The following is a 57,671-nucleotide window of genomic DNA, read 5'->3' as shown; positions in this document are numbered from 1 at the left end:
AAAGGCAACAACTATGGGCATCGGAAATTTTTCGTCGTCAGTTTCGCCAAGAATGGCTCAGTAAACGGCGTAAATCATTCCATCGCCGATTAGATTTGATGGAAGTTATTCACTGTCCCGAAACAAATTGGCAAGGGTTAAGTTTTGCGGAAATTGCTCGTCAAAACCAACAAGAACCAGTAGATTTATTTATCCACGCATTACAAAAATACGATACAGATTTACGCTGGGTGGCGACAGGAGCGAACGATCGCTTAAAACCCCGTTTGGCGATGATGCAGCATCCCCATATTTTGCCTGGTTTTACCGATGCTGGCGCTCACGTCCGTAACCTGGGCTACTATGATGGAGCTTTGTCTTTGCTCAAACAAGCAGTTGCAACGAAGTTCCTTTCACCTGAAGCTGCGATTTGCCGCGTTACCGGAGAACCTGCTCGTTGGTTTCGTCTTGATACGGGAGTTCTAAAAGTTGGTGCTCAAGCCGATATAGTTTTACTTGATCCCAATGCTTTAAATCAGCCAATTAGCCCACAAGTGCAGATATCAGATCCAGTTTTAGATGGTGAACCTCGAATGGTTAAGCGCGGTTCGGATGAGATTGTGCAAGGGGTTTATATTAATGGGATTCAGGTTGTTTGTCGAGGTAAAGTGAGGGATATTTTGGGGCGTGAAAAGTTGGGAAGTGTTTTGTCACCATTTACTTAAAGAGTATTTCGCGGTGTTCAATCGGGGGAGTAAATTCACGAATAATATTCTAAATTCCGTCATATCCATCTCCAATACAGGTCAGTATAGGAGCCATGATTTTGTTAAATTTTATTGAGGTTTCATAGCTATATCTTCGGGTAGAAGGAAAACAATATTGTAATTTCTAAGCTAGTTATGAAGTTTTCTGATGGATGAAATTATGCTGAACATTATTGCTTGGATAATCCTGGGTTTGATTGCTGGAGCTATAGCGAAAGCTATTTATCCTGGTCGTCAAGGTGGTGGAATGGTTTCAACGATGATTTTAGGTATCGTCGGTGCTGTAATTGGGGGAATTTTAGTTACTCTCTTAGAGACAGGAAGATTTCAATTAACTGCTGCAACCCTCAGTATCCCCGGTGTAATTGTTGCCGTCATTGGCGCAATAATTGCTATCTTTCTATGGAACTTATTAGCTGGGCGTACCAGTTATTAGTTGAATTAAATTGTAGAAAAATCATGTTTAGGGCCAAGTTGTTAGTGATTAACCATTTTCAGATTTCGCATACATTACAAACTCCACTTTCTAAAAGTTAGTGGAGTAATTAATGTAAGGCTATTAGTAATGAATCATTGTTTGTAATGCTATTTGCACTGCAAAAACTCGATTAATCTAAAGCTTTCTTAAGTTCGTCTTTAATGTTTTCTACAGTGTGACTAACTTGGGCTTCAGCTTGCTTTGCTTGTCCTTCGGCTTTATCTTGTGGATTACCGGTTATTTCACCCACAACCTCTTGAATTTTTCCTTCAATATTTTTTGCAGTAGCTTCTACTCTTTTTTCGGCACTCATGGTTTTATTTCCAGCTTGTAGTTGATTCAGCTATTACATAAATTAACAACAGAGTATTGTTTTTAACTTCCATCAACCGATAGAATAATTTGGGAAATTATGTATCTTAAGATAGATACGGAAGGCTACATGAGTACGCAAGTAAAAAAAATATGAAAAAAATATTAATATATTGAAAATGCGCGATGTCCAGATCCCCGACTTCTTCGAGAAATCGGGGATCTAACTTTTCACGAAGTATTTATGACTGCTATATGCATCTTCATAGAGAATGAGATAAGTAAGTCAAAGCAAATTTTTAAATAAAAGGAAAGTAAAGGAGTGCCAACAAAACGTCAAAAAAATGTCTGGAGGAGTGAGATTAATGACATCATTCGGGGTGCTTGTGGAGGATTTTTATTTGGCATACCCTTGCTTTACACAATGGAGGTTTGGTGGATTGGATCGCTGGCAAAACCACAATTGATGATGATGGCGATCGCATTGATGTTTGTTGTAGTTTACTTGCTTAATCAGATAGAAGGCTTTCGGAAACGCAGATATACCGGGCTAGCTCATCAAGCCGCAATGGATACTGTAGAAGCGATCGCGATCGGACTAGCTTGCTCTACCTTTGTACTGTTACTACTACGAGAATTGACACCAGAAACTTCCCTAAGGGAGTCTTTAGGGAAAATCATCTTTGAAAGTGTGCCCTTTGCTCTCGGTGTAGCATTAGCCAACCAACTTTTGGGAGATATTGAAAACAGCAATGCAGAAGGACAAGCAACCAACAGCATAACCAAGAACAAAGGGGGTGAGTTAAACGCCACCTTCGCAGATTTGGGTGCAACTCTAATTGGTGCAACTGTAATTGCATTTAACATTGCTCCAACAGATGAAATTCCCATGTTAGCAGCCGCAACTTCGGCACCTTGGGAATTAGCAATGATTGCCGCATCTTTGTTGATTTCTTATGGCATTGTATTTCAGGCAGGCTTTTCTGATCAGCAAAAGCGAAGACAGCAAAAGGGAATTTTCCAACGACCATCTAGCGAAACTATTATGTCCTACCTAGTTTCACTGCTAGCAGGGGCTTTTATGCTGTGGTTCTTTCAAAAGTTAACTTTTAGTGACCCTTGGACAATGTGGTTAGATCACACTTTGATACTGGGATTACCTGCAACTATTGGCGGTGCAGCCGGAAGGTTAGCAATATGACTAAAACAGAACAACAACCAAAGCGCTCAATGGCTGAGTGGGTAACATTCAGCATCGCTTCATTTATCCTAGCAATCGTTGTCAGTCTGGTAGGCTACACTTGGCTGAACGAAAAGAATCAACCTCCCATCCTTTCTGTTACTAAAAAAGAGACAATTAGGGAAATTGATGGACAATTTTATGTTCCCTTTGAAGTAGTTAATAGTGGAGGAGATACGGCTGAGTCAGTTCAGATTATGGCTGAGTTGCTGATTGACGGTAAAGTTACAGAAACAGGAGAGCAACAGATCGACTTTTTATCTAGTGGGGAAAGTGAAGAAGGAGCATTTATATTTAGCAAAAATCCGCGCCAAGGTCAGTTAAATCTGCGTGTTGGTAGCTATAAATTGCCATAAGTGAAGCATTTAAAACCGCAGACAAACACGGACTAACACAACCTCTAAAGGTGGGCTAGATGCCCACCTTTAGAGGTTGTTGGAAAAGTCCTCTTGTCTTCTTGGAAATTCTTAAGCTTTAACCTTAGCTTTTGACCAAACGCCATTTTGATCTTCATCATATTGCTGATGAACAGACTCCCAGGCGGCTTGTTCAGCGGTGAACTCGTCATTTTTCTCATTGAAGACGGTGTTATAACACTCAATGAATGTACTCTGAGCTTCATTAGAAAGATGAGCGCGAACCTCTGGAGACAAATCTTCTGGACTGTTGCACTGTCCAGGACAAGGGCGAGCAAAGGTTTTTTCAATCGTGTTAATTTCTTCGGCACCAGCACTTTCGAGTAGCAATTGAAATTCGCCAGTGCGATCGCTCGGAACTTCTGCCATCAATAAGAATTCGCCAGCTTGTAAGCGGGTTTGGTAGATCGCCGCTTTATCTTCTGGCATTCCCAAAGTAGTTAGAACCGATACTAGACCGGCACCTGCACTACCTGCGATCGCTCCACTAGCAGCCCCTAGTAGCACTGCACCTATGGGTCCTGCTGCCACGATTGGGCCAACAAAAGGAATAAACAATACGCCTACACCCGTAAGCAAGCTGAGAAAGGAACCAAACAAGGAACCAAAAACTGCCCCTGTTCTCAAACCTCCCAGAATCACATCTTTCTTACTAATAAAGCCAGCAATTCTCGTTTCCGACTGGAAATTTCTGCCCATCACTGAAATATGATCTCTAGGCACACCCCTGTCTAGTAAACGTCGAATCACATCATCAATTTGCTTCTGTTCTTTGAATACAGCAGAGATGGTACGTTCTGCTTTATAAACTTCTGCCACTTAAATACTCCTTGTATTATGTTGTTTTTGCAATAAATATGGTGAATAGGTAGATGCAGGCAGATTAAACCCTGTGTGCAACTTTCTCTCAAACATAATCCCAACCCCTTCCCTACGTTCGTGCAGCGTGCCAAAAGCAGGGAAAGAATCAAAGCCTCTCGGATTCTGGGGAGATAAATAGAATTGGGGTCTTAAAAAACGTTATGAGCTACACACCCACAGCAGTCTTACCTTTTGTTGCTGGCTGTTTACCATCTGGATCTATTGCTTCCCCTTCAATAAATGAACGCAGCATCCAAGCTATCTCTTCATGCTGTTCTAGTAGTCCAGTTAAAAAGTCAGCAGTTCCCTGATCGTGAAACTCTTCACCAGACTGATCTACATGGTCTCTTAAGTTGCGAATAACCTGCTCGTGATCATGTACTAGATTAGCTACCATTTTTGTTGCTGTGGGAACATTACCACCATGTTCTTTCAGGGTAGCAAGCTTGAGAAATCCCTCTAATGTGCCAACTGGATAACCGCCCAAAGTACGAACCCGTTCTGCTAAGGCATCAATATTTAGAGTTAGCTTTTGATAGTGTTCTTCCCAAAGCTGATGCAAAGAGCGGAACTGAGGGCCGACAACATCCCAGTGGTACTTTTTGGTTTTCACCAACAGTAAATAGGCATCTGCCAAATCTTGATTCAACAGATTAATTACACCTTGACGCTGTTCTTCGGTCAAACCAATGTTTATCGCACGCATTGTTTTCCATCCCTAAGCAAACTTCTTTATTAACTTCTCAAATTTCCCACCTAATCCACATCAACCAAAGGAAACATTATGAGTTTAGATTAATTATCACATTACATAGTTATACCTATGCCTTAATAGGTAGTATTATTCAGCAAATTTAATGATTAGCTATAGCAGTCCTATTTGATTTGTAATATTTAAAACCCTAAAAACCCCAACTTCTCAAATAAGTCAGGATTTTTGTTTGTCATTTTTATTTTATATTGAATTGAAGTTGGGAAATTAACGTTACTAAGTAGTAATGGGTCACTGCTTTTAAGCAATCACCCATTCATTACTACCAAAAAATTACCAAGGTATTAACTCTGTTACTTACCTGTAACTTTTTCCAACAAATTCTTTACATTCTCTTCCACTGAGGTTGCACCCTGTGAATTTTCAGGACGTTTCTGCTTGTCAATATCAGCAGCTCCCTGAACCTCATTGAGTCCTTGATTGGACTCCTTTTGAACCTTTTTCAATCCTTGTGGTGGTTCTTTAGCGGCTTCATCGGTTTTGCGCTGGATGTCAAGCAGTTGTGTAGTACCTTCAGTGGGGTTACTTTGGTAGCTATCCATTGCAAAAGCAGGAAAAGCATTAGAGAACAATAGTAAGGCGCAAGTAAAAGCGACAACTAGAACACGTACTGGACGTAACACAGATAAAACAGAAGCAACAATTTTCATTTGAAGTCCTCAATAACAGCTTTAACAACGCAAAACTTTCACTGAAAGAGTGGAAGCAAGTAACTTTATTTTGCAAATTTGAGCAATAATAAAACTAGCAAGTTACACTGCAATAGGAAAGTTATTGAAAAACGAACCTGACGAAGGAAGAAATTGTCTTTAGTATTTCTGCATATAAGAATTAGCTTGGGATAATAGGCAAATACCACCTTAATTCTTTAGCAAAATGATTACACTTCATATTGACGTTCTTCTTTCCAGGTTCCCTGTTTATACTTTTACTTTGAAAACGCTAACGTCTGCATCAATCTCTAGAATGAAGTTTCCTATATCTGTAGTTGCAATAAAATCAGTCTCTAGGCATATCGACTTAATATAGTTTTAGCTGGCTAATGCCTCTACTATTTATGTTCATTTAGCTCAACTTTATCCAATCAAAGGAATCTAATTGCTATGCACCTTAGAGGATATTTGTAAAGCATCAAGTTATATAAATATCACCCATGACCCCGGTTTTTAAGCTACGGTATATACACAAGTCCAATTGATTCTCAACTAGACTTGTGTATACACGGTAGCTTTTTAAAGGAGGGAGAAAATGAATCCTACCTTTAGAGGTTGTTTGAAAAGTCCTCTGGTTGGTAGCAAAACGTTTTAGATCCCCCTAAATCCCCCTTAAAAAGGGGGACTTTTAGAGACTTTACCCCCCTTTTTAAGGGGGGTTGGGGGGATCAACAAGTGCCTAAAATTACAGCCAACCACTTTTCAAATAACCTCTTAAAGTTGATAAGTCTGCCTTATTACTTCTTCTATTGAACTTAAGCGATGGAACATTTCTATTAATTCGTGGGATCTTGTTTTTCGCTTCGCCAGCAGCGCTTTTAACGGCGTTAAATAATGAACATCTAGGTCATCTCCTAAAGCAACTTCGGCTGCTTGTAAGACTTTTGTCGCATTCCCAAAAATATCCTCATTGTCAAACCCTTCTTTTGCAGAAAGTTGGTGTAACATTGCATTCGGTACAGTTGCTCTACCCAGCAAGGTTTTATCTAACACCAAGCCTTTCAATAATGTCAGCAAAGCCGCATAGATAGAAAAATCATCACAACTATCACAAGCTTTAAATTCAATGCGTCCCACTTCAGCCGGAATGCGGGCAATTTTTGTCAAGGAAGGTATGCTATTAATCAGTTGTTCCTGCTCCTGAATAAAAACCAGGGCTGCTGGTCTTTTTCCAGTTCTGATAAACGTTCGTACCGATAATCCATCCCATAAACCTCCTTTATAAAAAGGGGAACTATAACTAAAAGGGACAATATAGGGACTGTAATAGGTGAACTTTTTGCCAATATCAATTACATCTTCAGTAGATAAATCTGCTACTGAGATATTTAAATCTGGCCCATAAGACACCATGTGAATATTAGCAGTTTGTTCGTCAGGATAAGCCTCTAGCTGTTGGATTTCATAATCATTTAATGGGGGTTGAGGATCAAAAACTGGATTGTAGGGATTAAAACTTACCAAAACTGGTGATAAACCAAAGTTAGCGGCAATCTCACGTAGCAAGTTAAAACTTTCTGATAATTCAGTAATCGCACCTTGAATATCAGAATGTATAGTTGTTCTAATTTCGATACCTTTAACATGACAGTCTATCACCTTGTCGGAATCTGCAAATCTTTCAAATCCCTCAATGTACCATCTTTTCATCTTAATACCCGCATCCCCAACCCGTAGTTGAGGATAATCGCTAGGGTATGTGGGTAGCTTTTCAATAATTTGATTTAAATCAGCAAATTTTGTGTGGGAAAAATCAGCAAACTTTCCTTCTTGGTTGAGGAAAGCGACTTCATGCTCAATGCCAAATGAAAACATTATATATCTCTTGATTTCTTAGATTTAACCTAATTTAACTAATGCCAAACGAGACGAATCGCACAGAGGAGGAAATAACATCAGATGCGATTAATTTACGGCGTTCCGTTTCCTCAAAAAACTGTCGTCGCAGAACCATGACATCCGATGAAGAGTGTCTGAGTTCCAAGTGCTGTACATGGATAGCGGGGCGTTTAGCCCGTGCTGAGTTGAAAGACCGCCCACACTCTTGCGGGGCTTTTACCGTAGTGCGAAAGTACTAAGTACTTCTTAAATTTACTCAGCACTCAGCACTCAGCACTCAGCACTGAGTGGGTAAACCTTGCCGTTATCTACTCGCTCAAAGCGTGTGTTCAGTCCTGCACCAATCTCGATAACAGAACCTTGGGGATGTTGATTGAGGTAGTTGCGTACCCAGTTGTCGAGGATAGTTCCTCGTAAACAAGAGCCTATCTGAGAAGATTTAGCAGTAGTAAATTTATCAAATTCGTAGTCGAGCGCTGCAAGAATCTCAGATGATTTAGGATCTACTATAATTGGATCTGCTGCCTGAAGCTCACAAGCTCTAGCCCAGAGGGTAATTAGTAGTGTTTCTTGAATGATGCCAAGGTTAACTTTGGTTTTATTCATGAATATCTCCACAGCACAGATTAAATCTCCTTTTCAGTTTAAGTAGAAAAAATTCTCAAGATTACTCTCAAATGGATTTTACCCCAAGACCGACTGTTGCGATTTGAAAACTTCTCTGGTTGATTTCTTGAGGGGCTACGCTTACGCACTTTCTTGATTTTTGCTGTCCCCACTATCTTCATAGTCACTGTGTAGGGTAGCTTAGTAGTGACTGAGGAAAGCTTGAGACGTGAGTTTATGACAAGTACCGTTCAATCCCCCTACAGCAGCGAACAGATTGCCGCTTGGTTGCGTGGGCTGCTTACTATTGCTTGGGCTGATGGTAATTTTGATGCTCAAGAACAGGAATTAATTGCCAACATCACCAAAGATGAATTAGCTCCTAAGATTAAATGGGACTCACTAGAGATAATTACGCCAGAAGAATTGGCCGCAGTCTTGGGTAAAAGTACGCCAGCAGCGGAAAATTTCTTAAGGACAGCGGTGATGGTAGCGATCGCTGATGGTACTTATTCTCCCAGCGAAGATCAAGTTCTGCAACAATTCTGCCAAGCCTTAGAACAGCCGGAGAATTTCCTGGAAGCCCTTCGCCACACCCTGGAACACCCAGAGAAAATTACCCCCACTCCCCTCACAAATGGACTTACAAAACGTCAAATTGATGCACTACACCCCCTACGCGAGTGGCTAGATGGGCTAGATATCCAAGACCCAAGAGTAGCCCGCTTTTTGTGTAAAATGATTCCCTCCCAGTGTCCCTTTGAGCGGGATGTCACCTTATTTGGACGCAAGATTGTCCACATCCCGCCGATGTGTAAAATTAATCCCTTGTATGATCAACTGGTGGGCTTACGTTTCCGTGCCCTCTCTTATCTGGCAGATAAATGTGGTGAAGATGTTTCACCATATATTTGAGTGCTGAGTGAGGAGTGCTGAGTGCTGAGTGAGGAGTGCTGAGTGGGGAGTAGCGAGTGTGAGTTACAAGTAAAGAGTGAGAAATGAGGTTTTAAAACTTATAATTTATAACTCGCAACTAATAACTCAGCACTAGCTCAACCTTAGCTATCCGCTAACAGGACTCTAGAAATATGCAATTTATCGACCAAGCAAAAATTGAAGTTGAAGCTGGTAAGGGCGGCGATGGTATTGTCGCTTTCCGGCGGGAAAAATACGTGCCGACTGGTGGCCCCTCTGGTGGTAATGGAGGACGAGGCGGTTCGGTAATTTTTGTTGCCGATGAAAACCTACAAACTTTGTTGGACTTCAGATACAACCATCGCTTTCAGGCAGAAAAGGGGACTCGTGGTGGGCCAAGTAACTGCACCGGAGCAGGAGGAAAGGATTTGATCATCGAAGTTCCCTGCGGTACAACCATTTATGATGCTGAAACTGGCGAATTGCTGGGAGATTTAACTGAGCCTAAGCAAACTTTGCTGATTGCTCAAGGTGGTAAAGGCGGACTGGGAAATCAGCATTTCTTAAGTAACCGTAACCGCGCCCCAGAATATGCTCTCCCAGGATTACCAGGGGAAATAAAGCAGCTGCGCCTGGAGTTGAAACTTTTGGCAGAAGTGGGGATTATTGGCTTACCAAATGCTGGTAAATCCACTTTAATTTCATCTTTATCAGCGGCACGTCCAAAAATCGCAGATTATCCCTTCACTACCCTGATCCCAAATTTGGGTGTAGTGCGGAAACCTACTGGCGATGGTACTGTTTTCGCCGATATTCCCGGACTAATTGAGGGAGCAGCTCACGGTGCAGGACTGGGACATGATTTCTTGCGCCACATCGAGCGGACGCGAGTGCTACTTCACTTGATTGATGCCACTAGTGATGATGTGGTTAGGGACTATAACACAATCAAGGAAGAATTACAAGCTTATGGACGGGGTTTAGCAGAACGCCCGCAAATTTTGGCGCTGAACAAAATTGATGCAGTTGATCGGGAAACTGTCGATTTGGAAGCGTTAGCCACCCAACTTAATCATCTCTCCTACGCCCCGGTTTTTGTGATTTCAGCCGTTACTCGCACCGGATTAGAGCCAATGCTACAAGAAATTTGGGGAATTCTCGACCAAATGAAAGTTCCTGAAGAAGTTGAGGCATTTAGATAATTCGTAATTCGTAATTCGTAATTAATATTTTCAGAAGGGGTAGCTATCGGCAGTAGAAATACTTTGTTTTTTACTTAGGGAACTCCAAGAAATAAATTATCCAATATTGTGGGGTGGGCATCTTGCCCGCCATATAAACTGGGATCTTGTGTCGCCCACCCCACAGGAGTTAATTGGATATTTTTTTATTTGGAAGTCCCTTACGGGTTAAAATTACGAATTACGTAGATCGCTTGTTGCTAGAGGGGAGTATTATTAATTACGAATTATGTTGAAGAATCCTGGATCAGAGGAATCTTAATCACAAACTCAGCACCTTGTCCTGGCTGTGAAATACATTCTAAAGAACCGCCATGTCTTTCTGCAATGATCTGGTAGCTGATGGCAAGCCCCATCCCCGTACCTTGGCCAATAGGCTTGGTGGTAAAGAAGGGGTCGAATAGCTGTTTTTTAACATCTTTTGTTATTCCTAATCCATTATCGGCAATTGTAATTGTTACTTGATTTGACTCTTGTAGTTGGGTGCAAATGCAAATTGTTGGAGAAGTCATTAGTCCTTTGTAATTTGTCCTTTGTTTAGAGTTGTTTTCTAATGACAAATGACAGATGACAAATGACTCCTCTAAAGCATCAATCGCGTTTGACAAAATATTCATGAATACTTGGTTTAGCTGCCCAGCGTAACATTCAACCAGCGGTAGTTTGCCGTATTCTTTGATGATTTCAATTGTTAGGCGTTGGTCATTAGCATTGAGGCGGCTTTGTAAAATCATCAGAGTACTGTCAATTCCTTCATGAATATCAACAGCTTTCATTTCGGCTTCATCCAAGCGTGAGAAAGTTCGTAGAGAAAGCACAATCTCTCGAATCCGGTTTGCCCCACCTTTCATTGAGTTAATTATTTGTGGTAAATCTGATTTCAAAAATTCCAGTTCGATTAGTTCTACAAAATCCTCAATTTCTGGCACAGGTTGAGGATAATGACTTTGATAGAGTTGCAAAAGTGAAAGTAAATCTTGGGTATATTCCTGGGCAGGAGTGAGGTTGCCATAAATAAAATTGACCGGGTTGTTGATTTCGTGTGCCACCCCTGCGACTAGTTGACCTAAGCTGGACATCTTTTCACTTTGAATTAAGTGAGTCTGGGTATACTGAAGTTCGCGGAGTGCTTCTTTAAGTTCTTCGGCCTGTTGTCGGAGTTGCGCTTCCGACTTTAGCAGGGCTTCTTTGGCTTGTTTACGTTCTGTGATATCTCTAGCAACAGCTACCCGACAGAAAGGCTCTCCTGTTTCAGGATGTTTAACCATAAATAGGCTGCAATCTGTAGGAATTTCTATACCTGTTTGAAAATGCCTATGGCGAAACTCGCCTTGCCAGAAACCATGTTCAAGCATCAAAGGAATAATTTGCTCTTTCAACTCTGCAAAAGCTTCTGGTGAATGAAAATCAACCAATAATTTAGTTTTGGCTTCTTCCAGGCTAATAAGTCCCACCATCTTGAGTCCGGCGGGGTTCACATAGAGAACTTGCCCTTCCATTGAAGAAATGCCAATAAAGTCGCTGCTGTTTTCAATCAACGCAACAAATTTTTGCTGTTCCTCTTCAGCGCGTTTACGTTCTGTGATGTCTAACACCAGTGAAGCAACACCAATCACCTGGCCATCAGGAGCCACTAACGGGTTGTTATACCACTCACCAACTATTGTCCTACCATCTTTAGTGATGTTCTCGTTGACACTCAAACTTCCTCCACGTTGTGTTAATAGGGCGGTTATAATCTCATCTACTTGCTTTCTGGCGTTTTCAGGTACTATGGTCTCAAAACTACTCCCCAGCATTTCCTCTGTGGTGTATCCAAAGATTCTTTCTGCTGCCCGATTCCAGGTCTGAACCTCAAACTTGGTATTCCATTCAACAATGGCTAAAGGTGTTTGTTCAATCAGCAACGCCAGTCTTTGCTGTGAAGCCCTGAGTTCTGTCTCTGCTTGCTTGTATTCGGTAATGTCGCGAAAATACCAAATCCTACCGTAATAGTCTTTTAAAGCTGATGTCTGACCACAAGCTCCTTGGTATTTATGCACGGGTGCAGAATAGCGCTCAAAAATCTTTCCAGACTTGAGGAAAATTTCATCACGACTGCTTTTTTCTGGATGCTGGTAAAGATACTCCACTTTAGCTAGAAATTCGTCTGGCTTTACTAGTTGGTCTAGTACGCATTTCAGAAGTTGGCGATCGTCGCCTGTTTGAAGCAGTGCGGCAGGAATTTGCCATAACTGGGAGAATTTCTGATTTGATGATGTAACTATACGATTTTCATCAATAATTAAAATTCCGTCGATGGAAGCTTCTTGTTGAGCTTGGAGTAAGGCATTCATGCGGTGTAGGTCTGACTCTGCTTGCTGGCGTAAGCCTAGTATGGCTTGCTGTTCGCTGATGTCGCGAAGCAACCAACGCCAGCCGACCTGCTGACCCTGTGAATCATACATCGCAACCATCTTGACACTAGCGGGAAAAACTGTACCTCCTCGTGCCTTGAGATGGACTTCCCAATCCTGCACCTGCTGTAAATTTGCCAGTTGGCTGATGAAAATTTGGTGGTCTGCTTCATCGACAAAGAGGATGAATAGTTTACCTATCAGATAGTTTTGTCTCACAGATAGTAAGGCTGCGGCTACATAGTTAGCCTCTTTGATGATGCCAGCTACATCGGTCACCAAGTATGCATCTGGGGCGAGATCAAACAAATCCTGATAACGCCGATGCTCTAATTCTGCCGTTTCACGAGCGATCGCTAATTTTTCGTTTTTTTGGCGCAGTTCTTCTTCAACTATCTGGAGTTCTTCGAGGGTTTCCCGAAGCATCTCACTATTTTGCATGAGTCCAGTAATATCACTAGCTCTGCCACTCACACCCAAAACTTTCTCGGCTTCATTCTGTAAAATGATATCTCGAATACTACCCACCAAAAATTTATTACCAGTCTCATCCTCAAAGCAAGATTTTTTTGTAGATATGAGATGAGTTATACCCTGGGTATCAGTAAAAATATCCTGGTTTTCATTAGTAATATTTGTCGTGAAAACCAGCTCATCTTTTTGCCGGGACACATCAGCTGCTGCTTGCGGAAAAAAATCATAGTCTGACTTACCAATTAATTCTTCTCGGCTATGACCGACGAAATCACAGTAAGTATCGTTGAGTAATACCCAGCGATGTTGACGGTCTTTGACAAAAATTGGGTCAGACATACCATTGATCATCTGATGCAGAAATACCAAGGAGAAGTTTTGCGGCTGCGTGTTTTGCTTTTGCGCGGGGTTATCTAAGAATCTAGGATGGTTCATACCAGAATTTATCTCTAAAATTAAGCAATAAAGAAACCTCTCCCTGGTTTTACTACGTAAAACCGTCCCTCTCCGACGGGCTACGGTGTACACACAAGTCTGAAATCGCTGAAAAACCCAAGGTTTTACCCCACCCTAACCCTCCCCTTGCAAAGGGGAGGGAACTAGATTTTCTATTTCCCCCCAATACATCGCTACCGTGTATACACAAGTCGGATGTAAAGTAGGTGCAGAGGATTTTTGAGAAGCAAAAACTATGGATAATCCAATCTTAATTCACGCTTCGACGACACCAGGAACGGCATTTGGAGACCCAAGGCTGATAAAAAGGGGGCAGCATTATACGAGGCGATTCGTAAGCACCAATCGATAAATATCCGGCAAATAAGTCGAAATTGGGCAGAACAGATGGGTTATTATCGGTTTTTGGAGAATGAAAACGTAACACTATCAGAACTAGTACGTAGCCTTTCGGATGATTGCGAGTTTCATCTGGCAAAACGACACGTATTAGCGATTAGCGATACTAGCGAGATTAACTTGCAGTCTCATGCAGGTAGGCTGTCACCGCCAGGATTAGGAGTAGTAGGCAATAACACAGATGTCGGGTTTTATATCCATCCAACATTGGTATTAGATGGTGAGAGTGGATTTCCACTGGGGTTAAGCACAGTAAAACTGTGGAGCCGAGCTATAAACCATGCAGATAAACATAACTCGTGACTATCAAAATTTACCAATTGAGGAGAAAGAATCTTACAAATGGTTAGCATCGGCAGAAAGTAGTAAGCGATGCTTTGAAGTGGGTGGAGCAAAAATGGTAACTCATATTGGCGACCGCGAATCGGATTTATTTGAGGAATTTGCAACTGTACCCAATAAAAACAATCATTTACTGATAAGAGCTTGCCAAGATCGTCGATTGTTAGGGCGGTCTGAATCACTATTCGACTACTTAAGTCAGCAGCCTTGTGAAGGTACTTATATAATTAACGTTCCCGCAGACTCACGTCGAAAGCGAATGCCAAGAGAAGCAATGCTTATTGTTCGTTGTGGACAAGTTGAGATTCAACGCCCCGATAAATTAGGCGTTTTTGGCTATCCTCCTAGTGTTACCCTTTTTGCTGTTGAAGCTCTGGAAGTCCAACCACCCGCAGGACAAGAACCGATTCATTGGCGGTTGCTGACAACTCACGTTGTTGTCTGCTTGGAACAGGCACTGCGAGTCATTAAGTGGTACGGATGGCGATGGAAGATTGAACAACTTTTTGCCACTCTCAAAAAAGCTGGATTGAATATCGAAGCGACTCAGTTAGAGTCTAGTATTGCAATTCAACGCCTAACAATCCTTGCTTTGTCCGTAGCCGTGCGAACCTTACAAATGGTTGAGGGACGCAATAATACTCAACTTTCTGCCGAGCTTACCTTTTGTCAAAAGCAGCAGCAATGCTTATTAGGACTTCAATCTTCTGTTGAAGGCGATACCAAAAAATTACAAAATCCTTATCCACGGGGTTGTTTGCCCTGGGCTACTTGGATCATTGCTCGACTTGGTGGATGGTCTGGTTATACCTCTGGTAGGCCTCCTGGAATGCCTACCCTTGTTCATGGTTTAAGACAATTTGAATCCATCTTTATCGGCTGGAAACTCGCTCTGGATGGACTTGTGTATACACGGTAGCCTTGGCAAGGGGGGATTAAGGGGGGTAATTCGACTTGTGTGTACACCGTAGCTCCGACGGGCGAGAGGGATACAAATGGAAATTCAAGGAAAGACGAGATTTGTCGAACTCACGTTTATTTAGCTCAGTGTGTATCAGCATGATTAGTATTTATTATTCCCAGACTAAATATGGATACAACAAGCAAACCCATCTCTAACTTTTAGTGTTTCTAGGGTATTGGGGACTGTGAAACTGCGGGAACAAAGACGTACTAGTACATTACGGCGTAAATAAACCACCCATTCCAAATGAATAAAACACTTACGCTGTATTCATTTTTAATTTTTAATTCCGCCTTGCGGTACTAGCGATCGCATTTATCTAATGAGGTATGTTTTGTTGACTAGTAGAATTGATACAAAAGCTTAAAAGCCTTGCTTACAGGTAAAAAAACGGAGTTAGACTAGAATTACAAGGTAACAATCAGAGGAAGATTATGATGAGCGATCGCGACTATACCTTAATCATTGACAAAAGCGGTAGTATGTCTACACCCGACCAAGTGGGTGGTAGAAGTAGATGGGAGATAGCCCAAGAGTCTACTCTCGCTTTGGCAAGAAAGGCCGAACAGTTTGACCCCGATGGCATCACCGTTTACGTTTTTGCTGGTAGATTTAAACGCTACGATGATGTCACCTCAGCCAAAGTTGCACAGATATTTCTCGAAAATGACCCTGCTGGGACGACAAACTTAGCAGGTGTACTTCAAGATGCGCTCAATAACTACTTTCAACGCAAAGCAGCCGGTAAAACCAAGGCAAACGGAGAGACAATTTTAGTCATCACCGATGGTGAACCAGACGATCGCAAAGCTGTGTTTGAAGTGATCATTCATGCGACTCGCCAGATGGAACGTGATGAAGAATTAGGAATTTCGATCATTCAAGTAGGTTCAGATGCCCAAGCAACTAAGTTTCTGAAAGCTTTGGATGATCAATTGCAAAGTGTCGGCGCTAAATTTGATATTTGCGATACCGTCACTTTAGATGACTTAGAAGAAATGAGTCTTGTCGATGTATTGACGAATGCCATAACTGACTAATGTGTTGACCACCTATAGTCCAGTAACTCTTTAACTATTAACTGGAGAATTTAATCATGCTAGAAAATCGTGACTATACCTTGATTATCGACAAAAGCGGCAGCATGGCAACCCAAGATCAAAAGGGTGGTAGAAGTAGATGGTTTGCAGCACAGGAATCTACTTTAGCTTTAGCTAGCAAGTGTGAGCAATTTGACCCAGATGGCATAACTATTTACTTGTTTTCTGGTAAATTTAAGCGGTACGAAAATGTCACATCCAGCATAGTAGGGCAAATTTTCCGAGAAAATGACCCCTCTGGTACAACTGATTTAGCTGGTGTGTTAAAACACGCAACTGATGATTACTTACAACGTAAAGCAGCCGGTCAAACAAAGCCAAATGGTGAAACAATTTTAGTGGTTACTGATGGTGAACCGGACGATCGCAAAGCAGTCATGAGGGTAATTATTGAAGCTTCTCGCCGCATAGATAGAGATGAAGAATTAGCCATTTCCTTCATTCAAGTCGGCACAGATCCACAAGCTACCCGCTTTCTCAAAGTCTTAGACGATGAACTCCAAAGTGCTGGTGCTAAGTTTGATATCTGTGACACCATTACTATGGAAGATATGGAAGATTTGAGTCTATCGGAAGTGCTACTCAATGCCATTAATGACTAGTACAGTTCGGCGGAAATAATCCACGCGTTTTAATATCTAAAACCCTACGCAGTGGTAATTACGTTAGCATAGCGGGGCGTAGCCCATTACAAATTACAAATTACGAATTACGAATTACACAAAGCGGTATTAGCTATACCATTTATTAGGAATTGCAAACATGGATTCCATTGATAAGCTATTAGCTGAACTTCAAACTGAATACAAAGAAGTTCAACCACAACAGCAGCAGTCAAAATCAGCTACAGCAAAATCCTTTATTCCAGCATCGCCAAAGTCAGCATCTTTTATGGATAACCTTTTGGCAGAAGTTAAGGCTGATTTTGCCGAAGAGGATGCTGCTATTGAGTTAAAAAGACAGCAAGAATTAGAACAGGAACAAATTCGACAAGAACAACTCAAAGCCAAACAATTAGAGGCTTTGAAAGTGGAAGCAAAAAAATGGTTAGCAAAAGTAGATCCACTCTCGTCTGAAGGACTTTGGTTTGAAAGGTTTGCTGAAAGTTACTCCTCAAAATTAGAGGCCGCGATTGAGTATTTACGCAACAACGAATAAATTCAAAATTCAAGAACATACAGATAAATCTGCTTGCTCGAATTGAAATTTAGTAAATATTATTTATTCTGTATTAATCAATATTAATGGTGATTTGTTCGAGCTAAATGTTGAATAGCCCATTCATGCATAGCATAGAGAATTGGTTGCAAAGTTTCTCCTAAAGGCGTCAACGAATATTCTACCTTTGGTGGAATTTGGGGATAAACTTCTCGATGAATAATGCCGTCTTCTTCCATTTCTCTGAGTTGTTGGGTTAGCATCTTTTGGGTAACTCCAGGTAAAGACCGTTGCAACTCACCAAACCGTTTGACGCCAGTCATTAATTCTCTAATAATCAAAACTTTCCAGCGTCCGCCAATCACCTTTAAGGTAGTTTCTACTTCACAAGTAAGTCTGAGATGGTTTTCTGCTTCAGCTTTCATAGTTTTTTGTAGGAAATATCTTAAATTGTAAGTGCCTTGAGGGGAGTTGAAAAAGAGGCAAGGAAGTCGGGGTTTTGGGTGATTTGGGTCAAATTATCGAACAGAATTCAGGAGTCAGGAGTCAGAATTCAGAATGAATTATGTATGACTGGCGGATAGCGCCGGCGGCAAGCGAGTCTTCTCCCAAGGGGAGACGCCAAGGGCGAAGAGCGTCACGAGCGTCTTGATTCTGAATTCTGAATTCTGAATTCTGCATTCTTCTTCAATTTGAATGATTTTTGTCAAAGTTTTAGGGGAAGGCTAATTTGAAAGGTGGAGCCTTGACCTAGAGTACTATTTACAGTAATTTGCCCTCCGTATCGTTGCACAATTTGTTGAGCGATCGCAAGTCCGAGTCCAAAGCCGCCTGTTTGCCGAGATCGGACAGTATCTACACGATAAAAACGATCAAATATATGTGGCAAATCACTGGATGGAATGCCAATCCCGTTGTCTTTGACCTGAATTACCGCAGAGTGAGACTGGGTAAAAAGATACAATTGTATCTTACCGTCTGCTGGTGTGTACTTGAAGGCATTAGTTAGTAGATTAATTACAGCTTGTTTGAGCAAATTAGCATCGGCTTTTAACATGATGGGATGCTCTGGAAGGTGAGCATCGAAATTGAGATTTTGGGCGGGAGCTTGGGTGGCGAACTCCTGGGTAAGCGATCGCAATATCTCACACAAATCAACAGGTTTTAATCCGGTTTCTGCAAGGGAGCCATTATGACGCGACAGGAAAAGCAGATCATTGATCAACGTACTCATGGACTTAGCAGTTTGAGCGATATTTTGCAACCGCAATCTTTGCTCCACGGGGTCTTCGGGGGGCATCAGGGCAACTTGGGCATTGCTCAATACCGTAGCAACGGGTGCGCGTAATTCATGAGAAGCATCGGCTGTAAATTGCTGCAATTGCTGATAAGCACGAAGGCTTGGCCGCATTGCCAATCCGCCCAAAAACCAACCTGTAATGCCTATTACACCAAAAGTCACAGGAACCCCAAAAGTTAAAAACAAGCGGGCTTGGTTTAGTCCAACGCGTAGAGAGTTCATTGGAACTGCCGTTTGGAAATAGCCAATTAGCACCTTACCTTCCAAAACAGGGAGTGTAACTTGGCGAACCCAGGTTTTTGTAGTAGGTAACTCTGAGCTTATTGGTGCTTCTATCGTTTGAAATCCGGGTTCTGCGGTCAACTGTTTGCCACCCGATGAACCAACAAACTGCAAAAGTTGTTTATTAGAGTTATACCACCGCGCATACATTAGCCCGCCATTCAATGATACACCGCTTTCTACAGGAGTCTGGCCGCGCTGATTTCGCCATTGACTTTGATAAAGCGAGTATTGGGTTTTGACGGCAAAGGCTTTACTTTGTGAAAACAGTTCGTCATCAAAAACCCGCAACTGTTCTTCGACACTCAGACAATAGCCCACCCCTGCAAAAGCGAACAAAATTCCACCCATTGACAGGGCAAACCAGTGAGCGAGATTACGACGGCTATGATCAAACATTTGTCATTTGTCATTTGTCATTTGTCATTTGTCATTTGTCATTAGTTTTTCCTTCTCTGCTCCCCTGCCCCCTGCTCCCCTGCCCCCTGCCCCCTGCCCTCTGCCCTCTGCCTCCTAACGGCTTAGAAAGGCGGATTTATTCGATAGCCCATCCGATGGACTGTTTCTATCCAATCTTTGACACCAATGGTTTGTAGGCGCTGGCGCAAGCGGCGAACTAAGGTAGTGACTGCGTTACTTTCTGGTTCCTCTCCGTAGCTCCAAAGGGCTTGCTCAATCTGGTTATGAGATAATACTTGGCGGGGATGACGCATTAAATACTCCATCAATTGAAACTCCCGGCTAGAAAGTTGAGTTGTCAATGAACCAAGTTCGAGCGTCAAACTGGATAAATGAAGTTGCAAATCGCCCAAGCTAAGTATATCTCCTTGCCACATAGGCGATCGCCTTCCTAGTGCCCGGACTCGTGCCAATAACTCTAGAACATCTATAGGCTTTACTAAGTAATCATCGGCTCCAGCATCTAAACCCATTACTTTATCTAAAACCGTGTCTTTTGCCGTCAGCATCAATACAGGAGTCAGCTTACCTGCGCGTCGATATACTTGACACAATTCTACGCCACTGACTTTAGGCAACATCCAATCTAGAATCAGTAAGTCATAGTCTTTGCGAAAGGCAAACCATTGTGCTGTTTCCCCATCAGCGATCGCATCGACTGTATGCCCCACCTTCAATAAGGCTGCCCGCAGTGGCTCTAACTGCGATGTGTCATCTTCGACTAGTAAGATCAACATCCTATTTGCTCAGGTTGCCGTAATTTTTCCTTGCTAATTTTAGATTAAGGTAAAAGGATAACGCAAAAGTGACGGGAAACACTCAACCTGATACCTTCCATGCAGCAACTTCAATTTTTTCAAGCGTTGCGATCGTTAGGCTTTGTGTTTTGGTTGTCCTTGCCGTTGATTGGGTTAGTTTTTTGGCTGGGAAGCGGCTTTGTTGGAGATCGGATTTTAAGTCACTCCAATCTCACCAAAAAATATCTGCTAGCAGATACCCAATCGGCACGACAGATTATGAAAAGGATAGTAGCGATTAAAGTGGAAGTTCTCCCCGAAAAAGGAATTTCACGGGTGAACGTTAAAACCAACAACTCAGTTCTCACAAGGATAGTATTTGAATTTCCAATCACAGATATAAGCCAACTTGAAGCCGCTCTTAGTCAAGAGTTAGGTTTACCGCGCGATCGCGTTAAAGAACTAATAGTTGAGTCAAAGCAGTAGGAAACTTTTTGACCAATGACCAATGGCTAATGCCCCATACCCAATGCCCAATGCCCAATGCCCAATGCCCAATTCCCAATGCCCAATGCCCAATGCCCAATTCCCAATGACTATCCTTGACATTTCTTTGTCATATTTATGCAATAAACTACAGAAAAGGTAACGTAAATTTACTTTTATCTAAAAATAATTGACTGTTGATAGCGAACATTGGACTATTCATTGTTCACTTTCAACGGTTAATAGTTAGTACTTAACCCTCAGTAGCCCACCGTTAATCGCTATGGATACTTCTGAAACTGAAGTTTCAAAGGTTGAAACCCAATCAGATAGTTCTGTGCCTTCTGAGTTAGCACCGACTCGTTCAGGTAAACCTTGGTTCTGGAGATTGCTGATTCTATTTCTAGCAACCGGTGGCATTATCTTATGGCGGATGTTCGCTCCTGGTGGCGCACCACGCTCCTCTGTTGCACAACAACAGGGGCCACCTCCAAAACCAATTGAAACAATCTCCCTCGCAACTGGAAGTGCTACAAGAAGTGTCCAGTTGTTGGGACAAGTAGAAGCAACTCAGCAGTCAACAATCCGCGCTCAAACTGGTGGAATTGTCAAGCAAATTTCGGTGCAACCAGGCGATCGCGTCAAAATAGGAATGGCGATCGCTTTACTGGATGATACCGATCAGCAATTGGCAATTACCCAAGCACGAGCGCAACTGGCACAACAACGGAGCAATTTGGCACGTTTGGAAGTCGGTACTCGTCCTGAAATCATTGCTCAACGGCAAGCGGCTGTCACATCTGCGAAGGCGCGAGAACTGGAAGCACAGGATAACCTGAAACGCACCAGCGATCTTGTGAAAGAGGGTGCTTTATCTCAAAGATTGTTAGTGGAAGCCCAAGCACAATTGAATAATATTCAAGGAGAACGGTTAGAAGCCGAGGCAGAACTTGCCGAAGCGAAAGCTGGGCCGATTCAAGAAGAAATTGCCGCTCAACGGGCAAATGTAGAAGCAGCTAAAGCCAGTTTAGCTCAAGCAGAATTAGCACAGCAGCGCACGCGGATTCTGGCATCGGAATCGGGGATAGTGCAGACTCGTCATATCAGCAATGGTGATTTGGTACAAAGTTCTGGTGAAATTGTCACCTTAGTAGCAGGCGATCGCTTCGACATTTTCCTAGAGTTACCTGAAGAACTCAGTGGTAAAGTTACCCCAGGGATGACAATCGATCTCACAACTCGCGCCCTACCGCAATGGAAACAACGCTCCACTATTACTGCTGTAGTCCCTTCTGCCAATACAGCCTCTCGTCGCCAGATGGTGCGTGTCCAAATTAACAAACCCCCGTCAGGATTAATACCAGGAATGGCGATCGCAGGCAACTTAAATATGCCCTCGAACCGCTCCAGCTTTGTGGTATCACGAGATGCCTTAACCAGAAGACAAAACGAGTGGCTAGTTTTTGCAGTTGCAGATGGCAAAGCTAAACAAATTCCAGTCGAGATGGTTTCTGACATGGGTAAAAATGTCGCAATTTATCATCCCACTTTACGCACCGGTCAACGCATTGTGCTACGTGGCGGTGATGGATTGCAAGATGGTGCGCCTGTAAAGATAGTTGATCCAACTTGAAACAATTCGCAATTCGCAATTACGTTTTGTGGCTGGTATTTAAACCCCCAAAGTTGGTTAAAACATAGGTTGTACTACTCCATAGACTTCTTGCAGAAGTTGGTTAAAGAGGAAGAATCGTCTCTTTCTCCTTTAACCTTTCCTTCAAAAGACTCGAAACCCAGTTTAAATATGATTTTCTGAATTACCAATTAATATGAACTTTATTGAAACCGCCGTTCGTTGGCGACATGGAACTTTTGTTTTGTTTTGCTTGCTGGCAATGTTCGGGGTATTCTCCCTACTAAAGTTACCCCTAGAATTGCAACCAGGAGGCGATCGCCCGGAAATTACTATTACAACTACCTATCCCGGTGCAGGGCCAACAGAAGTAGAAGACCTAATTACCCGCCCCATCGAAGAACAAATGGAAGAGGTGCTAGGTGTCCAAGAAATTACTAGTACCTCTCGTGCTGGACGCAGCAGCATCACCTTGGAATTTGCTCAAGATGCCAACGCCAGAGAACGGATGGTAGATGTTCTCAACCGCTTGCAGCAGGTGGGAAGCTTACCGCCAGAAGCGCAGGAATCGAGTGTGGAACTGGTAGGTGGTAACAGTTCTCCGATGATGTGGATTCCGTTTGATACCAAAGACGGATTTCAACCGGATGCAGACCGTTATCGAGATTTAGCAGAAGAAGTAGTAATTCCCCGTTTGCGGCGAGTCGAGGGAACTGGACAATTTTTGTTAGTAGGTGGACAAGAACGAGAAGTTGAGGTGAAGGTTGATCCAAAAGCATTAAGCGATCGCAACCTTGCAATTGGTGATGTTGTCCGAGTTCTTCAAGAAAACAACCGCGATATTCGGGGTGGGCCATTAATTCTCGGACGACGGGAATATCGAGTCCGTACAATCAGCCGATCGCAAGATTTATCGCAAATTGAAGGTTTTGTGTTGCGACGCGATCAATCGGGCACTGTTTACTTGCGAGATGTAGCAAAAGTCCAGATGGGACGCAAACCCCAAGATGGTGCGTTGGTGTTCAACGGCAAACCTGGGGCAGCAGTCGGTGTAATTCGGCAAATTGGGGCGAATGTGCCAGAGGTGGCTAAAGGCATTCGGGCGGAAATTGCGGCACTGCAAACTGAGTTTGACAAGCAAAATCAAGGCATTCGCTTTGTCTACAACTATGATGAGAGCCAGTACATCAATCAATCCATTGAATTTGTCCAAGGCAACTTAGTTAGTGGGGCACTGTTAGCAACCATTGTCTTGATTCTGTTCCTTGGTTCCATGCGTACCGTTGCAGTCGTGGCAATCACAATTCCCATTACACTGATTATGGTGTTTATTGTCATGTCTGCATTTGGACGCACATTAAACATCATCAGTTTGGCGGGATTGGCGTTTGCAGTGGGTATGGTCGTAGATAATGCGATCGTCGTGATTGAGAATGTCTTCACCCACATGCAGCAAGGTAAAAGTGCGATGCGGGCAGCCATTGAAGGTACTCAAGAAGTTTGGGGTGCAATGCTTGGTTCCACCTTAACCAACGTAGTGGTCTTTGTACCCTTGTTAATGGTGACGGGTGAAGCTGGGCAACTCTATGCTGATATGGCGATCGCTCTTTCTGCCTCTTCTTTATTCTCCCTGTTTGCGGCATTAACTTTAGTCCCAATGCTATCGGGATTGTTCCTCAAGCAATCGGAAGCCATGCAAATGATGGAGGGTGGTGAATATCGGGGCGGTAATTGGTTTGAACGGATGGTGGCTAAAACCTCTGCGGTGTTTCGTCATTTCCAAACCAAACTGGAAAACTTTCTCGTCGCTACTGTTAGTTGGTCACTGGGACGTAAGCGTATTGGGCGCAGATTAATTGTGCTGGCGATTCCGATTGTTTTACTCGTGACTAGTATTTTTCTCTTACCACCTGCCGATTATCTACCCGAAGGAAATCGTAACTTAGTGGTGTTGCGGGCGGAACCTTTGCCTGGAACCAGTATACCCGAAGCGATTCGGCAATCGGAACCTGTACAAAAATTTCTGCGATCGCAACCAGAAGTTGAGCGCATCATGTATGTTGACCGTCCAGGAGCATTACGCGGTATTGCAACTATTTTAAAACCAGAATTTGCCACCACTACGGGACTGGCTGATATGGTGGATCGGTTACGCGCCCAAAGTAGTAACTTTGCTGGATACCGCTTCGTCATCCCAACGCGGATTTCTATATTCCGCGATCCGGGGAAAGAATTTGAAGTCGATATTGTTGGGGCTGATTTAAACCAAATTGGTGACTTAGAAAAGCAAATTACCGGCAAATTGCGATCGCTTGCTGGGGTGCAGAATGTCCGCTCAAACTTTGTCTTGGGTGCGGGTGAATTGCAAGTGATTCCCAACCGCGAACGCATCGCCGAAGTAGGACTTTCGGAAGCGGAAATTGGTTCAATGGTAGAAGCAGCATTGGGCGGTCGAGTTGTTTCCAATTACATTGATGGCAAAGAAGAACTAGATGTCTCAGTGGAACTGCAAAATACTGCTGTGGAAACGCCAGAACAACTGCGCCAATTGCCTCTATATGCACAAGGACGACAAGTGCAACTGGGCGATATCGCCGAAATCCGTGAAACTACGGGAGCCGATGCCATTAACCACGTTAATTTAGAGCGCTCAATTAGCCTCACTGTCTCCCTTGCACCAGATGCCCCCCTTGCTACCCTGGTAGAACGTGCCGAAGAAGAAATTCTGACTCCTCTGCGTGCGAGTTTACCAACGGGCTATCGCTTAGAACTAGCAGGTTCAGCAGATCAGTTGGCTACAACTGTTGGTCAATTAGCTGCTGCATTTGCAATTTCGATTTTGATTACTTACTTGTTACTGGTGGCGTTATATCGCTCATTCCTTTACCCAGTGGTAATTATGGCCACAGTGCCGATGGGTATGAGTGGCGCACTCTTGAGTCTAGTAATTGCCAACATGATTCCGGGAATGAATGTGGCATTGGATATGATTACAGCGTTGGGATTCGTGATTCTGACGGGTGTGGTTGTGAACAACGCCATTCTACTAGTCGATCGCGCCTTGCAACTCCAGCAAGCAGGTGAGGATTATGATGCATCCTTATATAATGCGACAAGCGATCGCTTACGGGCAATTTTTATGTCTGCTGGAACTAGTGTCTTGGGGATGTTACCGCTAGCAGTTCTACCCGGACAGGGTTCAGAGTTATATCAGGGATTAGGCATTGTCTTAACAGGTGGTCTGGCTTTTTCTACTATTTTGACACCTACTGTTGTACCCGCACTTATGGGTTTACTACATGATATCTCTGGACGTAAATCGCCGCGATCGCCATCTGCAAAAAAACCAGACAAACTAGCTACTAACTAGTACAACACGGCGGAAATAAACCAATCATTCCAAATCAGCGAAACCCTTATGCTGTATTCATTTTTAATTTTTGATTTTTAATTCCGCCTTGCGGTACTAGGGTATTCACCTTCTGGAAAACCAGCATATCTAAATGTTGATCTCATTCCCATGCAGAGCATTATAAAGCCTTACCTTTCCCCTTTCCCCTTTCCCCTTTAACCTTTAACCTTTCCCCTTTCCCCAGACCTGCGTCTCTGCGTGAGACAAATCCATATTTCACGAGCCAGCACTACAAAATCTATTCTGACTTCTGACTCCTGACTCCTGAATTCTCATTTCATTTGGTACTTGAGCCACAAACTGAACATCACCTCGTTTATCTACTACCCATCCTTGAGCCTCGATAATTGGCTGTTGATTTTCAGTTAAAGTTGGTTTTGCTTGGGCGTCTGTTTCGTTTTCTATCCCTTCATCCAGTGTCACCCATTGGGTAATAACTCCCCTTGGACGCAATGGTTGACTGGGACTTAAAGGCATTCCTCCACGTCCGGTGATAACAAAACTATTGCTTTGCCCACGTCTAGGAGTGCAGCCTTGAGCGATTTGCTGTGAAGCATCAACTAAATTTACAGGTAACTCCACTAATCCCCGACTGGGGTCAACATCGGGTGTGTTAAGTTCTATAGTGCCACTCAATTCTGGAGTTTTACCTCTAGCAGTAATGTCACTTTCGGAAGTACGTTCATTCCGCAACTGCGTGCCGAAGATGCCGATAGCTTTTATTCTCACCCGACCGCCACGAAAGTCATCAGAGGTGGCTGTGATATCGCTATTTTCAGCTGCGGCTAAGAATTTAGTGTCAATATTAACATCGCCACCAATCACATTTTCGCCAGTAGCGTTAGCAGTAATGTTGCTATTACGACGCAACAAAATTAAGTCTTTTACACGTAGGTTAATAGTTGCCTGTGGTTGATTGGGGTCAGTGTTAACGCTGCGAGTGTCACCCGTCAAAGTGCCATTGTTCAAACGAACAGAACTCGCATCGATAGTTAAATTTCCGGCATTCCCTGTTCCTTGACTTCTAACAAACACTCCAGCTCTATCTTCAATCAAAAGCTCACGGGTGTTCATCGTCAGATTTCCAGCCGTTCCACTTGAACTGAATTCAGCACTAGTAGATATACTACTGGCTCTGCCGATAGGAGATTGACCACTCAGTTGCACAGTATCGGCTTTGATAGTCAAATTTCCTCCTTTGCCTGCACCCAATGTAGCAGTATTTACCTGTGCCCCATCTCGAACAAGCAACTCACCAGTGCTAATCGTCATGTCTCCCGCATCTCCGGTTGAACTTTCGGTAGCTTGAGTACTCAAGAAACTGCTACCTCGAACACCAACGGTAGGGTTGCCAAACGCTTGCACTGTGTCTGCTTTTACATTCAAATTCCCTCCTTTACCCGCACCAAATGTAGCAGTAGCTACCTGTGCCCCATTTTGAATCAGCAACTCATTAGTGGTAATGTTTAAGTTTCCGGCATTTCCGGTTGAGCCTGCTTCAGCACTAGCACTGATGCCGCTGCGCCGACCATTGACATCGCGATCGATGACTTGTATTTTATTGGCTGTGATAGTTAAATTCCCGCCTTTGCCTGCACCAAATGTACCAGTATCTACTGCTGCCCCATTCTTAATCACCAACTCACCAGTATTAATTGTCAAGTCTCCCGCATCTTCTGCACCAAATGTAGCAGCACTTACTAGTGCATAATCTTGAAGGAGCAATACAGGAGTATTAATTGTTAAGGAACCTGCCTTTGCTCCTCCATCAGTCTCAGTAGATAAGACGGTAGGAAATGGAAAATCAGGGTCAGTGCCAATTAATTGCACCGACTCTGAGGCATTTATAGTCAAATCTCCTCCCGAACCCGTGCCAGAGACTTGAGTTATTACAGATGCTCCTTCCTGTATAATTAATCTTTGGACATTAATGCTGATATTTCCACTGGGTGCTGAGGTGAAAGTACTAGCTCTGACAACAGAGGTTCCTTTCACGTCTAACTCTGAAGCTTGGATAGAGATTGCGCCACGCTCTTGTTGACTCTGAATATTGCTGCCTCTTTCAATAGCAATATCTACAAAACTTCTAATGATTTGAATATTTCCCAAGTTGTTGGCATTCTGATAATTTAACGTCCAGCCTTGGTTTGTTTGGTTGAGATTGACCTGATTAACTCCAGTGACACTACCTAATTCAATTCTTCCCCCTGGAGCATATAGAAAAGCACTATCTATTGTGACATTACCGCTTACAAGAGCTAAAGTTTTACCTAAAGGTACTCTCAGTCCCAGCCCCTCATCTCGGCTTCTGACACCACCAATCCCCTGCACGCGAATATCTCCAGGATTCTCCCCAAATTGCAAGCCGATGGGAGCATTTATTGTTAATAAGGGTGTTTTTTGTGGAGCCGTTGCACTAAACTCAAAGCCATCAGCAAATTTCAAGCTATTAGCAGTGCTGCCGACAAAGGAACCGCCAATATTTAACCGTGCATTCTGCCCAAAAATAATTCCATTAGAATTAATTAGAAATAGATTGGCTGTACCGTTAGCGCGGATTAATCCGTCAATGTTAGAAACTGAGCCACCTGTTACCCGACTAATAATATTTTGAATATTGGTAGCATTATTAAAGAAAGCTGTATCGCCAGTGGGCACAGAAAACTCTTGAAAACTGTGAAAAAGATTACTTCCGGTTTGAGTTCCTCCCTCAATAATACTGGTGTTACCGTCTCTTGTAACATTGGAATTATTTGAGAGAGTAGTATCTGGGGTAATTTGGGCAAGTGAGTAATTTGACCAAAAAACTGTGACGCTACTTATAGTAATTCCTAGTCCTTGCAGCCAATAGATTTGTTGCATATTTTATCCCCAGCTTGAAAACACGGAGTTTTTAGCCAGCGTTCTTAATAAAAACCTTGTTTAACAATTGTCTCTTAAGCTGAAACTAAAATTGCATCGACCTGCACCCAATACGGTTTGGTTAGGGCTTTTTGATGAAAATTCTCAATCACAAAGACGCGATAAATCGCCGTCTCTACAATAATCAATCCTTTGTCTTGACGGCGATTTATCGCGTCTCTTGGCTTAACGCTCTTTGTTGCATCGGTCTGCACCTTAGTTGCATCGACCTGCACCTTAGTTGCATCGGTCTGCACCTTAGTTGCATCGACCTGCACCTTAGTTGCATCGGTCTGCACCTTAGTTGCATTGACCTGCACCTTAGTTGCATCGGTCTGCACCTTAGTTGCATCGACCTGCACCTTAGTTGCATCGACCTGCATTCGTTTATCTGACAGACTTCAAGCTTTCCGCTTTATCCACCAAGAAATCAGTGAAGATACTCATAACAGTACGTTGACGCAATTTAATATTGCCATTAATGGACATCCCTGATTGCAATGGAATTTGGCGTTGATTAGTAATCAGTAAATTTTGTCCGTTGAGGCGTACCTTTGCTGAAAAACGCCAGAAATTATAAACTTGGTCTGGAGGTAAAGCATCAGAGCCAATCTCAATTAATTCGCCTTTAATATCACCATACTCCTGAAAAGGAAAGGAATCAATTCTCACATCTACTTGTTGCCCTTCTTGAACAAAGCCGATATCGCGGTTGGTGATATAAACTTTAGCAACTAAGTTATCACTAGGAACAAGTTTGAGAATCGGTTCGCTGGAGTTGACGACAAACCCTGCTGCTTGAGCTTTGAGTTCAAAGACAGTTCCATTTACAGGTGCAGTAATTTTCTGGTATTTGAGAGTTTGTTGTGCTTGAGCTAACTTGCTGTCAATCTCACCAATTTGACTATTAATCTCATAAAGTCGTTTCTGATTTTCAATAATTACTTTGGTTAATTGACTGTCAATTTCGGCTATTCTTTTATCGTTATCTGTAATTTTGGCTAGTAAGTCTTCTTGAGACACCGCCGCAGTATTTATAAATTTCTCATTTGTTTGAGCAACTGTTAACTGTAATTTATGCTTTTCTTGAGTTAGGCGAATCACTTCGGCTTGTTTCAAATTTACCTCTTGTTCCTGCCTCATGATCTGCATCTTGGGGTAAGCACCTTCTTTCTCTAAAGTTTTCAGATTTTGGTAAATTTGACGATTAATGGCTAGCACATCTTGAGCGCTGTTTAATTGTGCCTGTGTTTGAAGTACTTGCTGTTGTGTTTGTTGAGTCTCTAATTTAGCTGTTGCCAAGCGCGATGTTAACTCTTTTTGGCGATTTTGCAAGCGTAACTGTTGCTCTTGGTTGAGAGTTACTCCAGTAGTTGTGCCGTTTAATTGGGCGCGATATAATTCGTTTTCAGCAAAAATAGCAACTCGATTTTTAGTTAATAAAGCTAGTTCTGGTTGAATTTTTAAAATAGTTGTTTGCTGTGCTACTTGCTGCTGTGAAATATTGCCTTGTAGCTGACGGCGATAGAAGTTGTTTTCTAATTCTAAAGACTGTTTTGATTGCAACTGAGCAGCACGGCTTTGTTTCAATGAAGTTAGTTCAGCAGCAGAAGTTGTTTGTTCTAGGCTGATGAGGATTTCACCTTTTTTGACTCGCTGACCATCTTTAACTAGAATCTCTTTAACTACACCGTTAACTGGGGCTTGAATTTCTTTAACTGCACCCTGTGGTTCTAGTTTACCAGTAGCATGGACTGATTCTTCAATTTTGAACACTGATGCCCAAATTACTGTGAAGGCGCTAACTCCAACAATAGTCCAAGCGATCGCTCTTGACCAAGTAGGAGTTTGTTGTAAAAGAACTGGTTGATCGAATTGAATGTTCATAATAAATGGGAATGGGGCATTGGGCATTGGGCATGGGGCGTGAAAAATGACTAAACCTGCGCTTCTTGTTGTTGATACAGACAGTAGTAATAACCTTTACGCGCCATTAATTCTTCATGAGTGCCTTGTTCTACTACGGCACCTTGTTCCATCATGAGAATGACATCGGCATTGCGAATTGTGCTGAGGCGATGAGTGATGAAAAATACTGTTTTGCCTTCAAAAGCTGTTGCTAAGTTGCGGCAAACTTGAGCTTCGGCGTTGTAGTCTAGGGCGCTGGTGGCTTCATCAAGGATGAGCAATTGGGGGTTTTGGAGGACTGTACGAGCGATCGCTACTCTCTGTCTTTGTCCCCCAGAAAGCCCAGCACCACGCTCACCTACACGGGTGTTATAGCCGCTTGGCAAGTCCATAATAAAGTCGTGGGCAAATGCTATCTTCGCAGCGGCAATAATTTCCTCATCACTGGCTTCAGAACTTCCCAAAGCAATGTTTTCCCGCACTGTCCCGTCAAATAATAAGGTATCTTGTAGCACCATGCCAATTTGACGGCGTAAGGAATAGAGTTCGACTTTGCCGATATCATAGCCATCAATCAAGATTTTGCCAGATTTGGGTTCGTAAAGCCGGGGTAGCAATTTTAGCAATGTACTTTTGCCAGAACCGCTTTGTCCAACAATGCCAATAAAAGAGCCAGCGGGTAAATCTAAATTGATATTGGAAAGTTGTAACGCCCCGTGTTCGCGGAAGCTGAAACAAAGATTTTCATAGCGGACATTACCTTGAATGCTAGGCATGAGAATATTTTGTGTCTCTGTTTCCGTTTCTTGAGGAGAATCTAAAATCTCAGCAAGGCGTTGCAGAGATAAAGCTGTTTCTTGGAAGTTCTGCCAAAGTTGCATCAAGCGTAATAGCGGACTAGTTACATAACCTGCAAGGATGCGGAAAGCGATGAGTTGTCCGAGAGTGAGTTGTTGATTGAGGACGAGATAAGCGCCTACCCACAGGACTAACATACTGGAAAACTTGTTGAAGAAACTGCTAAAAGAACTGGCAGTAGTTTGGGTAGAGACTGTTTTGAAACCAGCGCTGATATAACGAGCATAACGTTCTTGCCATTGCCAACGCGATCGCATTTCTAAATTTTGCGCCTTGACTGTCTGCATCCCTCCCATCACTTCTACTAAGTAAGATTGAGTTTCAGCATTGCGTTCGGCTTTTTCTTGTAATTGTCGCCGCATTAAAGGCGATACTATCAAGTTAAGCAAGCCAAACAACGGTACTGTTACCAATGCTACTAAGGTAAGAATTGGACTATAAAATGCCATGACCACAATGTAGACTACAGAAAACACTGCATCCATCACCACAGTTAAGGCTGTACCAGTCAAGAAAGAGCGAATATTTTCTAATTCATGAATGCGCGTTGCCAATTCCCCCACAGGATGACGCTCAAAATAAGATAATGGCAGACGCAACAAATGATTAATCACCTCTGAACCAAGGGATAAGTCAATACGATTTGTTGTATCCACAAACAAATGTGTGCGAACTGTGGTTAGTATGGCTTCAATGACCGCTACTACTAACAAAAATATCCCAAAAACTTCCAAAGTATCAGGGCTATTACCAACTAATACTTTATCAATAATTACTTGTGTGACTAAAGGATTTACCAGCCCAAAAATTTGAATTACAATCGAAGCAACTAGCACTTCAATCAGTACTTTGCGGTGGCGTTTGATTGCAGGTACAAACCAACTCAAATTAAACCGCGACTTGGGAGTATTTTTAGTAGTTTGCAGGAGTAAAACTTCTCCTTCTTGTCCCCAGCTTTCTGCAAAGTCTCGCAGTTTATAGCGCAACAATCCCATCTCTGGAACAGCAACAAGTAACTCTTGGTTGCTATTTTTGTAAATAATTGCAAAACTATCTTGCCAAGCAATCATTATTGGTAATTGCAAGCGACTAACCGCAACGGCGGGAACTTTTACCATTTGCGTTGTTAATCCCATTAATTCTGCCGCGGCTGCACAAAATTGTAGAGATATACTACCTTTGTGTTCCTGTTGCTTTGTCAGAACTCGCCGCAATACATCTCGACGCAAGGGAATATTAAAGTACTGACTCAACATGACAAAGCAAGCTAAAGAACCATCTAACGGGCCTCTACCTCGAAAATAAGGATACTTCTTTTGTTTAACTTGGGTGGTTGATTCCTCTGTAATGGTAATTTCGCAAGCGTAGGGAATCTCTGCGGGTAAAAGTGCTGTAGATGTGGAATTTTCTCCAAATAAAGACTTCGGTAACCCCACTAAACGCATACTTGTATTAAATTTCAACGTGGGATTAACATCATCCAATTCTAGGCAACTCCCTACAGGAAATTCTGGATTAAAATTACTACTGACTAACCATAATAATTCTGAATCTAATTGGTTGTGAGATATTTTACGTGCAGGGAATGTTTGAATAACAGCAGCTTCCGTTGCAGCTTGAGCAAGCTTAACTAAATTTTTGCTCCCATCTGCGCGACGGTTGAGTTCTTCTGTGAGGAGTTCGTATACCTCTAAAAGTGTAATCTGCTGATGCAAGGCTTGAGTAAAAGCTGACTCTTGCTTGAGTAATGTGAGAAAATCAGCAATGGGTAGATTAATCGTGATAACTTCAGTAGAAGCGATCGCGGTTTCACATGCAATCCCCCGCACATAACTTAACCAACCCAAAACTTCTCCTGGCGAAAGCAGCTTGAGTGTCACAGGATTCGGTTTGTGAGCATTGTACCCTAACAATCGAGCTTGCCCTTCATAGATAATACTAATTTGAGTAGGCATAGCTTCTTGAGTTACTATCACCTGTCCAATGCGGTAGCGTAAAAATTGCGCCTGACTCAGCCAATTTTCCAAAATACTTTCTGGCAAGTTATTAAATGGAAACAAACTTGCAATCAATTCTTGAAGATTTACTGTTGTATTTTTCATCTCTTACTTCGCGCTCTTTGCGTCCTTCGCGGTTCGTTCACTATTACTATGCAACTTCTCGCACCTGGTCAGATTTAGTATTAATTCCCATCCAGATTTTTTCCTCTGGCGACAATTTATTTAATTGTTCTTGAAACCAAGCTTCAAAATTTTCTTGCAGTAATCTTTGGCGCATAAAATCATCTAACTGTGCAGAAATTACTTTTTCCACACGCACAATCAGCCATGAATTTCCAAAAGCTACGGGTGGTTGAACAACGCCGACTTGACTTGTGTAAAGTAGTTGAGCAAAATTCGGAGTAATACTACCAAGTTCCACTGGGCCGATAATGCCACATCTATCAGCTTCCGAACCTTGAGAATATTCTCGTGCCAATTCAGCAAAGGAATCTTCTCCTTCTGCTATTCTGAAGAATAGCTCGTTGACAATACTTTTGTTTTCAGTTTGAATCAAAGAATAAATAACTCGATCTAAATATCTTTTGCGTTTGAGGAAATAGGATTCTAATTGATGTCCCCAAGTTATTTTTTTAAACTTTTCTACTCTCAGCTTTCGGGTTGCCAAAAGTTCTAATTGTTCTGGAGTCAAACCGTAACGCAAGCACCAATCTTCAATTTTTTCTGGACTTGTCAAATCCCAATGCTGATAAAATTGCTCTAGGGCATGAGATATTTCTGCTTGTGTGCAGGTGATTGGTGCGATTGCTAATTCGATAATGCTCTGAGATAACAATTGTGGAATCAGGTTGTAACTAGCCAAAAAAGGGATAATTTCTTTAGGTATGTTGGCATAGCCCAACCCAGGCATCGCGCCACTTATTTGTAAAACTTTACTCATATTTGTGGAAATATTTTATCCGTGTAGTTATAAAATTGAGGAATGCAAGCGGCAAAGTTCAGGTAAAGTTCTGTACCGCTTGCAAGATTTCTGTCTTGAAAGCATTGCCTGACAATGCTTTCAAGTACCACTTACCAATGTTAAGCCTCAGGGGTAGTGAAGTGGTCAAAAGTCAGGTCGTAGCCAGTATTGCCAGTAAATTGCTGAACTTGCAAGAAGTAGTCACCAGATTGTCTAATGTTAGAAATTACATCAGCCGTAGTACCACCTCTAGTAGAACGTGCAATTTCCTCGCCTGCATCAACAATGCGATTGTTGTTAAAGTCTCGAATCAGTCGAATATCAGCATCAGCTAGGAGTCTGTTCAGCGTAATATTGACACCTTCAAATGTTCCTAGAGAGAACTGGTAAGTATCTGTGGTGTCGCCATCATTGATTAAACTAGAGCGACTAACATCGGCAGACAAATTACCAAGTTCAAATTCTCTAGGTAAAAGATTGCTGAAACCAGCTGTTGAATTGGGTGTAGTCGCAGACACAGCAAAATCGTAACTTACAGTGCCGGAACTACCAGGAGCAAAGCGACGGACTTGGGCAAAATAAGTCCCTGTATTTTCTCGATCATTAATAGACTCATCTCTGTTGCGAGAATTAGCGGAAGAATTCACCAGTTGGTCGCCGGAATCAAAGATACCGTTACCGTTGTCTCGAAAAAGTAATAACTCGGCATCATCACCAGCGCTGATATCTGTCAGAGACAAATTAATGTTTTTAGTACCACTAATTTGAAACTTAAAGACATCAGTGGGATCGGATGTAGTTAAACTGAAATTGTTTCTCACAACAGGGGTAGTGCCTACTGTACCAAGATTAAAAGTAGCCATTTTTTTCTCCTTTAGTTAGGGTGTTGATAGTAATTTGGTCAAGTTAACAACAGCAGATATAATTTTTGTCTGGGTTTCAGCACAAAGTAATCTGCAATTGAATTTCAGGATTTGAGAATGCAACAAGTAAAGTAAAGACTGTTTAGTATGAGTATTTGGGAACTCATATTATCTTCAGCAATTAGTTGTCACACTTATCCATACGTGGGATATTGAAGTCTATGCAAACTTCAGCAAAAAAATTGCTGAAGTAGTCAAAAACCTATTGAGAGCAGCACAAAAAACTTTCGATAAATACAGGGAGTGGGGAGTGGGGAGTAGGGAAAATAAATTTTCATTACTCCGTGTGAGTCCAACTTATGGAGTCTCTTGCATTGATAGTAAAGATAAACAGCAACAAGGAAAGAGTAGAATGTGGAACGCCTTCCCTTTATCTCGGTATCTCCTGCTATTGCTAGTCACAGCATTTATTTTTGTTACCGTTTCACCTGTGTTAAGAGCATCTCATGCAGTTGATTTGCCAATTGGACATTTTTATAGGCCAGAAGAAAGCTTAAAAGATTTAGGAGAACAGGGAAAAGCACTGTATGAAGCAGGAAGGTTAGTAGAAGCGCAACAGGTTTTACAGAAGGTCTTTCAAGAATATAAAGCGTTGGGAGACAAGCTGAGGCAAGCGGTAACGTTGAGTAATCTTGCCTTGGTTTATCAACAGCGTGGGATGTTTGCCGAAGCAAATACGGCAATTAATGACAGTTTGCAACTGCTAGGTACTCAAAACTCAAAACAATACTTGCACGTTCTTGCTCAAACCCTGGAAATTCAAGGGAGTATACAATTGGAGCAAGGACAAGCCCAACAGGCATTACAAACTTGGCAACAAGCTGAGGCAGAATATACTGCAACTAGCGATGTCTACGACGAGCTACGCCAACGCAGTGCTATCAACCGCAGTCGGATTAATCAAGCACAGGCGTTGCAGGTAATAGGATTCTACCGTCGTGCCTTAACAATGTTGACTCAAGTCAGTCAAAATTTACAATCTCAACCAGATTCGCTCACCAAAGTTATAGAATTGCGATCGCTAGGAGATGCACTCCAATTAACTGGAGATTTAGAAAAATCCCGTGAAGTTTTACAACAAAGCTTACAAACTGCCCAGAAATTGCAATCTGTTCCAGCAATCGGTGCAGCATTCCTCAGTTTGGGCAATACTTCTAGAATTGCCGAAGATTATCAAAGTGCGATCGCCTTTTATCAACAAGCAATAGCTAAAACTCCTTCATCTCTTACCAAAGTCCAGGCACAAATAAATCTTCTGACTATCCTATTAGATACACAACAGTGGAAAATTGCCCAACCTCTCTTAAAGCAAATTCCTACTGAGTTAGATAGTTTGCCACTCTCTCAAGTAGCAGTTTATGCCAGAATTCATTTTGCTCAAAGCTTGATAAAACAGCAATCTGCCAATGACTCAAAAGATTTTGCTGCTAAAATGCTCGCTAAAACAACAAAGCTAGCACAAGTACTTGGTGATAAACGAGCAGAATCTTATGCGATCGGAACTCTGGGAAAGCTGTATGAACAGGATAAACAGTGGTTGAATGCCCAAAATCTGACACAGCAAGCACTTAAGTTAGCTGAATCTGTAAATGCACCAGATATCGCCTACAACTGGTATTGGCAACTAGGACGCTTGTTAAAACAGCAGGGAGATACCAAAGGAGCGATCGCAGCTTATGATGCTGCTGTTAATGAGTTACAAGCTCTCAGAAATGACCTAGTTGGAGTTAATCGAGATGTACAATTTTCATTTAAGGAAAGTGTAGAACCTATTTATCGTGAATCAGTAGCATTGCTTTTATCGCCAGGAGAGCAAAGCGAACAAACATTAGATAAAGCACGCCAGCGAATTGAAGCACTTCAATTAGCAGATTTAGATAATTTTTTTCGGGAAGCCTGCTTAAATGTCACAAAGGTTTTATTAGATGAAGTAGTAGATAGAGATAATCCTACATCTGCCGTTATTTATCCGATTATTCTGCCAGAAGAATTACAAGTCATTGTCAAAATTCCTCAGCAGCATTTGCGACGCTACTCAGTAAATAAATCTCAAGTTGAAGTAGAAAAAACTTTAGGGGAACTGCGGCAGTATTTGACTGAACCAGACAGAATAGAGGAAGTTAAAATACTTTCTAAGCAAGTATATAGTTGGTTGATTCAACCAATCGAGTCTGAGTTACAAGATAGTAATGTCAATACTTTAGTTTTTGTATTAGATGGTGCATTGCGAAATGTACCAATGGCAGTATTATATGATGGCAAACAATATTTAGTTGAGAAATATGCTGTTGCTTTAAATTTGGGATTGCAACTACAAAAACCCAATTTTTTAGCACAAGAAAATTTGCAGGTTCTTGCTGGAGGATTGGTACAACCTCCATCCCAATTTCGACAATTTCCGCCTTTACCAGAAATCAAATCTGAGTTTAACTTGATTGCAAAAGCAGGGATAGCAACCATAAAACTTTTAGATCAAGATTTCACTAGTAAGGCATTAGAAGGAAAGATTAACTCTACTCCATTTAATGTTGTTCATCTGGCAACTCACGGACAGTTCAGTTCTCGTCCTGAAGATACATTTATTTTGGCGACGGATGGGCCAATTAATGTTACTGACTTTGATTTACTATTACGCCGTCGAGATGAAATATACTCACAACCCTTAGAACTCCTCGTTTTAAGTGCTTGTCAGACAGCAGAGGGAGACAATCGGGCCACACTGGGGTTAGCAGGAGTTGCTGTGCGTGCAGGTGCAAAGAGTACAATAGCAAGTCTATGGAATGTTGGCGATCGCTCCACTGCAATTTTAGTTGGTGAGTTTTATCGTGAGTTAGTTTCTGCCAAAGTTACAAAAGCAGAAGCTCTGCGTCGCGCTCAAGTAACCCTTTTACAAAAGTATCCAAACTACAGCCGTCCAGGGTATTGGGCTGCTTATGTTCTCGTTGGTAACTGGTTGTAGATAAGAGCACGAGGCAGAGGGCAGTCTTGCTTCTGCCTCGTGCCTCCTGAAAGTTAGTAATTATTATTCATTAACTATTTTAAATATTTTTACTATCTGCTTAACTGTCTTAAGTGTCTTAACTGTCCGCTTAACTGTCTTAAGTGTCTTAATTGTCCACTTAACTGTCTTAACTGTCCATTTAACCGTCTTATACTGCTATTGCATTTTATTGATAAAACTGAGATTATCTGTTTAATTAGATGACTACAAAAACAATAAATAGAGAAAAATTTTAGTTTTTAATTAGGCTAAATAGATTTTATTGCCCTTGGTAATGTTTAACTAGTATATAAGGAATTGAGGTTGATTAAAATGGACGAAATCGTTAAAAAACTTGCTGGTCTGGGTCTTCCTGGTGTCATTCTGGTGATTCTAACGGTTACATCAGGAGGTAGCTCTGCCGCAGTAGCAGCTGCCATTACAGCGTTAGGAGGGCCTTTTGGCATAGTTGGAGGTATAGCCCTACTTGGTCTGATAACAGTTGTAGGGGATGCTGTAGCAGGATACGGACTTGAAGCCATTGTTAATGCTATTTATAAAGAACGTAGCAAAACCGAATCTGTTCAAGTTCTTCTTCAAGAAATTAAAGATTTACCAATTTCAGATGAGCTAAAACTCAAACTGAAAAATGAACTTAGCCCAGAAAATTTTACTGAGACACAAGAGATTTAGATTCCAAAAACAGTTTAAGTTCATCTCAACTAAGTTTGAAGATAATTTATTTATAGAGTTTCCTAATTGACATGAGGTACATAATAATTCCCTTCTCGCTTGCGGGTGGATTTATTATACCTCGCTCAAGCAATAAGTACTATTGTCTATAGCTAATTTCATGCTCATAAGAGCGAGAATTATCTTCGTGTAAAAGCTAGCTGTTAGCCAGAGAAAACTGTTTAATACCTCTAATCATAACACTGCTACAGGGAGCAAGTTAATCTAAGCTGGGAAATATATTTCTTTGATTATCAAGGCTCTGTTTTCACATTATTGGTATTTTTATAACTAAAGATTTTCAGGATTTTAAGGAATTCCAATGAATAGAATTTTCAACACGAGTTACCCACTCTAAAAAAACATGTGAGTAAAAATGGATAAAAGCGAATATATCAGCAACTTTGACAGTTTAATTCTAAATCCGGGGACTAGAAAGATATATGGTCAACAAGAGTTTTTCAATGTAGGTTATTGGCTCTCGGATACTCAAAATCAGCAGTCAGCCTGTTTTAACCTGATGGAAAAGCTTTTGGAATTTATTCCAGAAAAGAAGGGAAGTATCCTGGATGTGGGTTGCGGTTTAGGAGCAACTACTGGTTATCTATTCAAATATTACTCGCCTACTGATGTTGTGGGCATTAATATTTCGCCCCAACAAATTGAAAGAAGTACAGTTAACACCCCAGAGTGCAAATTTATTTGCATGGATGCTGTACAGATGGAATTTAAGGATAATTCATTTGATAACATCATCTGTGTTGAAGCAGCCTTCTACTTTAATAACAGGGAGAAGTTTCTCAAAGAGGCTTGGCGAGTATTGAAGCCAGGAGGCCATCTCATCCTCTCTGATATCATCTTTGAAAATATACAGTATTTCGGTGATTGGATTGTTCCACAGGAAAATATCATCAAAGATAAAGATATTGAGGAGTATAAAAATCTTTATCAACAAGCAGGATTCCAACTCTTAAAATTTGTGGACGCAACAGATGAGTGCTGGCTAACACATTACCGACATCTAAAATCTTGGTTGGCAGAGGAATTTCAAGCCAAAGATATAGATGAAGAAAGCTATCAGGCAAATGTGAGTGCGATAGATGGTTTGTTAAATACTTCATCTATAGGTTATTTATTAGTTTCAGCAAAGAAGCCAATGAATAGTGCTGGTGCTGAGTGCTGAGTTGGGTAACAGTTATTTTATATAAGAATCAGCTTTGATTTCTGAAATTATTTGCGTACACAATAGGTAGAAAATAGGAAATAGGGAATAAGAAACAAGCCTTTTCAAATTGTACTGAATTTTTTCAAAAATCAAATAGGACTCCTATAGATAAATTTTTTTTGATTGAAAAATAGATTGTATACTTTTTACTTTTATCAGGCGAAACAATGTTTAAGTTGCTATCAGGCAAGAAAGTGGTGATTCTTGGCATCAGTTCAGGGGTCGATCTGGCGATCGCCCAAAAGATGGTAGAAGTAGGGGCAAAAGTTATACTTACCCACTCATCTCAAGAGAAATTAAATGAGGCGATCGCATTAATTTCTGGAGAAATTGAGGGCAAAACTGTTGATGTGTTGCACGAAGATTCAGTTAATGCTTTTTTTGAGCAGATTGGAAACTTCGATCATTTGGTTGTAACGGCTATGGGAGACAGAAATATGCCGCGATCGCTTTTAGCAGAGATGACCACACAAACTGCTCAAGGTGGGATGGATAAATTCTGGGGAACGTTCTTTGCTGTGCGTGCATCGCTGAAAAATATAGCGACTGACGGCTCTATTACCCTAACATCCAGTGTCACTATCTTCAAATCTTCAAAAATGGGGGGGATTTCTGCGATCGCAGCCGCAAATGCTGCCGTTGCCACTTTTGGGCGATCGCTGGCGTTAGAAATTTCACCGATTCGGGTGAATGTAATTGCCCCCGGACTGATAGAAGATATCAGTATTTGGAGCAGTCAAAGCGATTCTGAACGCTCAGACCTAACAAAGTGGGCTGAAGCATCCTTACCTGTCCAGCATCTTGGGCAAGCAGAAGAAGTGGCGCAAGCTGTATTAAGTTTGATCACCAATCCCTACATAACAGGAGTTATTTTGCCTGTGGATGGCGGTGTAACCCTGCTGTAATCATATTGAAGGAGGCAGGAGGAGTAAATCAGTAGAGGATTCGACCACTACTGATTTAGCACCCAATTTATCAATATATAGCAATCCTAAATCATTCGTGAAAAATTAGATCCCCGACTTCTCGAAGAAGTCGGGGATCTGGACATCGCGCATTTTCACAACTCATTTAGGATTGCTATATTAAAGTTTACAATCGACAGTGGCAGCCCGAAGATGTTAAATAGCTAAACCTCATCTATGTTGAAACCTAGAGTTTTTTAAAAGATATATTTATGTAGGTTGGGTGGAGTGAAACGCAACCCAACATTACCACCAAATTTTATGTTGGGTTACGCTATCGCTGCACCCAACCTACAAAACTACGGTTCTCAAGGTAGACGAGGTTTACTTCAGATAAATCAGCAAATTCAATCCCGGAATTGTGCGGGAAAGTGTCCACAAAACTAGGGTGATGTAAATTAAACCGAAACTCCATTGATACCAAGCAAGTGCAGAGATGATACCTGGTAAATGTTCATCTCGTAGACGAATGTCGTTAAATCCTAATTTAACTAGGTTGTTGAGGCTAAAATCATAGTAGTTAAGCCAGTTCCAGCGGCGATCGCACAACAAGGGCATATATCGTTCCCGAAACGTCTGATTCCTTGGTATCACTGGCAAACGCCCAATCAATAATCGTAACTGGCGAAATGTACCGTCTTCTGTGAAGTAAGAAACGTCCATTAAATCGTGATAACGACCTTGTTGATAAAGTCGGATCAATAAAGCCATTGGGACGGGGACAATAATTATTAAAAGACACCCCAACGTCAGCCAAGGTTGTTGAGCATTCCGAAAGATCGCTAGTAAGCTGAAGAATTCTAAAACGCTAAAACTGATTAATATCGAAATGGTTTCGTAGAATGTGGGAATAATTGGTACGGGATGCAGCCGACGATAGCGATCCACCAGCCAAAATAGTAAGCCGAAATAAGCGATCGCTAATCCTCCCACGCCAAAGACTAACCAAAAATTTGTACCATAGCCACTCAACAACAGCAATACACTCAACGCCAACCAACTCCAAGCTTGCAGTAACCAGCCAAGTATAGAAAGGGTTTCGCCAACAATTAAGCGATCGCTTAATTGGGTATATTTTTCTAAATCGATGTCTGTTATGGTGAGCAACTCACTACTGTTGCGAAAGGATTTTAGCAGACGACGCTGGGCGATCGCTTGGGCTTGAGTTGCAGAAAAACCCAGGTTAATCAAACTTGCAACAGAAGCACTATTAATATTTGTAGCTGTCAGACGACGGCCGAACTCTCTTAATCGCAGTCGTTGTTTTGTATATTCCAGTTCATTAGCATCGGCAACTTGCTGTTGCTGACGAAAATTTTGCCCCAAATTCCGCAAGATATTTTGATTACCTTGCAATGTTGGGATACAGAACATCTTACCAATCTGACCGGGATTACCTAAAATTTTCGCTTGGTTAGAGTTAAAAGTTAAACCAGGTACGCTTAAACAAGCCTCTGTAGCAAATATCGCATCACTAAAATCTGCTTGGTTAAGAATGTTCGCACCTTGCAGATTTACCAATTTGTTAAAATCCGCTTCCCGGAAGCTTACAGCTTGCTCAAAAGTCGCTTCTGTTAAAAGGAGGAATTGATTAAAATCTGCTTTAGTAAACTGGGCTTGATTAGCAAAGTACACATCAGAAAAATCAGCATTTCCTTGCCATTGCACACTACTGAATTTAGCCAAAAGTTTAAAAGTTGCTTGGTTAAAGTTAGCAGTTTTTTCAAAAATACTGCCTTGAAAATCAGCAAGTTCCTGAAATTTGATTTTTTTGAAATTAGCTTTTTCAAAAAAAATACTGCTCTGAAAATTACTTGGTTGCCGGAAGTTAGCGCTGGTGAAACTAACGGGACGAGCGAATCTGCTTTCAGTCCAGTTAGTAGGTTGGAGAAAAGTTGCACCTTGGGCATCCACAGACTGAAGAAAAAATGTATTGGAGAACTTCACTTCGCCATTGAAGCGAGTTTGCACCAGTGTCAAAGCACCACGAAAGACATCGATTTCACTGGCTGGGGTTGACTCTGTTCCTAAAAGCGATCGACAATCTTTTGAGTTGGGTAAAGCGATTGCAAGTGACTCTAGACAAACAAAGCGTAAACGTTCTAGTTCTTCTTGTTCGGTAGCAGTGAAAATGGGAGCGTAGACGCCTCGCGGCTTGTCGCCAGACATCGCTTTTACATACAAGGGTGTTCTTAAACCCAAATCGCTGCCCACAAAATCACCCAAAATCAAAGCATAGCTGAGGTCTAAACCTAAAGGTTTTGTACCTAATTCTTTTCGCAATAATTGGTAAAAAGCATCACGAAAGCTGGCGTTTTCTGGACGTAAATCAATCACCATCTTCTGCAAATCGACAGTCAAATTGCCTTCGCGGAGTGTGGGTGTACGCAGTCGTTCTTGTAATAATTCCAGAGTTAAGGGTGTGCGTTCTGGCTGCGTTTGTGCTGCCCAAGCAGGTAGGGGGAGGAAGAGGAGAAGAATTAAAAAAACGCAAATAAACGCAAAGGAGTGCAGAGAAACCCCTCTGCATACCTTTGCGTTTAACCTCTGTGTGCCTCTGCGTTTAAAAAATAATTTATGCAAATTGTTGGATCATTCGTCGCTAATCAGCAGAACAATTTTACCCGCCACAGACCCGCTTTCAATTAATTGGTGCGCTTTAGCCGCTTCTTTCAAAGGAAACTTGTGACTAACATGGATTTTTAACTTGCCTTCATCAATCCAAGTGGCAGATTGTTCGAGAATTTCTGCATGGTGCTGGAGAATTTCCTCCAATCCTAGCAACGCTGGTGTCAACATTAATTCTAAACCAATGCGGAGATTGCGTAGCCTAGCAGTTTTCCAAACAGTATTGGCATCTGGTTCGAGAATCGTCACAATATCGCCATAGACTCGCACTGCGGGGAAGCTTTTGTGAAAGGTTTCGCCGCCGATGGTATCAAAAGCCAAGTCTACGCCTTCGCCGCCAGTCCAATCTAATACCGCTTGCACAAAGTCTGTTTGTTTGTAAAAAATTACATGGTCAGCACCCAATTCTTTGACGAAATTAGCTTTTTCCTCAGAACTGACTGTGGTAGAAACAGTAGCACCTTTGAGTTTAGCCAATTGAATTGCTACATGACCGACACCACCAGCCCCCGCATGAATCAAAACCCGTTCCCCAGGTTCCAATCGTCCCCGTTCATATAAAGCTTCCCAGGCAGTTATTAATACCAAAGGCGCTGCGGCTGCTTCAGCAAAGGAAATAGACGCGGGTTTACGTGCCACAAACCGCTCATCCACAACGGTGTATTCAGCATAATTGCCTTGGTGTGCGCCCAAACCACCATAGCAAAAATATACCTCATCACCTGGACGAAAACGCTGAACACCAGCACCCACCGCTTCGACAATACCCGCACCATCACATCCTAAAATTGTCGGCGTGCGATCGGGGTAGAAAGTGCCTCGACTACGAAGTTTAGTGTCAATGGGGTTAATTCCAGCCGCTACCAAACGCACTAAAAGTTCAGTATTACCTACAGGAACAGCAGGGTTTGGCACTTCCTGTAATTGCAGAACTTCGGGACTGCCAGCTGCCGTCATCAAGACTGCTTTCACAACTCTTTCCTCCTGGCTTTAGATGCACGTTCTTATGCAACTTTACCGCAAGAGGGTAGATACAGAGCTATTTCTGAGGCAAAACTGCAATGTCTGGTGACAAGCGCGATACGCCTACGCATCTCAAAGGTATATATAGAAAAATTAACTTAATATTTTTTTGCAATTTGAAATAAAACTCAATATTCCGAAATATAGCTATAATAAAAACATCCAGCGACAACGCTACTCGTTGCGAGGCAACCAATATGGATGCCAATGAAGTTTTAGACCGATATGCTCAGGCAGATTTGAAAAAAATCAGCCTAATGGCTAATCTAAGAGGGGTAAAAATACCTGATATCAGAATTTAGTTAACAGATAACAAGAATCCCCTGATCAAATCAATAAAACAATAGAGAAAACATCATGAAAACCGATTTTGATTTTCCCAATAAAAATTTGCTTGGAGCAGTAGTTTTCAGACCTAGTTTTAACAACTTTGAGAAAATCAATGCCAATCAAGCTTGGTCATTATTTTTCACTGGTGGTCAAGAAGATAAGGTACTAGGACAACAACCTGAATTAGGCAAATTTTTTACATACCTGTTAATCGCTCTTGGAGTAACTGGAACTCTTTGGGCAACCTATTTCAATAACTCTCTGTAAACAGGTTAGTTACTAACTAAAAGTCTGAAACGGTGATTAGAGAGGCTCAATCTGGATTCTGGTAATTTAAACATATCAAAAACGCTAGTATCGAGCTTCTCGTTTTCGCCCCCAATTAATGCAGGAGCCAAGAATGAATCAACCTATCGAATTATCATTAGAACAAGAATTTAGTATCCGTTGCTTTGCCGACAAAGTGGAACAGATGTCCCATAAACAAGCTCAAGAGTTTTTGCTTGTGCTGTATGAGCAGATGCTAATTCGGGAAACGACTTTCCAGCAATTGCTCAAACAGGAGTGGAGACTAGATTTAGGCACAGTCTCCGGGGAAACTGTGTAGTAGATTCGTGGCACGAATCTACTACGGCGTAATCCTTGCCAAGTCATTACCAACAAGGAAATTATTCAGACACAGGATGTCATGATCTGAAGATAAATTTCTTCTAACTTCTTCTTGAGATACAAGAGGTTGTTTGAAAAGTTTTGAGCAAATATAATTCGCTACTACACAAGCTAAGTTCACCTGCGTGGACTAGCAGAAAATCGAGTTTTATAACCCGCGTAGGCGGGTTTTGTATGTGTAGCCGCGACTTCTAGTCGCAGAGGCAAGTAATAATTTAGACTTTTCAACTGGTCGCCGCTCCGGTTACTGGGTACCTACGGTGTACACAAGTCTGAAATAGCTCAATTAAGCAAGGTTTTACCCCACCCTAACCCTCCCCTTGCAAAGGGGAGGGAACTAGATTTCTTTTTTCCCCCCTTTGCAAGGGGGGATTAAGGGGGGTAATTCGATTTGTGTGTACTAGGGTAATGGGTACCAGGAATTGTTTTTTAAAATTTGGTGGTGGGTAAGAGCAAGCACCATAATTTTTCGATTTTATACTAATTTGAAAAAAGAATGCGACAAATAGACCATTTGTAGAGACGCGATTCATCGCGTCTTTACTCAAGGATGTGTTGCAATCATTAATTGAATTGGTATTCCACCCAGTCCCTTTTACACAACCTCGCAAATACAAGGGACTGGGAATTAGGCCAGCACCCAGGTATCGCTTGAAGAAAGCGGCTAGATAGTTTTCGGGCACGCTTGTACATCGCACGATTAAATTTACAGTAGGTAAATCTTTTACTCTACCGCAAAATTTTTTTGCAAGAGACATCTTGTAGGATGAGAAATTAAGAGATTAAAAGCAATTAAATAAAAAAATATTGAAGTAAAACTCTCATAACTAGGGGTAATAAGAGAGCCAGAGACATAGTTCTAATCGTTTCCGCCGCAGGGAGATGGTTCAATCATCACGTTTAGGAGAAACCGATGAGAAAGCTGATGAGAATCGTTCTTCTCGCCCTAGCCGGTGTGGTGATGGCACTGGCGTTCACGCTCGCCTCGTTTGCCCAAGACCGACCGACAAAGGCGAAAGTCGTCTACCTTGATCAAGGTTGGTCTCAAGAGGATCGGCTACGCTATTACTACACCTCACAGGGTTCGGCTGCGGTGTCTTACGACATCTTCCTAAACCTTGAGGCGGCGAATAATCAGAGGCTGTTCCGTGCCGACGAAAACCTTGCCAAGTATGGATTCGTCCCCCAACCAGCCGATCCCAAATACAACCCGGACGGACTACCCATAGGCATAACCAATACGGTGGTAGCGGACGGACGATGGAAAGGCAAGTGGGTCGGATTGAGCTGTGCCGCGTGTCATAACGGACAGATCGAACACAAGGGAACCAAGATCAGTATTTCAGGCGGTAACAACACAACACTTGATGTTCATGCCTTCATTGAGGGACTGGATGAAACCCTGGCGGCAACGGCTGCCGATCCGCAAAAGTTCGCTCGGCTAGCAGAGAACCTGGGACAGCGTGATGATGTCGGCAAGGAAGCGTTACGCAAGCGCCTGAAAGAGGAAGCGGCGGCAGTTCATGGCTATCGCGGCATCCTTGCGGTAACACCAACCGTTGTTGGCCCGGGACGCATGGATGCACTCCGCCTGATTCACAATCAGGTGCAGTCCCGTTGGCTCGACATTCCGCAAAACTGGGTAGCGCCGATCGCACCAGTCAAGCCGTCTTTCGTCTGGAACATACCGCAGTCAGCCTGGGCGCAGTGGAGTGGCGTCTTGTTTGACCCCATCCTCCGCAATCAGGGTGAATCTCTGGGGGTGTTTGCGAGGATGGACTTAACGTCGGAGACGCCGAAGTTAGGGCTGTTCGACTCCACCGTAGACCTTCAGGGCCAAATTGCCAGCGAGGCTCTCCTACGGAAACTTGCACCACCTCAATGGCCCGAAAGTGTTCTCGGCAAGATCGATCGAGAGAAGGCCGCCAAGGGAGCGCAACTGTTTGTGCAAAACTGCGCCGGATGCCACTCCACCTGGCCGCACCGTTGGAGCGAACCCAAAAAGCAAGGCAAACGATTTATCGAGAATGCGATCGTCTCCGTCGATGTTATCGGAACCGATCCGGGGCAGTTCTCAAGTCCGCAGTTCGAGAACAACCCGACGGTGAAAACTGGACGGATGAGTGAGTATCTGCCGGCGCCGGACACTGGGGCTGCGATCGCTCCACCGCCCGTTGTCTTCCAGGCGATACAACGTGGGATCTTTGACAAGGCGGTAGCCAAGCTCAAACTCAGCGATGAGGAACTCGTCTCGGCACACGGCTATCGGGCTTCTTATCCAGAGCCGTCCGAGCCGATTCCGGCGATCGGCTACAAGGCTAACCCGGCTGAAGGTATGTGGGCCTCACCGCCCTTCTTGCACAATGGCTCAGTGCCGAATCTCTACGAATTGCTGCTTCCAGACAATGAGCGGTCTAAAACGTTCTTCATCGGGCGAGAGTTTGATCCGGTGAAGGTCGGCGTGGACACGTCTGGGAAATCTGGGAAGTTCCTATTTGACACCTCGCTGGTCGGCAATTCCAACGCTGGACATTCGTTTGAGAACAGACCTACCGGGAAAGGGGTTATCGGACGACTGCTGACTGAGGATGAGCGCTGGGCATTGGTCGAGTACATGAAGTCCATCCCGAACCAGTCCCGACAGATTGCTCCATTTGGCGGGCCAAAAGATCCTATTCGTGCTTGGCAAGATAAGACGTTTTTCCACGTCAAAAACCCAGGCACTTACAACGGCGCACCCCAGTTGTCACCGGCTTCAACGACAAAGACTGCTCTAGCCCAAGAATCGATCAACCCAGGCGAAATTGTCACTTTTAGGAGGGATTAATGAGCAAGCTGATAAGAATCGTTCTTCTGGTGCTAGCCAGTGGGGTGATTGCACTGGCGTTGACGCTCCCTTCTTTCTCTAACCAACCTCGACAGATCACTGCATTGGACGGGACGAAAGATCCTATTCGTGCTGGGCAAGATAAGACGTTTTTCCACCTCAAAAACCTAGGTACTGACGACGGCGCATCCAAGGAGATATCGGTGCAAAAGCCAGTCGTCCCTGCTCTAGCCCAAGAATCCATCGAGCCGGGTGAAAAGGATCTCATTGATTCGATCCTCAACGCGTCGCTGGCACGATTGCACACCCAGTTTCCGCCCGGTACTCGGCCAGTCTTGCGCGACGCGCATCCGAAAGCACACGGCTTGGTATATGCCGAATTCATCGTGCTCGATAATCTCCCAAAAGAATTGCGCTACGGCGTGTTCAAGACGCCGCGCACGTTTGATGCCCTGATCCGGTTTTCTGCGGGGAATGTCGAGGTTCAAGAGGACAGAGTACCACAGGCTGCCGGAATGGCAATCAAACTGTTCGGAGTCGAGGGCGAGAAACTGCTTGAATCGCAAAAGGATGCTAAGACGCAAGATTTCGTGATGATCAATTTCCCAACCTTCTTCGTAAGAAACCTCAAGGATTATGAACTCTTGCATCAGCAGATGTTGAAGGGTCAAATTGAGAAGTTTTTTGAGAGCCGACCTACGGAACTCAAGGCGATCATGTCCATGCGATCGCAGCCATTGTTCAATCCCGTCCAGATTCGCTACTGGAGTCAGACGCCATACTTGCTAGGGCCGAATGCAATTAAGTTCTCAGCTGCCCCGATTTCCCGGAGCACTAACCGCCAGCCAAAGACGATGGGGCCAGACTTCCTGAGAGAAGTTATGAAGAAACAGGTCGGATCAGAAGACGTTTATTACGAGTTTGCTGTCCAGATCCAAGCCGATCCAATGACGATGCCTGTAGAAGATCCTCTGGAACTGTGGGACGAAATGGTATCTCCCTTTCAAAAGGTCGCGATCATTCGCATCCCGAAGCAAGACATTGACGCTAACGGTAGGGTAGAGATGGCAGAGAACCTCGCGTTCACGCCCTGGCATTCCTTACCCGAACATCGGCCCTTGGGTTCGATGAACCGATCGCGACTGCTCATCTACGAGAAGGTGTCTGAGTTTCGCCGCAAGATGAACAATGTGCCTCGCAAAGAGCCGAATCAGATCCCCATAGAGAACAACAAGCATACTAGAAAAAATTCACGGTAATTTTCTGATCTCTGGACAAGAAATTCACCGCTTGGGTTTATACAGTGTCAGGCATGGAAAACCACTAAAGGTTGTGTTTCACTGTAAATTAAATTATTTCTGAAAAGGAAAAAGCCGTGAAACATAGTGTTTGTTTCACGGCTTTCCGTGTGGTGTGAGGAGCTTAACTATATATCATGATAAAGTAACAGCCCAAGTACAATACACTCGTAACATTTTTGGTAACAGAATTTTTTTGCGATGACACTCTCAGATGTGAGATTTAATCAAATTACGACTTGCTAAACCAAACAATATTGACCAAGAAAAATGCACGGCGCATTGATATTTCAGAGCAAGGGAATACCGCAACGGGCAAGCTATATGCGTGGGGTAATAATTATGAATTATTTATTTTAAATTAAATTATAGTCATAGGAAGTTCAAGGTTGCCCAATGAAGATTACATTTGCCAAAACTTGTACTTTTGCTAACTCGCGCACGAGACGTTGAGCTTGATGTTTATAAAGTGCTATTGGCAAAACTCTCGGCAAATTATTCATCCATTGCCTAGCAGTAGTAGAACTACATCCTGTAATTAAAAGTATCTCTTCAGCACCATATATAATGGCATTTGTCGTTAGAGCTTTTTCAATCTGCACCTGCCAAAGGCGAGGCAGCATTTCACCCCATTCAATTCGCTGCAAACTACTACTTGTGGCTAAAACAATCAAGCGATCGCCAGCATCAAGCTTAACATCATACCAAGGCATGAAGGAGTAATTGTCTTGCTGATATTTCTGGTAGAGAATCGGCAAAACACTGTATCCATAGGCTATTTCAGATAAAAGCAACCCGTTGAGAGTATCGCCATCTTCAATCTTGTATTCCGTCACCATGACTATTTGCTCATTCAAGTGAAACAAGCTCAGAACATTTTCTCCAAAGGCAGCACAAGCAAAGACTTCTGCCGACAAAGCCGCGCCACACAGAACTTGAGCAATAACAGCTTAATTCTCTCCTAATCCTCACTCTCTACTCCCTTTTCAAGAAAGCAAACTAGCAGAATTTACGTCCAAAAATAACGTCGCTTGGGATTGTTGACGGAGAATAGAAGCCGGACAATCTGTAGTTATAGCTCCTTGCAACATTTCTTTTACCACATTCGCTTTACGTTTTTCTGGAGCAAGGCAGATAATTTTTTTAGCTGAACAAATCGCCGAGATGGTGACAGTAAAAGCATATTGTGGAACAGTTTCTAGATTTGGAAAGTGACCTGTGCTTACTTGTTGCTGACGGTTCACTGTATCCAGTTTCACCAATTTCACACTATAAGGATCTTGAAAATTTGCTACTGCTGGATCGTTAAAAGCCAAATGTCCATTTTCGCCAACACCAAGACAGCATAAGTCAATTGGTTGTGCTTGCAATAATTTGGTGTAGCGATCGCACTCTGCCACTGGTTGCAATGTATCACCTTCTAGATAGTGAAATTCTTTAGGAATAACCCGTTTCTCTACACGTTCTCGCATATAGCGCCGGAAACTGGCTGAATGGTCAGCAGTAATTCCCAAATATTCATCTAGATGGAACAGTATAATCCGTGACCAATCTACGCCACCCAATGCAATTAAAGCATCAAGAAATTTGAGTTGGGAATTACCTGTTGCTAACAATACAGCAGCCGTATCTTGTTCGTTGAGAACCTGCTGTAAATACTTTTGTGCGATTTCGGCAACATCCTGGGCCATTTCGACTTCAGAGTTGTAAATCTGCACCAGTAAATCATCAACGCGAAAAAAGTTTGGATCAGCTAGCATTTGCTTACATGGAAGGTTATCAATTATACGGCAGTTTGCCCGGAGGCTCTACTTATCTGCCCTTACAGTTTTAGGATTTAGCAGATTATTTGTCACTTTTTACCCTGTATTAACCAAGGAACAATCACTAAGGACAAAAAAACAATGTAAACTATTTAAATTAAGTTAACAATTATTTACATTTTACCCAAAAATCATGCTGGCTGCAATTCTCTTTGACCTAGATGGCACTATTGTCAACACTGATCCTATACACTACCTAGCTTGGCAGGAAATGCTGTTAAATTACAGCATAGAAATTGACGAAACATTTTATAAAACCCGAATTAGTGGGGGGCTAAATCCAGAAATTGTTAAGGATATTCTGCCACAATTATCAGCAGCAGAGGGGCAAAAATTTGCCGATGAAAAAGAGGCACTTTTCCGCAAACTCGCCCCAAATCTCAAACCTTTGAATGGATTTTCTGAACTACTAGCTTGGACAGATACACATCAACTAAAACGTGCATTAGTTACTAATGCTCCGAGATTAAATGCAGAATTCATGCTAGATGTTTTGGGAATAAAAGAAGCTTTTCACACAGTTGTTTTAGCGGATGATTGTATTGCAGGTAAACCCGACCCTGCACCCTACCAAGTTGCTTTGAATAAATTGGGAATTACAGCAGAAGAAGCGATCGCTTTAGAAGACTCTCCTTCTGGTATTCGTTCAGCGGTGAGCGCAGATATCCGCACCATTGGCATAGCGTCTACCCATAATCCCCAAGTTTTGCAGGAAATCGGCGCATTTATGGCAATACCAGATTTTACTGATTTGCAGTTGTGGACATTTCTGAATTCACTCATTGAGAAAGATTCAAATGCGATCGCTTCTAATCTTTGAGCGTATTGGGCCCTTTTGAATTGAGGCCACTGAACTTTCGCGGGAAGCTGACGCAACAGTGGGGATCTTAGACCCAGAGCGATCGCAGCAGGAAATAGATAGCGTAATCACAGCAGCGGTTCGTAGAGAGCGTGGAGCAGTTTTCCTCTCTCTTGAACTGCCTCCTGACTTTTTTTGTAAAGTTAGCAATTTTCTTGCTACTATATTCCAAACTATATAAAAATGATTATCATTATATTTATGTCTGTACCAAACATTATTGTCGTTGCTGGTTCATCTGGGGCTGGAAAAACTACCTGGGTTTGCCAACAGATGCGAGATATCGCTGATGTTGACAAGATAATTTATTACAGCCCTGGTACTGGGACTGTTCCCATTGACCAAAACCGCATAGCTACTGAATTTCCTGATTTACAAGTCTTTAGCGATGCTCAACAAGTCGAATTTCTGAACCAAATACCCAAAGCAAACGCCGTTTATATTGAATGGGGGTTTTATCTGGAGTTGGGAGCGATCGCACAATTATTAGAAAATCTTACTTACCGTACCATTGCAGTCTTACCACCTGACCTCAAAGACTCCGAATACCATGCTTGGGCAAAAGAGATTGTACGCGGCGCACCAACCCAAAGCAGCACTGGCGAAACTTTATGGCGGGCAGCAAGCAACGGGCAAGTCATTGACGAAAACAGTTTAGAGGAATTTTGGTACGAAATCACCCACGATGCTTACGGTATCGTAACTCGCGCCAAAGGCATTTTTGACGTGAACGATGGTCGGTCACTTTACTGTGATTTTGTTGCTGGTGTTCCCCAAACGGATTTTCTGGAGTTAGACATACCGCGCTACTTGGAAGGTAGACCTCAGCGTTTCAGTGGACTAGAAGTAGTGGGGGAAAACTTGGATAAAGCAACTTTAAGGCAAACCTTATCAGATTGTTGTTTATCTGATGCTGCGATTTTGCAATACCAACAACAGGTAAAAGAGATTTTATTAGAAGGGGCACAAGTATGAAAATAGCCGTCATTTCATGTATTCATGGCAATTACGAAGCCTTTGATGCTGTATTACTAGATATTGACCAGCAAAAAGCTGAAAAAATCTTTTGTGTTGGCGATTTAGTAGGATATGGGCCGCAACCGAATGCAGTCATAGCTCAAATTCGTTCTTTAGATATTCCCACCTGCGTTGGTTGTTGGGATGAAGATATTGTGGAAGGATTAAACGCTTGTGATTGCAGTTATCCCTCTTTATTGGCAGAAAAAAGAGGAATACAGGCTCATGAGTGGACTAATAAAGAAATTCACCCAGAAAACCGCGAATTCTTAGCCAAGTTACCCTACAGCCTCAAAGAGGGAAATTTAGCTTTTGTTCATGGTAGTCCTCATAGCAACCATGAGTATTTGTTACCTGAACTAGACGCTTTCGTGGCACTAGAGCGAGTACTTTCCACAGAATCAGATGTGCTTTTTTGTGGACATACCCATGTACCTTATGCCCGAACTTTGGATGCTGGTCACATACAAGTTAGTGTTGCCAGAGGAGAAAAAACACAAGAAATCAGCTTTACATCTCCTCTCAAACGGATTGTGAATGTGGGTTCGGTGGGAGAACCACGACATGGACGACCTAATGCTACTTATGTAATTTACGACACAGACACCCAAGAAGTCAAACTACGTGAAGTAGCTTACGACCATCAAAAAACCTGTGTCGCGATTATTGAAAAAGGTTTACCTGCAATTTTTGCTTGGCGTTTAGCGCATGGGTTGGAGTATGCAGAACGGGCGGATGACCCAACTCATGTTTGCACAAGGTAATCTCTCTCCCCTCCTCCTCTGCGCTTTCCTTGGCGTAGCCTTCTCCTTCTCCTATCGGAGACGCTGCGCGAACGGAGACGCTACGCGAACGGCAAGCCGCAAAGCGTCTACCTCTGCGTTAAAAAAAAAGAAATATGAATAAATGGGCAATTTTGAGTGGAATTGAAGCTAACTTAGCAGCTTATGAAGCTGTAATGGCTGATATTAAACGTCAGGGTGATCAGGTAGAAGCTTTGTATATTTTAGGCGATTTAGTAGGCCCAAGACCAGAAGCAGAGAAGTTAGTAGAACGAGTGCTTAACCCACGCCAGGGAGAATTAGAACCCCTGATTTGTAAGGGATGGTGGGAAGAACAGTGTTTTATTCTGCATGGTCTGGGGGCGACTGGGGATGCTCCTGAATTGATCGCAAAATATGGAGGAGAGACAGTAAAGTTGTTATGGGAGTATGTTTCCCATCAGACAGTAGAATGGTTGAGAAACCTCGATTTTGGTTTTTTTGAATTAGATTGTTTGTTAATCCACGGCTCAACGGTAAGTGTGGATGACGAACTGACTCCAGAAACTTCCCCAATCAAAATGCTTGATAGACTGTCGCGGATGCAAGCAAATAACTTATTCTGCGGTCGTTCTGGTTTAACTTTTCAGTATCAACTACAAACTGGTTCTATTACTACTGGACTTACTACTCTCGATAAGCAAGTATCTCCTCAAACTTTTACTGTTACACCGCGTCAAGTTATTGGAGTGGGTAACGTGGGACGCACACCAGGACAAGCGACCTATACTCTCTATAACCCTGGTACAAATCAAGTGGAATTCAAGACTGTGTATTACGGCAATAGTAAAGGATTTCAAAGCCAGCACAATAGAAGTAATTTAACTTCTTGATTTATGTTATCAATGTACATTTAAATTATAGCAGCGATCGCTATAATAAATTTAAAAACTTAATTATTTCGGACAATGAATTACAAGTATATGTATTATGGTTGTTGGTAATTTTCCACAGAAATTGTTTTGAATTTGATATTACTTCTATTGAAATTGGTAAGTCATTTTTACCTTGATAAACTTGAAATCCTACACGTTCTAAAGCACGAGTAGTCCACACGGAGGCGATACCCTCACCTATTAAGTTAATGTCTCCCTTGTGGGATGTATGGAGATTAAATTCACCAGAAAACATATCAAACTCCACACCTTCACTACGGAAGCTATCAGCAAATGCACCACTTAACACCAAATCTTCCGGTACGCCAACGTGTAAAATCCCATTAGCTGTTAATAGCCAAACTTTATCTGCGAGGCGCAAAGCTAAATCTAAATCGTGGGTAGAAAGGAGAATTGCTTGATTCGTTTCCTGTGCTAACTGACGCAACAACTGCATAATTTCCACCCGTCGCGGTAAATCGAGAAATGCTGTTGGCTCATCAAGTAACATCACAATAGGCGACTGAGCCAAAGCACGCGCAATCATAATTTTTTGGCGTTCACCATCACTTAATTCACTAACTTGGCGTTGTGCTAAGTATAATGCTCCTACAGATTTTATTGCCCAAGTTACTATAGCTTCATCTTCGGGTGTCAAATTTCCCCACCAATCAGTGTAAGGATATCGCCCCAGAGTTACCAAGGTGTAGGCTGATAGCATTCCCACATCAACTTTCTCAGTGAGTACCAAACTCAGACATTTGGCTAATTCTTGTGGTGCTAACTTGTAAATATTTTCGCCTAAGAGTCGCACTTCACCTGCGATTGGGGGTTGCATTCCGGCGAGCGATCGCAGTAATGTAGATTTACCCGCACCATTAGGGCCAAGTAAGCAAACCAGTTCCCCAGCTTGCAGAGATACCGAAATATCCGATGCAACACACCGAACAGTTTTTCGGGATGTCTTGTAACCGATAGTCAAGTTATGAGTTGTTAAAATCGAGTTACTCATGAGAAACTTCACCTTAAAAACACTTTGCGTACCTCTGCGCTTACCTTTGCGTACCTCTGCGTTTCAAAAATCTTAAAAAGACTTTTGGGAATTACGCCGCAGAATTACCCAAGTCACAACAGGAGTTCCAATCAAAGCAGTAACAGCATTTAAAGGTAAAACCATCTGACTTACCGCAAGTTGAGAAAACAAATCTGCAAACAATGCTAAGATTGCACCCATCATTGTTACACTAGGAATTAATATTCGATGGTCGGAAGTATTAAAAAGATTACGACAAAGATGAGGAATTGCTACACCTAAAAATGCGATGGGGCCACAAAAAGCGGTAATTGCTCCAGCTAATATAGACGCACTCGTAATAATAGAAAATCTAGTTTTCTGCACCGTTAAACCTAAACTACGTGCATAAGATTCACCAAGTAAAAGTGCATTCAAAGATTTTGATTGCAACACTGCTCCCAATAAACTCAAAAGTATCACTGGAATTAAAACAACTAACTGTTTCCAAGTCACTCCAGCAAAACTCCCAAAAGTCCACATAATATAACTTTGAATGCGTTCTTTTGAGCTAAACTGCAACAAAATACTAACAATTGCACTAGTAGCATAGCCAAACAATAAACCTAAAATTAGTAACGTCATAGTATCTTGCACTCTGCGAGAAACAACTAACATCATCCCTAAAACTGATGCTGCGCCGAGACTTGCTGCTATGACTAAACCAAAATCACTAATTATCCCCAAATCTGCTAATAATGTTGGTGTCGTAGCACTTGCTGTCAACACAACTAACGCTACACCTAAACTTGCACCAGAACTAATTCCCAATGCAAAAGGGCCAGCTAAGGGATTTTTAAATAGGGTTTGCATTTGTAAGCCACTCACGCCTAAAGCTGCACCAGCTAAAGTTGCAGTCAAGGCTTTAGGTAGGCGAAATTTGAGAATAATATGAGTCCATGTCACTTTTTCTGCTTCTTGTCCGAGCAAAATTTTGACTACTTCATCAATAGGGATAGCAACTGAACCTAAAGCCAAGTCTAATAAAAAAGCCAAGATTAAACTTACAAGTATAATTAGAAAAGTAATGGTTTTAAAAACCAGAGCTTTTTGGGTTATTAGGGGAATTTTAAATTTATACTTTTTGCTTAACATTATTAATTAAGTTTGTGGTAATAAAATAGTTTATGGTTAGGTAATATCTCTGGATGTAGTATTTTAATCAAATCAGATAAAACCATATCTGGGTTACTAATTCCGCCTTCCCAGTAATCATTACCTCCACTTTCATTAACACGA

At 42.4% G+C, this 57,671-nt stretch carries 50 protein-coding genes and 1 pseudogene (2 of these 51 cut by a window edge); 27 read left to right on the top strand and 24 right to left on the bottom strand.

Annotated features, from left to right (window positions below):
• Together HUN01_RS03275 and HUN01_RS03270 are read left to right on the top strand one after the other, a co-directional pair.
• A protein-coding gene (locus HUN01_RS03275; protein WP_181930065.1) for an N-acyl-D-amino-acid deacylase family protein crosses the window boundary here: on the top strand, positions 1-704 show its 3' end. Its footprint begins 1,006 nt before the window's first position; 704 of the gene's 1,710 nt are visible here — the last part of the coding sequence; its start codon lies beyond the left edge, outside the window; the stop codon is at positions 702-704.
• A 205-nt stretch (positions 705-909) separates the two neighbouring features.
• The gene (locus tag HUN01_RS03270) at positions 910-1,182 is read left to right on the top strand and encodes a GlsB/YeaQ/YmgE family stress response membrane protein (RefSeq protein ID WP_181932539.1); all 273 of its coding nucleotides are present in this window, start codon (positions 910-912) and stop codon (positions 1,180-1,182) included.
• Between the two features lie 172 nt (positions 1,183-1,354).
• On the opposite strand, the gene HUN01_RS03265 is transcribed toward HUN01_RS03270, so the two are convergent.
• Positions 1,355-1,537, bottom strand: a complete 183-nt coding sequence (locus tag HUN01_RS03265; RefSeq protein WP_181930064.1) for a CsbD family protein — start codon at positions 1,535-1,537, stop codon at positions 1,355-1,357.
• A gap of 321 nt (positions 1,538-1,858) precedes the next feature.
• On the opposite strand from HUN01_RS03265, the gene HUN01_RS03260 reads away from it, so the two are divergent.
• Together HUN01_RS03260 and HUN01_RS03255 are read left to right on the top strand one after the other, a co-directional pair.
• Positions 1,859-2,737 carry a TIGR02587 family membrane protein gene (locus tag HUN01_RS03260; protein WP_181930063.1) on the top strand — a complete coding sequence of 293 codons (879 nt, stop codon included), beginning with the start codon at positions 1,859-1,861 and terminating at the stop codon, positions 2,735-2,737.
• Positions 2,734-3,132: a TIGR02588 family protein gene (locus HUN01_RS03255; RefSeq protein WP_181930062.1), complete on the top strand. Its 399-nt coding sequence runs from the start codon at positions 2,734-2,736 to the stop codon at positions 3,130-3,132. The genes HUN01_RS03260 and HUN01_RS03255 overlap by 4 nt, the downstream gene beginning before the upstream one ends.
• Positions 3,133-3,243: 111 nt before the next feature.
• Here the strand turns inward: HUN01_RS03255 and HUN01_RS03250 are convergent, their stop codons facing one another.
• The 4 genes from HUN01_RS03250 to HUN01_RS03235 form a co-directional block, all read right to left on the bottom strand.
• Complete coding sequence (locus HUN01_RS03250; protein ID WP_181930061.1) at positions 3,244-4,011, bottom strand: ChaB family protein; 768 nt, start codon at positions 4,009-4,011, stop codon at positions 3,244-3,246.
• Between the two features lie 208 nt (positions 4,012-4,219).
• Positions 4,220-4,759 carry a Dps family protein gene (locus HUN01_RS03245; RefSeq protein WP_069070335.1) on the bottom strand — a complete coding sequence of 180 codons (540 nt, stop codon included), beginning with the start codon at positions 4,757-4,759 and terminating at the stop codon, positions 4,220-4,222.
• 359 nt (positions 4,760-5,118) lie between these two features.
• Entirely contained in the window at positions 5,119-5,475 is a 357-nt protein-coding gene (locus tag HUN01_RS03240; protein ID WP_181930060.1) for a hypothetical protein, read from the bottom strand.
• Between the two features lie 777 nt (positions 5,476-6,252).
• Positions 6,253-7,353: a glutamate-cysteine ligase family protein gene (locus HUN01_RS03235; protein WP_181930059.1), complete on the bottom strand. Its 1,101-nt coding sequence runs from the start codon at positions 7,351-7,353 to the stop codon at positions 6,253-6,255.
• Positions 7,354-7,394: 41 nt separating this feature from the next.
• Here HUN01_RS03235 and HUN01_RS03230 point away from each other — a divergent pair, with 41 nt between their 5' ends.
• Positions 7,395-7,616, top strand: a complete 222-nt coding sequence (locus tag HUN01_RS03230; RefSeq protein ID WP_181930058.1) for a hypothetical protein — start codon at positions 7,395-7,397, stop codon at positions 7,614-7,616.
• Positions 7,617-7,647: 31 nt separating this feature from the next.
• Here the strand turns inward: HUN01_RS03230 and HUN01_RS03225 are convergent, their stop codons facing one another.
• The gene (locus HUN01_RS03225) at positions 7,648-7,983 is read right to left on the bottom strand and encodes a hypothetical protein (protein ID WP_238845943.1); all 336 of its coding nucleotides are present in this window, start codon (positions 7,981-7,983) and stop codon (positions 7,648-7,650) included.
• A 237-nt stretch (positions 7,984-8,220) separates the two neighbouring features.
• Here HUN01_RS03225 and HUN01_RS03220 point away from each other — a divergent pair, with 237 nt between their 5' ends.
• Together HUN01_RS03220 and obgE are read left to right on the top strand one after the other, a co-directional pair.
• Positions 8,221-8,898, top strand: coding sequence for a Mo-dependent nitrogenase C-terminal domain-containing protein (locus HUN01_RS03220; RefSeq protein ID WP_181930057.1), 678 nt, complete (start codon positions 8,221-8,223; stop codon positions 8,896-8,898).
• Between the two features lie 173 nt (positions 8,899-9,071).
• Complete coding sequence (gene obgE, locus HUN01_RS03215) at positions 9,072-10,100, top strand: GTPase ObgE (RefSeq protein WP_181930056.1); 1,029 nt, start codon at positions 9,072-9,074, stop codon at positions 10,098-10,100.
• 266 nt (positions 10,101-10,366) lie between these two features.
• Here the strand turns inward: obgE and HUN01_RS03210 are convergent, their stop codons facing one another.
• Positions 10,367-13,444, bottom strand: coding sequence for a PAS domain-containing sensor histidine kinase (locus HUN01_RS03210; protein WP_181930055.1), 3,078 nt, complete (start codon positions 13,442-13,444; stop codon positions 10,367-10,369).
• A gap of 351 nt (positions 13,445-13,795) precedes the next feature.
• Here HUN01_RS03210 and HUN01_RS03205 point away from each other — a divergent pair.
• The 4 genes and pseudogenes from HUN01_RS03205 (at position 13,796) to HUN01_RS03190 (ending at position 17,428) form a co-directional block, all read left to right on the top strand.
• Positions 13,796-15,125: pseudogene (locus HUN01_RS03205) on the top strand (IS4 family transposase).
• Positions 15,126-15,604: 479 nt separating this feature from the next.
• On the top strand, positions 15,605-16,210 hold the full coding sequence (locus tag HUN01_RS03200; protein WP_181930054.1) for a vWA domain-containing protein: 606 nt from the start codon (positions 15,605-15,607) through the stop codon (positions 16,208-16,210).
• Between the two features lie 56 nt (positions 16,211-16,266).
• Positions 16,267-16,872, top strand: coding sequence for a vWA domain-containing protein (locus tag HUN01_RS03195; protein WP_181930053.1), 606 nt, complete (start codon positions 16,267-16,269; stop codon positions 16,870-16,872).
• 160 nt (positions 16,873-17,032) lie between these two features.
• The gene (locus HUN01_RS03190) at positions 17,033-17,428 is read left to right on the top strand and encodes a salt stress protein, Slr1339 family (RefSeq protein ID WP_181930052.1); all 396 of its coding nucleotides are present in this window, start codon (positions 17,033-17,035) and stop codon (positions 17,426-17,428) included.
• Positions 17,429-17,511: 83 nt separating this feature from the next.
• Here the strand turns inward: HUN01_RS03190 and HUN01_RS03185 are convergent, their stop codons facing one another.
• From HUN01_RS03185 to HUN01_RS03175, 4 genes are all read right to left on the bottom strand, one after another.
• Positions 17,512-17,853 (bottom strand): winged helix-turn-helix transcriptional regulator, encoded by a 342-nt coding sequence (locus HUN01_RS03185; protein ID WP_181930051.1) that lies wholly within the window; start codon positions 17,851-17,853, stop codon positions 17,512-17,514.
• 121 nt (positions 17,854-17,974) lie between these two features.
• On the bottom strand, positions 17,975-18,109 hold the full coding sequence (locus HUN01_RS35935; protein WP_257798098.1) for a hypothetical protein: 135 nt from the start codon (positions 18,107-18,109) through the stop codon (positions 17,975-17,977).
• Between the two features lie 25 nt (positions 18,110-18,134).
• On the bottom strand, positions 18,135-19,409 hold the full coding sequence (locus tag HUN01_RS03180) for a sensor histidine kinase (protein WP_181930050.1): 1,275 nt from the start codon (positions 19,407-19,409) through the stop codon (positions 18,135-18,137).
• A 122-nt stretch (positions 19,410-19,531) separates the two neighbouring features.
• Complete coding sequence (locus HUN01_RS03175; RefSeq protein ID WP_181930049.1) at positions 19,532-20,206, bottom strand: response regulator transcription factor; 675 nt, start codon at positions 20,204-20,206, stop codon at positions 19,532-19,534.
• Between the two features lie 99 nt (positions 20,207-20,305).
• Here HUN01_RS03175 and HUN01_RS03170 point away from each other — a divergent pair, with 99 nt between their 5' ends.
• The 3 genes from HUN01_RS03170 (at position 20,306) to HUN01_RS03160 (ending at position 25,695) form a co-directional block, all read left to right on the top strand.
• Entirely contained in the window at positions 20,306-20,692 is a 387-nt protein-coding gene (locus tag HUN01_RS03170) for a hypothetical protein (RefSeq protein WP_181930048.1), read from the top strand.
• 283 nt (positions 20,693-20,975) lie between these two features.
• On the top strand, positions 20,976-22,325 hold the full coding sequence (locus HUN01_RS03165; RefSeq protein ID WP_181930047.1) for an efflux RND transporter periplasmic adaptor subunit: 1,350 nt from the start codon (positions 20,976-20,978) through the stop codon (positions 22,323-22,325).
• Between the two features lie 196 nt (positions 22,326-22,521).
• Positions 22,522-25,695 carry an efflux RND transporter permease subunit gene (locus HUN01_RS03160; protein ID WP_181930046.1) on the top strand — a complete coding sequence of 1,058 codons (3,174 nt, stop codon included), beginning with the start codon at positions 22,522-22,524 and terminating at the stop codon, positions 25,693-25,695.
• Between the two features lie 258 nt (positions 25,696-25,953).
• Here HUN01_RS03160 and HUN01_RS03155 read toward each other — a convergent pair whose 3' ends face one another.
• From HUN01_RS03155 to HUN01_RS03130, 6 genes are all read right to left on the bottom strand, one after another.
• Positions 25,954-28,599, bottom strand: a complete 2,646-nt coding sequence (locus HUN01_RS03155; protein WP_181930045.1) for a two-partner secretion domain-containing protein — start codon at positions 28,597-28,599, stop codon at positions 25,954-25,956.
• A gap of 74 nt (positions 28,600-28,673) precedes the next feature.
• The gene (locus tag HUN01_RS03150; protein WP_181930044.1) at positions 28,674-29,021 is read right to left on the bottom strand and encodes a hypothetical protein; all 348 of its coding nucleotides are present in this window, start codon (positions 29,019-29,021) and stop codon (positions 28,674-28,676) included.
• Positions 29,022-29,025: 4 nt separating this feature from the next.
• Positions 29,026-30,525: a beta-barrel domain-containing protein gene (locus tag HUN01_RS03145; protein WP_181930043.1), complete on the bottom strand. Its 1,500-nt coding sequence runs from the start codon at positions 30,523-30,525 to the stop codon at positions 29,026-29,028.
• A 50-nt stretch (positions 30,526-30,575) separates the two neighbouring features.
• Positions 30,576-33,506 carry a peptidase domain-containing ABC transporter gene (locus HUN01_RS03140; protein ID WP_181930042.1) on the bottom strand — a complete coding sequence of 977 codons (2,931 nt, stop codon included), beginning with the start codon at positions 33,504-33,506 and terminating at the stop codon, positions 30,576-30,578.
• A gap of 46 nt (positions 33,507-33,552) precedes the next feature.
• On the bottom strand, positions 33,553-34,344 hold the full coding sequence (locus HUN01_RS03135; RefSeq protein WP_181930041.1) for a peptidylprolyl isomerase: 792 nt from the start codon (positions 34,342-34,344) through the stop codon (positions 33,553-33,555).
• Positions 34,345-34,484: 140 nt separating this feature from the next.
• On the bottom strand, positions 34,485-35,228 hold the full coding sequence (locus HUN01_RS03130) for a PPC domain-containing protein (protein WP_181930040.1): 744 nt from the start codon (positions 35,226-35,228) through the stop codon (positions 34,485-34,487).
• A 412-nt stretch (positions 35,229-35,640) separates the two neighbouring features.
• Here HUN01_RS03130 and HUN01_RS03125 point away from each other — a divergent pair, with 412 nt between their 5' ends.
• From HUN01_RS03125 to HUN01_RS03110, 4 genes are all read left to right on the top strand, one after another.
• Positions 35,641-38,247 (top strand): CHAT domain-containing protein, encoded by a 2,607-nt coding sequence (locus HUN01_RS03125; protein ID WP_181930039.1) that lies wholly within the window; start codon positions 35,641-35,643, stop codon positions 38,245-38,247.
• Between the two features lie 354 nt (positions 38,248-38,601).
• Positions 38,602-38,961 carry a hypothetical protein gene (locus tag HUN01_RS03120; protein ID WP_181930038.1) on the top strand — a complete coding sequence of 120 codons (360 nt, stop codon included), beginning with the start codon at positions 38,602-38,604 and terminating at the stop codon, positions 38,959-38,961.
• A 415-nt stretch (positions 38,962-39,376) separates the two neighbouring features.
• Positions 39,377-40,183, top strand: a complete 807-nt coding sequence (locus tag HUN01_RS03115; protein WP_181930037.1) for a class I SAM-dependent methyltransferase — start codon at positions 39,377-39,379, stop codon at positions 40,181-40,183.
• Between the two features lie 209 nt (positions 40,184-40,392).
• The gene (locus HUN01_RS03110; RefSeq protein WP_181930036.1) at positions 40,393-41,130 is read left to right on the top strand and encodes an SDR family oxidoreductase; all 738 of its coding nucleotides are present in this window, start codon (positions 40,393-40,395) and stop codon (positions 41,128-41,130) included.
• Between the two features lie 384 nt (positions 41,131-41,514).
• Here HUN01_RS03110 and HUN01_RS03105 read toward each other — a convergent pair whose 3' ends face one another.
• Positions 41,515-43,773: a pentapeptide repeat-containing protein gene (locus HUN01_RS03105; RefSeq protein WP_181930035.1), complete on the bottom strand. Its 2,259-nt coding sequence runs from the start codon at positions 43,771-43,773 to the stop codon at positions 41,515-41,517.
• Positions 43,774-43,782: 9 nt separating this feature from the next.
• Positions 43,783-44,790, bottom strand: a complete 1,008-nt coding sequence (locus HUN01_RS03100; RefSeq protein ID WP_181930034.1) for a zinc-dependent alcohol dehydrogenase family protein — start codon at positions 44,788-44,790, stop codon at positions 43,783-43,785.
• 408 nt (positions 44,791-45,198) lie between these two features.
• On the opposite strand from HUN01_RS03100, the gene HUN01_RS03095 reads away from it, so the two are divergent.
• The 4 genes from HUN01_RS03095 (at position 45,199) to HUN01_RS03080 (ending at position 49,926) form a co-directional block, all read left to right on the top strand.
• Complete coding sequence (locus HUN01_RS03095; protein ID WP_181930033.1) at positions 45,199-45,438, top strand: hypothetical protein; 240 nt, start codon at positions 45,199-45,201, stop codon at positions 45,436-45,438.
• Between the two features lie 133 nt (positions 45,439-45,571).
• The gene (locus HUN01_RS03090; protein ID WP_181930032.1) at positions 45,572-45,778 is read left to right on the top strand and encodes an NblA/ycf18 family protein; all 207 of its coding nucleotides are present in this window, start codon (positions 45,572-45,574) and stop codon (positions 45,776-45,778) included.
• A 975-nt stretch (positions 45,779-46,753) separates the two neighbouring features.
• Positions 46,754-48,667, top strand: a complete 1,914-nt coding sequence (locus tag HUN01_RS03085) for a di-heme-cytochrome C peroxidase (RefSeq protein WP_181930031.1) — start codon at positions 46,754-46,756, stop codon at positions 48,665-48,667.
• A complete protein-coding gene (locus HUN01_RS03080) occupies positions 48,667-49,926 on the top strand; it encodes a catalase family protein (RefSeq protein WP_181930030.1) in 1,260 nt (419 codons plus the stop codon). The genes HUN01_RS03085 and HUN01_RS03080 overlap by 1 nt, the downstream gene beginning before the upstream one ends.
• 422 nt (positions 49,927-50,348) lie before the next feature.
• On the opposite strand, the gene HUN01_RS03075 is transcribed toward HUN01_RS03080, so the two are convergent.
• Positions 50,349-50,882 (bottom strand): hypothetical protein, encoded by a 534-nt coding sequence (locus tag HUN01_RS03075; protein WP_238845940.1) that lies wholly within the window; start codon positions 50,880-50,882, stop codon positions 50,349-50,351.
• Between the two features lie 69 nt (positions 50,883-50,951).
• Complete coding sequence (locus HUN01_RS03070; RefSeq protein ID WP_181930029.1) at positions 50,952-51,725, bottom strand: glucosamine-6-phosphate deaminase; 774 nt, start codon at positions 51,723-51,725, stop codon at positions 50,952-50,954.
• Between the two features lie 196 nt (positions 51,726-51,921).
• Here HUN01_RS03070 and HUN01_RS03065 point away from each other — a divergent pair, with 196 nt between their 5' ends.
• The 5 genes from HUN01_RS03065 (at position 51,922) to HUN01_RS03045 (ending at position 55,318) form a co-directional block, all read left to right on the top strand.
• Positions 51,922-52,608 carry an HAD family hydrolase gene (locus HUN01_RS03065; protein WP_181930028.1) on the top strand — a complete coding sequence of 229 codons (687 nt, stop codon included), beginning with the start codon at positions 51,922-51,924 and terminating at the stop codon, positions 52,606-52,608.
• A gap of 58 nt (positions 52,609-52,666) precedes the next feature.
• Positions 52,667-52,828: a hypothetical protein gene (locus HUN01_RS03060; protein ID WP_181930027.1), complete on the top strand. Its 162-nt coding sequence runs from the start codon at positions 52,667-52,669 to the stop codon at positions 52,826-52,828.
• A gap of 20 nt (positions 52,829-52,848) precedes the next feature.
• A complete protein-coding gene (locus HUN01_RS03055; protein ID WP_181930026.1) occupies positions 52,849-53,622 on the top strand; it encodes a GTP-binding protein in 774 nt (257 codons plus the stop codon).
• Positions 53,619-54,428, top strand: coding sequence for a metallophosphoesterase family protein (locus HUN01_RS03050; RefSeq protein WP_181930025.1), 810 nt, complete (start codon positions 53,619-53,621; stop codon positions 54,426-54,428). Before HUN01_RS03055 ends, HUN01_RS03050 begins: the two co-directional genes overlap by 4 nt.
• Positions 54,429-54,562: 134 nt before the next feature.
• Positions 54,563-55,318, top strand: coding sequence for a metallophosphatase (locus HUN01_RS03045; protein WP_181930024.1), 756 nt, complete (start codon positions 54,563-54,565; stop codon positions 55,316-55,318).
• 40 nt (positions 55,319-55,358) lie between these two features.
• Here the strand turns inward: HUN01_RS03045 and HUN01_RS03040 are convergent, their stop codons facing one another.
• The 3 genes from HUN01_RS03040 to HUN01_RS03030 form a co-directional block, all read right to left on the bottom strand.
• Entirely contained in the window at positions 55,359-56,372 is a 1,014-nt protein-coding gene (locus HUN01_RS03040; protein WP_181930023.1) for an ABC transporter ATP-binding protein, read from the bottom strand.
• Between the two features lie 72 nt (positions 56,373-56,444).
• On the bottom strand, positions 56,445-57,527 hold the full coding sequence (locus HUN01_RS03035; RefSeq protein ID WP_181930022.1) for an iron ABC transporter permease: 1,083 nt from the start codon (positions 57,525-57,527) through the stop codon (positions 56,445-56,447).
• A 2-nt stretch (positions 57,528-57,529) separates the two neighbouring features.
• Positions 57,530-57,671: the end of an ABC transporter substrate-binding protein gene (locus tag HUN01_RS03030; RefSeq protein WP_181930021.1), read on the bottom strand. Its footprint extends 1,076 nt past the window's final position; the window shows 142 of its 1,218 coding nt (coding positions 1,077-1,218); the start codon falls outside the window, past its right edge; the stop codon is at positions 57,530-57,532.

Source organism: Nostoc edaphicum CCNP1411 (assembly GCF_014023275.1).
GTDB classification, from domain to species: Bacteria; Cyanobacteriota; Cyanobacteriia; order Cyanobacteriales; family Nostocaceae; genus Nostoc; species Nostoc edaphicum_A.
This window is presented reverse-complemented; position numbering and strand designations above follow the sequence as displayed.

Bases quoted from the DNA above. Each gene is read 5' to 3' on its own strand.
- HUN01_RS03265 (WP_181930064.1), bottom strand. From the start codon at position 1,537: ATGAGTGCCGAAAAAAGAGTAGAAGCTACTGCAAAAAATATTGAAGGA.
- HUN01_RS03255 (WP_181930062.1), top strand. From the start codon at position 2,734: ATGACTAAAACAGAACAACAACCAAAGCGCTCAATGGCTGAGTGGGTA.
- HUN01_RS03245 (WP_069070335.1), bottom strand. From the start codon at position 4,759: ATGCGTGCGATAAACATTGGTTTGACCGAAGAACAGCGTCAAGGTGTA.
- HUN01_RS03240 (WP_181930060.1), bottom strand. From the start codon at position 5,475: ATGAAAATTGTTGCTTCTGTTTTATCTGTGTTACGTCCAGTACGTGTT.
- HUN01_RS03235 (WP_181930059.1), bottom strand. From the start codon at position 7,353: ATGTTTTCATTTGGCATTGAGCATGAAGTCGCTTTCCTCAACCAAGAA.
- HUN01_RS03230 (WP_181930058.1), top strand. From the start codon at position 7,395: ATGCCAAACGAGACGAATCGCACAGAGGAGGAAATAACATCAGATGCG.
- HUN01_RS03225 (WP_238845943.1), bottom strand. From the start codon at position 7,983: ATGAATAAAACCAAAGTTAACCTTGGCATCATTCAAGAAACACTACTA.
- HUN01_RS03220 (WP_181930057.1), top strand. From the start codon at position 8,221: ATGACAAGTACCGTTCAATCCCCCTACAGCAGCGAACAGATTGCCGCT.
- obgE (WP_181930056.1), top strand. From the start codon at position 9,072: ATGCAATTTATCGACCAAGCAAAAATTGAAGTTGAAGCTGGTAAGGGC.
- HUN01_RS03210 (WP_181930055.1), bottom strand. From the start codon at position 13,444: ATGAACCATCCTAGATTCTTAGATAACCCCGCGCAAAAGCAAAACACG.
- HUN01_RS03200 (WP_181930054.1), top strand. From the start codon at position 15,605: ATGATGAGCGATCGCGACTATACCTTAATCATTGACAAAAGCGGTAGT.
- HUN01_RS03195 (WP_181930053.1), top strand. From the start codon at position 16,267: ATGCTAGAAAATCGTGACTATACCTTGATTATCGACAAAAGCGGCAGC.
- HUN01_RS03190 (WP_181930052.1), top strand. From the start codon at position 17,033: ATGGATTCCATTGATAAGCTATTAGCTGAACTTCAAACTGAATACAAA.
- HUN01_RS03185 (WP_181930051.1), bottom strand. From the start codon at position 17,853: ATGAAAGCTGAAGCAGAAAACCATCTCAGACTTACTTGTGAAGTAGAA.
- HUN01_RS35935 (WP_257798098.1), bottom strand. From the start codon at position 18,109: ATGCAGAATTCAGAATTCAGAATTCAGAATCAAGACGCTCGTGACGCT.
- HUN01_RS03180 (WP_181930050.1), bottom strand. From the start codon at position 19,409: ATGTTTGATCATAGCCGTCGTAATCTCGCTCACTGGTTTGCCCTGTCA.
- HUN01_RS03175 (WP_181930049.1), bottom strand. From the start codon at position 20,206: ATGTTGATCTTACTAGTCGAAGATGACACATCGCAGTTAGAGCCACTG.
- HUN01_RS03170 (WP_181930048.1), top strand. From the start codon at position 20,306: ATGCAGCAACTTCAATTTTTTCAAGCGTTGCGATCGTTAGGCTTTGTG.
- HUN01_RS03165 (WP_181930047.1), top strand. From the start codon at position 20,976: ATGGATACTTCTGAAACTGAAGTTTCAAAGGTTGAAACCCAATCAGAT.
- HUN01_RS03160 (WP_181930046.1), top strand. From the start codon at position 22,522: ATGAACTTTATTGAAACCGCCGTTCGTTGGCGACATGGAACTTTTGTT.
- HUN01_RS03155 (WP_181930045.1), bottom strand. From the start codon at position 28,599: ATGCAACAAATCTATTGGCTGCAAGGACTAGGAATTACTATAAGTAGC.
- HUN01_RS03150 (WP_181930044.1), bottom strand. From the start codon at position 29,021: ATGCAGGTCGATGCAACTAAGGTGCAGGTCGATGCAACTAAGGTGCAG.
- HUN01_RS03145 (WP_181930043.1), bottom strand. From the start codon at position 30,525: ATGAACATTCAATTCGATCAACCAGTTCTTTTACAACAAACTCCTACT.
- HUN01_RS03140 (WP_181930042.1), bottom strand. From the start codon at position 33,506: ATGAAAAATACAACAGTAAATCTTCAAGAATTGATTGCAAGTTTGTTT.
- HUN01_RS03135 (WP_181930041.1), bottom strand. From the start codon at position 34,344: ATGAGTAAAGTTTTACAAATAAGTGGCGCGATGCCTGGGTTGGGCTAT.
- HUN01_RS03130 (WP_181930040.1), bottom strand. From the start codon at position 35,228: ATGGCTACTTTTAATCTTGGTACAGTAGGCACTACCCCTGTTGTGAGA.
- HUN01_RS03125 (WP_181930039.1), top strand. From the start codon at position 35,641: ATGTGGAACGCCTTCCCTTTATCTCGGTATCTCCTGCTATTGCTAGTC.
- HUN01_RS03120 (WP_181930038.1), top strand. From the start codon at position 38,602: ATGGACGAAATCGTTAAAAAACTTGCTGGTCTGGGTCTTCCTGGTGTC.
- HUN01_RS03115 (WP_181930037.1), top strand. From the start codon at position 39,377: ATGGATAAAAGCGAATATATCAGCAACTTTGACAGTTTAATTCTAAAT.
- HUN01_RS03110 (WP_181930036.1), top strand. From the start codon at position 40,393: ATGTTTAAGTTGCTATCAGGCAAGAAAGTGGTGATTCTTGGCATCAGT.
- HUN01_RS03095 (WP_181930033.1), top strand. From the start codon at position 45,199: ATGAAAACCGATTTTGATTTTCCCAATAAAAATTTGCTTGGAGCAGTA.
- HUN01_RS03090 (WP_181930032.1), top strand. From the start codon at position 45,572: ATGAATCAACCTATCGAATTATCATTAGAACAAGAATTTAGTATCCGT.
- HUN01_RS03085 (WP_181930031.1), top strand. From the start codon at position 46,754: ATGAGAAAGCTGATGAGAATCGTTCTTCTCGCCCTAGCCGGTGTGGTG.
- HUN01_RS03080 (WP_181930030.1), top strand. From the start codon at position 48,667: ATGAGCAAGCTGATAAGAATCGTTCTTCTGGTGCTAGCCAGTGGGGTG.
- HUN01_RS03070 (WP_181930029.1), bottom strand. From the start codon at position 51,725: ATGCTAGCTGATCCAAACTTTTTTCGCGTTGATGATTTACTGGTGCAG.
- HUN01_RS03065 (WP_181930028.1), top strand. From the start codon at position 51,922: ATGCTGGCTGCAATTCTCTTTGACCTAGATGGCACTATTGTCAACACT.
- HUN01_RS03055 (WP_181930026.1), top strand. From the start codon at position 52,849: ATGTCTGTACCAAACATTATTGTCGTTGCTGGTTCATCTGGGGCTGGA.
- HUN01_RS03050 (WP_181930025.1), top strand. From the start codon at position 53,619: ATGAAAATAGCCGTCATTTCATGTATTCATGGCAATTACGAAGCCTTT.
- HUN01_RS03045 (WP_181930024.1), top strand. From the start codon at position 54,563: ATGAATAAATGGGCAATTTTGAGTGGAATTGAAGCTAACTTAGCAGCT.
- HUN01_RS03040 (WP_181930023.1), bottom strand. From the start codon at position 56,372: ATGAGTAACTCGATTTTAACAACTCATAACTTGACTATCGGTTACAAG.
- HUN01_RS03035 (WP_181930022.1), bottom strand. From the start codon at position 57,527: ATGTTAAGCAAAAAGTATAAATTTAAAATTCCCCTAATAACCCAAAAA.